Here is a 57671-nt window from a genome sequence, read left to right as displayed (position 1 = left end):
ATTGGTCGAAGGTCCCGGCGCGGTTGGTGTCGAACGCCGCACCCGGGCCGACCACGCCGGTAGTGGGCAGCATCGACACAAGTCCGCCCTGCTCCCAGCAGCCCGCGCCGGACAGGAAGAAGTGCCCGAACCCGCGGATCGCCGTGTCGGTATAGAGATATCCCGCGTAATGGCTGGTGATGGGACTTGATTGCACCATACCGAACGGGGCCGACGCGCCGGGGAAAGTATTGCCCTCGTCCTGTGTGCCGATAAACGTGTTCACCGCGTCCAATGGATCGCCGGGACGGGCTTGCGCCGCCACCGGCGTGAGCGCGGCAGCGGTGACGGCGAGCGCGAGCGCCCCCGCCAGGACCCTGCTCCTCATGGGATTCCCTCCTCGCTCAATGCCGTGAAGGGAACCATCACGGAATAGTATTCCGTGATGGTTCCCTTCACGGACCGAAAAACGATCAGCCCGCGGCGATGGCGAACACGTGCAGATCGCCGCCGCTGACGCTCGACGGGAGCGTCACGCTGGCCACCGTCTTACCCGCGTCCAGCGTGATCGGCGCGGTGGCGAACACCATCGTGCGGATCTGCTGCGGGTCCCCGCCCGCCGAGTTGCGGTACGGCGTGGACAGCACGATCCGGTTGCCGAACGCGGGCTGCGCGTTGCCGCCGCCGAGGGTCCAGTCGGAGAACCCGATGGTGGCGGTGGACTTGCTGCCGTCGGTGTAGGTGACCGTCAGCGTGCCCTGCGCGTTGCCGTTGCTCGCCGAACCGAGCAGCGACAGCCTCCCGGAACCGGACAGGTTGATCGTCTGGCCCGCGGCCGTCACGTTGTCCGGATCGCCGACCGGGTACGACGGCCAGGTGAAGTTCAGCCCGTCACTCGACACCGTGCCGCCCGGCTTTGCCCCGGCCTTGGCCAGCGCATCCGCCGAATAACTCCAGCCGCCGCCGTCGAAGTTCGCTGCCGACGAGTTCGCGTCCGGGGAGATCCCCGCGTTGTTCACCGTCGCCAGCCAGCTGTTCGGCTTCGCGACCAGCACGGTGAGCACGGCCTGCACGTCCGAGACGCCCGGCGACGAGAACGTGACCGGGATCCGGCGCGGACCGTCCGATGTCCCGGCAGGCACGCTCACCGTCACGTCGGCGGATGCCTTGCCCGCCGCCGGAACCTGCACGGAGCCGGTCGACGGCGACAGCGTGATGCCGTCGGCGCTACCCGCATTGTACGTCCAGGTCTTCGCGCTCCCGGACAGATCCTGCACGCCGACCTTCGCGGTTGCGGTCGTGCCTCCAGGTACGACCACGCGTGCCGGGTCCACAAAGGACAGACTCGGCTTCTCCTGGTCACGGAACGACGGCGGCGCGTCCGCGGCAGCCGCACCCCATGACGTGGCCGTCTCGGAGCGGGTGAAGTCGAGCTTGCCACCGTAGGAAATGAACCCTTCCGGCAGCCACGCCTTCGCGGCCGCAGTCCCGTTCACCTTCAAGCTGCCGACGTAGACACCGGTACCCGGCGCGTTGATGGTGATCTTCTTGCCCGCACCGGTGGTGAGCTCCGCGTGCGGGAACCGCGGCGTGGTCAGCACGGTCTCCGCGCGGCCCGGGATCTCCGGGTACACGCCGAGCGCCGACCACACGTACCACGACGACATCTGGCCAAGGTCGTCGTTGCCGATCAGGCCCTCCGGACGCGGGTTGTACAGCTCGTTCATCGCCCGGTGCACAATGTTCTGTGTCTTCGCCGGAGCACCCGCGAACGAGTACACGAACGGTGCGTTCGAGTTCGGCTCGTTGCCCAGGAACGCATACGGCTCATGGGTTCCGGCGTTCAGCTTGGTGAAGAAAGTGTCCAAACGCGACTGGGTAGCGTTGTTACCGCCGAAGGCCGTGATGAGCCCAGCCAGGTCGTGCGGCACCATCCAGTCGTACTGCGCACCGTTGCCCTCGACCCAGCCCTGCGAGCTGGACGGGTCATAACCCGCCGAGAACGACCCGTCCGCATTGCGCGGCTGCAGGTGACCGGTGCCGGGGTTGTAGAGGTTCTGCCAGTTCTGCGCGCGCTTCATGAACGTGGTGTACGTCGCGCCGTCGCCGAGCCGCTTCGCGAACTGGGCAATGGAGAAGTCCGCGCTTGCGTATTCGAGCGTGTCCGCCGCTGCACCGGGTACGTAGCCGAGCCGCTGGTAATCCTGGAGACCTGGCCGTTCGACGTAGCCCTGCGTCGGCTGCGTTGCGCCCTTGATCATGAGCAGCAACGCTTTCTGCGCGTCGAAGTCCCGCGCGCCGAACGCGTAGGCACTGGAAACGATGATGTGGTACGGATCGCCGTTCATCACGCCGGTGTAATCGTTCGCGACGGTCCAGCGGTCCCACGAGCCGCCCTGTTCGGCGTACGCCATCATCGACCGCACGAGATCCGACGTCTGCTTCGGATCAATTGTGGCCAGCAAGGGGATTTCCGAGCGGTAGATGTCCCAGCCGGAAATATTGGTGTACATGTCATGGCCGCGTTCGGCCTGATGTATCCGGCCGTCGAAACCGATGTACCGTCCGTCCACATCGGAGAACACGTTCGGCTGGATCAGCGAGTGGTACAGGGACGTGTAGAACGTCGCAGTGTCGGCGTCAGTACCGCCGCTCACCTTGATCTTGCCGAGCTGGTCGTTCCACGCCTTCCGCGCACCCGCGGCCACGGCGTCGAACGACTTCCTCCCGCTGTTCTCCGCCCGCAGGTTGTTCTTCGCGCCGTCGACGGACACAAAGGACAGTCCGACCTGGACGTTCACCTGCGCGCCGTTGAGATTCGGGAACGTGACGTACCCGCCGCTGCCCGGCCCGCTCACCGTGGTGTCCTGCTGCTTCGCCGCCGCCGGCCGCGCCAGCGTTGCGCCGATCCCGTTGGGCTGCGCGACTTTCGCCTTCGCCCCACCGGTTTCCGCGGTCTTACCCGGCGTCACCGCGCCGTTCTTCCACGTCCCCACGGACGCGAACGGGGTGTCGAACTTCGCCGAGAAGTACACGCGGTAGGTGTTCCGGGCCCCGCAGAACCGGCCGCTGGTCGCCCATCCGCTGATGGTGTCCTTGCCGATGGTGATCGACGCGTCGTCGGTGCCGTTGATCGAGCCGGAAGTGTTGACCAGCAACGTGGACGCCGCGCCCGCCGGGTACGTCACGCGCGCGGACCCGGTGCGCTGGGTCGCGCTGAGCTCGACTTTTGCACCGCTGTCGAGGGTGACGTCGTACGCGCCCGCGGTGGCGTGTTCGTTCTGGTGCGAGAATTTAGAGGTGTAGTGGCCCGGATCGGTCGCGGGCGAGGTGCTGACCTCGCCGACGAACGGAATGAACGGCAGGTCCTGGTACGTGGTGCAGCCCGCGCCCGACAGGTGCGTGAGGCTGAACCCGGTGAGCGTGTTGTCATCGTAGAAATAGCCGCCCGGCTGGGATTTCTTGGTGTCCGGGCTCCACTGCACCATCCCGAACGGTGCCACCGCGCCGGGGAAGGTGTTCCCGGCGCCGCCGCCGGTGCCGTGGTCCGCGCCGCCCGGGCGCGTGCCGACGAAGGGGTTGACCCACTTCGCGAGGTCAGGGGCCGTATCGGCCAGTGCGGGAGCCGCGGGCGCCAGCGCCGCCACCACCGCAGAAGTCAGGAAGATCAGTCCGGCTCTCCAGCGCGCTCGCGCCATCGCCATCGCCTCTCCGCTTGTCCGGCGCGACTCCGCCGCCACCGCCGGTCAAGGCATCGATGACAACCTTGTCGCGCACTGTCGATGCCGGTCACCCTGGACAACGGCTCACCAGGTCGTCAAGTCGGCGGTGAGAGCTTGTCCGATTCAAGACAACCAGATCCACCATCCGTACCAGCACATTCGTCGGATCCGACCGCCGGACGGAACCCGGGGATTGACAGCGGGGCCCTCCGTGGTGTGCAATCCCCGGCATTATGACAACGTTGTCTCCTTCGGGCCGGGACGCGGACGGGCTTCCCCGCCCCGCCAGCAGACGGGCCACGATGAGCGACGTGGCCCGGCTGGCCGGCGTCAGCATCAAGACCGTGTCGCGAGTCGTCAACGACGAACCCGCGGTTCATCCGGACACCGCCGAACGCGTGGTGGCCGCGATCGAGCAGCTCGGGTTCCGGCGCAACCTCGGCGCGCGCAACCTGCGCCGGGGTTCCACCACAGGCACCATCGGCCTGATCGTGGAGGACGTCGGGAACCCGTTCTACTCGGAGCTGAACCGGGCAGTGGAACGGATCGCCACGTCCTTCGGCAGGCATGTGCTCACCGGGTCGTCGGAGGAGAACTCCGACCGCGAACGCGAGCTGGCGCTGGAGTTCTGCGCCCGCCGCGTCGACGGCGTCCTGATCGTGCCCGCCGGGCTGCAGCACGGGTACCTCGTGCCGGAAATGCGCGCGGGCACACCGGTGGTGTTCCTCGACCGGCCGGCCGGCGACATCGTGGCCGACACCGTGCTCGTGGACAACCTCGGCGGCACCATCGAGGCGGTCACCCACCTTGCCCAGCACGGGCACCGGCGGATCGCGTTCCTCGGGGACAGCCCGGACATCTTCACCGCGTCCGAACGGCAGCGCGGGTTCCGGGAAGGCTGTGTGCGCAACGGGATCTCCTACGACGAGAGCCTCGTGGTGATGCAGACGCCGACGCCGGAAACCGTCGGCAGGGCCGTACACCAGCTGCTGCGCGGACCGGCCGCGGCGACCGCCGTGGTCGCCGGCAACAACCGGGTCGCGGTGCATCTGCTGCGTGCACTGGCGCACGCCGAGCACCGGCCCGCGCTCGTGAGCTTCGACGACTTCGAGCTGGCGGATCTGCTGGACCCGCCGGTCACCGTCGTCGCACACGACGTCAGCGCCCTCGGACATGCGGCAGCAGAGCTGCTGTTCGCGCGCATCCAGGGCGACCAGTCCGCACCGAGAAAGGTAGTTCTGCCTGTGCACCTCGTCCCCCGCGGTTCCGGTGAGGCCGCCCCGTGACCCAGCACCTCGAACCGGTCCGGCTCCCGGCCAACCAGCCGCCGCAGTTCTACCGCGGCGGGGACGCCATCGCCGCACTGCGCGGCGCCACCGGTACCGACTCGAAGTTCGGCCCCGAAGACTGGGTCGGATCCGTCACCACCATGTTCGGCCAGGAGACCACCGGTCTCACCAGACTGCCCGGCGGGGCTTGGCTGCGCGACGCGGTCGCGGCGAACCCCGAAGCGTGGCTCGGCCCGGCACACGTCGCGAAGCTCGGCGACTCCACCGGCCTGCTCGTGAAACTGCTCGACGCCGGCCAGCGGCTGCCGGTGCACTTCCACCCATCGGACTCCTTTGCCCGCAAGCACTTCGACTCGCACTTCGGCAAGACCGAGGCGTGGATCGTTGTGGGCACCTACGGCGACGACCCGCGCGTGTACCCCGGTTTCCGGGAGACCACGAGCATGGCGACCGTCGCCGAGTGGACCCGCGAACAGGACGCGCCGAGCATGCTGGGCGCACTCAACAGCATCCCGGTGGAAGCCGGGGACACGGTGTACATCCCGGCCGGGCTGCCGCACGCGATCGGCGAGGGCGTGTTCGTGGTGGAGCTGCAGCAGCCCACGGACTTCTCGCTCACGCTGGAATGGCGTGATTTCCTTGCCTCGCCGGAGAAAGGTCACCTCGGCATCGGCTTCGACACCGCGATCGAAACTCTCGACACGTCGGGCTGGGACGAGGACCGGCTGAAGACGATCGTGCAGCACACCGCGGGCGACCGAGCGACCACGGTGGACCTGCTGGCCCCGGACTCGGCGGAGTTCTTCCGCGCCGACCGGATCCAGCTCACCGGGAACCAGCTCCCGCTCGACCCGTCGTTCGGCGTGCTCGTCGCGCTCGGCGGCGAGGGCACGCTGCGCACCGAGCACGGCGGTGAGTTCCCGGTGGCCAAGGGCGACACCTACGTGGTGCCGTTCGACGCCGGGCAGGCCGAGCTGTCGGGATCGCTCACGGTGGTCCGGTGCCTCCCGCCCGCCCCCGAAAGGAGCCAGGCCCGATGAGCGAAATCCTGCTGGACGCAGTCGACCTGACCAAGCACTACAGTTCGGTGGAAGCCCTGCGCGGCGCTTCCTTCCAGGCCCGCGCGGGCGAGGTCACCGCGCTGATCGGCGACAACGGCGCGGGCAAGTCGACGCTCGTGAAATGCCTGTCCGGCGCGGAACAGCCGACGTCGGGCAAGATCCTGCTCGACGGGTCGGAGATCCACCTGGAATCGCCGGTCACCGCGCGCCGGCTCGGCATCGAGACGGTGTACCAGGACCTGGCGGTGGCCCCGGAACTCGACCCGGCGGCGAACCTGTACCTGGGCCGGGAGATCTTCCGCAAGGGCATCCTGGGCAAGCTCGGCATGCTGGACAAGGCGGAAATGCGGCGGCAGGCAGTGCAGGAGTTCCAGCGCCTGGGCGTCACACTGCAGAGCACCGACGTGCCGATCGGCTCGCTGTCCGGCGGCCAGCGGCAGAGCGTCGCGGTGGCGCGGTCGGTGGTGTGGGCGTCGAAGGTCGTGTTCATGGACGAGCCGACCGCCGCGCTCGGCGTGGTGCAGCGCGAACGCGTGCTGGACGTGATCAAGAAGGTCCGTGACAAGGGCATTGCGGTGGTGCTGATCAGCCACAACATGCCAGAAGTGCTGTCGGTGTCCGACCGCATCGAAGTCCTGCGGCTCGGCAAGCGCGTCGCCCGGTTCACCGGTGCGGACACGAAACTCGAGGACCTGGTGGCGGCAATGACCGGCGCCCTCGTGCAGGAGGAAGCGGCATGAGCGCTCCCACGAAGGAAATTCAGGCCACCGTCGACGAAGAATTCGGCAAACGTCCGCTCGGCAAGCGGCTCATCGGGGCCAACACGTTCTGGATCGCGCTCGTGCTGCTCGCGCTGATCGCGGTGTTCACCGCCATTGCGCCGGCCGAGTTCGCGAGCCTGTTCACGTTCCAGACGCTGCTGATCGAAACGTCCGTGCTGCTCGTGCTTTCGGTGGGCATGACGTTCGTGATCATCACCTCCGGCATCGACCTTTCCGTCGGGTCGGTGCTGATCTTCTCCGGCATGGTGGCGGGCAAGATCATGGAAGCGCTGAGCCCCGGCGGCGACGCGTCGCATGCGGGGTGGGGCGTGATCACCGTCGGGCTCGTCGCGGCGGTCGTCGCGGGTACGATCTGGGGCCTCATCAACGGGTACCTGATCGCGGTGGCCAACATCCCGCCGCTGATCGTCACGCTCGGCACGATGGGGGCCGCGCTCGGGGCGTCGTACCTGCTGAACGGCGGGTCGGACGTGCGCAGCGTGCCCACCGAGCTCAACAAGACCCTCGGTTACGGCACGTCGCTCGGCGGGATCCCGAACCTCGTGCTGGTGGCCGTGGTGATCACGCTGATCGGTGCGTGGCTGCTGCACACCACGCGCTTCGGCCGCTACACCTTCGCGGTCGGCTCCAACGCCGAGGCGGCCCGCCGCTCCGGGATCGGCGTGACCAAGCACCTGCTCAAGGTGTACCTGCTCACCGGGTTCCTCGCCGGGATCGCGGGTTTCCTGTCGCTGGCGTACTACGCGTCGACCACGATCTCGGCGCACACCAACGACAACCTCAACGCCATCTCCGCCACGGTGATGGGCGGGACCAGCCTCTTCGGCGGCGTCGGCTCGATGCTGGGCACGGTCATCGGGGTGTTCATCCCGGCGGTGCTGAAGAAGGGCTTCAACATCACCCACGTGCAGGACTTCTGGCAGATGATCGCGGTCGGTGCGGTCCTGATCGCGGCCGTCTGGTTCGACCAGCGGCGCCGCCGCAAGCGCAACTCCCGCTGAACCCCACCGAGTACAAAGAGGTGCTGACCATGAAACTGACCAAAACCCTCCTCGCCGCCGGGACGCTCGCGTCCGTGGCGACGCTGGTGGCCGCGTGCGGCTCCGGCCAGGTGGGCGGTTCGACGGACAACTCGGGCTCGAACAACGCGAACAGCAAGAAGCTCGCGCTCGTCCCCGGCGTACAGGCGGAGCCGTTCTACATCTCCATGCAGTGCGGTGCGCAGGACGAGGCGAAGAAGCTCGGGTACGAGCTGACCACGCAGGCACCGCAGAAGTTCGACGCCGCCATGCAGACCACGATCGTCAACGCGATGGGCTCCAACCCGCCCGCCGCGCTGCTCATCGCCCCGACCGACGACCACGCGATGCTCGCGCCGATCCAGCAGGTCAAGAACCGCGGCACGAAGATCGTCGAGGTGGACACGTCGCTGAAGGACAAGAGTGTGGCCGTGTCGTCGATCTCCTCGAACAACGAGGAGGGCGGCAAGCTGGCCGCGCAGACGCTGGCGAAGCTCGTCGGCGAGAAGCCGGGTTCGGTGCTGATCCTCGACACCATCGCGGGCACGTCGACCACCGCCGCGCGCGCGAAGGGTTTCGCGGACGAGCTGGCGAAGCACCCGAACCTCAAGTCGATCGGCGTGCAGTACACGCAGAACGAGCCGGACCAGGCCGCGTCGAAGGTGACCGCGGCGCTCGCGTCGACGCCGGACCTCATCGGCATCTTCGCGACCAACCTGAACACCGGTGAGGGCGGCGCCACCGGCCTGCGCAACGCGGGCAAGATCGGCAAGGTGAACCTCGTCGGGTTCGACGCCAGCCCGTCCGAAGTGGACGGTCTGCGCAAGGGCGAGTACCAGGCGCTCATCGCGCAGGACCCGGCGGAGATCGGCAAGCAGGGCGTCGACCAGGCGGTCGCCGCCCTGGAGGGCAAGCCGGTACAGCGGGACCTGACCGCACAGCTGCACTCGATCACCAAGGACGACCTGGACGCCAACTCGAAGTACTTCTACAAGCAGAACTGCTGACCTGCGGCACGGTGAAGGGGACTTTCCACGCGGAAGGTCCCCTTCTTCGTGTTCGGCTACCATCTGTTTCCCCAGATACCTGCAGGGGAGGTCGCCGATGACCGAGAGTGCCCGGCTGCCGTGGCGCTCCCGCCCGGACGCCGCGCGGATCCTCGGCGCGGCGCGGAAGGTCACCGACGACCTGATGGACGGCCTGTCCGGCACCCACGTGCGGCGCGCCGCACACGGGTTGCGGCGGCTGTTCGACGTCGCCGGGCTCGGGCTGTCGGACCTGTCCGGTGCGCTGGCCTGGTCCGGCCGCCCGGCCGCCGACGACGCCGTCACCCGGGTCCTCGACGAGGTCCTGCATCGCGAGGAACCGGCCGTCGACGGCACGCTGACGGCGCTGCCGCTGCACGTCCACGACGAGCTCGCGGGGGCGTTGCTGCTGGTCGGCGACCTGCCCGCCGGAGTTTCGCGGCAAGCCACCGACCTCGTGGTACAGGCGCTGGAACGGGGCCGGCTCGAAGCGTCGGCGGATCAGGCCGCGCAGGCCGAGCTACGGGCTTTGCGCGCGGAGATGTCGCCGCATTTCGTGTACAACGCGCTCACCGTGATCGCGTCGTTCGTCCGTTCGGAGCCGGACCGCGCACGGGACCTGATGCTGGATTTCGCCGACTACACCCGTTACAGCCTGTCGCGGCACGGCGAGTACACCGTCGTGGCCGAGGAATTCCGCGCGGTGGAGACGTATCTGGCACTGCAGCGGGCAGTTTTGGGCGAACGTCTGAAGGTGCAGGTGCGGGTCGCGCCGGAAGTCCTTGCGGTGGCGGTGCCGTACCTGGTACTCGAACCCCTCGTGGAGAACGCGATCCGGCACGGGATCGAGCCGCGGTCGGGCACCGGGCTGGTCCAGGTGCACGGGCAGGCGGAAGGGAACGACTGCGTGATCAGCGTGGAGGACGACGGGGTGGGCATGGAGCCGGAGCGGGCCGCCGCGATCCTCGCCGGGAGTGGTGCCGGTACCGGCCTTGGAATGGCCAATGTGGACAGACGGTTGCGCACGGTGTACGGCGCCTGGTACGGGCTCACGGTGGAAACTGCGGTCGGCGCCGGAACCCGGGTCGTGGTGCGGGTACCCAGGTTCCAGCCGGGGGTGCTGCCGTGACCGGGCTGCGGGTGCTGGCAGTCGACGACCTCCCCCCGGCGCTCGCCGAACTGTGCCGGATGCTGGCCGAGGCCCCGGAAGTCGGCGAGGTCGTGGGAGCGGGTGATGCGCTGAAGGCACTGAAACTGTTGCAGGCAGACCATTTCCACGCGGTATTCCTGGACATCTCGATGCCCGGCCTCGACGGGCTGGAGCTGGCGTCGCTGCTGGCGAAGCTGTCCGAGCCGCCGGTGATCGTGTTCGTGACGGCCCACGACGGGCACGCGGTGACCGCGTACGGCATCGGCGCGGTGGACTACCTGCTGAAACCCGTGCGCACGGAACGGCTGTCGGCCGCGCTGGCGAAGGTGACGCGCCTGGTCCCGCGTGGAGACCGCCAGTCCGCGCCGGACGCGATGGCCGCATTGCCGGTCGATTCGGGCGGGCGCACCAGGTACGTCCGCCGCGACGACGTCCTGTTCGCCGAAGCCAACGGCGACTACGTCCGCCTGCACACTCGCACCGGCGTCCATCCGGTACGAATGCCGATCTCGCGGCTCCAGGAATACTGGGAAGGCACCGGATTCACCCGCGTGCACCGCGGATTCCTGCTCGCGGTGAGTGCGGTGCTGGAACTGCGCAGCGACACCACCGGCGGCCTGCTGGCCCACACCGAAGCAGGCGACGTACCGGTGAGCCGACGACATGCCCGTGACCTGCGCGACCGCCTGCTGGAAGCCGCCCAGCGAGGTCAGCTGGGGAGTCCAGGGTGAGCCGCACGAAACGCGTCGCTGTCACCAGTCCGCAGACCAGGCTCGCCCGGTCGCGGCGGCTCGAACGCGGGCGCTGGCGGATGCCACGGCTGCGCGCGGCGGAGGCAGACCGTGCGGCGGTGCTGTACCGGATCCAGCGCCGCCGTGGGATTCCGGCGCTGGTCGCGATGTTCGTGCTGGTCCTGGGTTTGCCCGTGGTGTTCGCCGTGGCCCCGGCGCTCGACGGCCTGCGGCTGTGGGGGATTCCGGTGTCCTGGCTGCTGATCGCGGTGCTGCCGTACCCGGTCATGGCCGGGCTCGCGTGGTGGCAGCTGCACCGCGCCGAGAAAGTCGAGGACGACCGGTGAGCACCCGCCCCGCCGCACCCCAATGCCACATTCGCTGCATCCCACGCACCCAATGTGGCATTCGCTGCATCCCACGCACCCAATGCCACATTCGGTGCGTCACATGCACCCAATGTGGCATTCGGTGCGTCACATGCACCCAATGCCACATTGGGGCGCTGTGGGCGGCGCATCCCCGGAGCGGGAGGGCGTAGGTGGACATCGCGCTGGCGGTAGCGCCCGTCGTGCTCGTCACGCTGCTCATCGGCGTGCGCGGGGTCGCCGCAATGCGCACCACGTCGGACTTTCTCGTCGCGTCCCGGCGGATCTCGCCGTTCGTCAACTCCGCCGCGGTTTCCGGCGAATACCTCTCCGCAGCCTCGTTTCTGGGCGTCGCCGGGCTGATGGTCAAGGACGGCGTCGGCGCGCTGTGGTACCCGGTCGGGTTCACCGCCGGGTACGTCGCGATGCTGGTGCTGGTTGCCGCGCCGATGCGGCGTTCTGGCGCGCTCACCGTCCCCGACTTCGCCGAAGCGCGCCTCGCCTCGCCCGCGCTGCGGCGGCTGGCGGCCGTGGTGATCCTGGTGATCGGCACGATTTACGTCATCCCCCAGTTCCGCACCGCCGGGCTCGTGCTCACCGCAGTCGGCGGGACTCCGTACTGGGTCGGCGTGGTCATCGCTGGTACCGCGGTCAGTGTCACACTCGCGCTCGGTGGCATGCGCGCGGCGACGTACGTGCAGGCCTTCCAGTTCTTCCTGAAACTCTTGCTGTTCCTGGTTCCCGCGTTGTGGCTGCTCTTGCACGTCGGCGCGACCGACCGCGACGCCAGCCTCAACCCCATCGAGTTCACCCGGTTCTCGCACGCCACCACGGTGCGGTTCGACCACGACGTCACCCTCACCCTCCGCGAACCCACCACCATCGCCGGCCGCGGCACTCTCCCGCCCGGACAACTGGTGGCGCACGAGGGAGAACAGCTCGTCTTCGCCGCCGGTACGCAGGTTCCCGGGGTCGACGGGCAGGTCGCGCTCGGCGGTCCGGAATGGCAACGTCCGCTGCTGGACGTCGACAACGGCCACCCGCTGCTCGGCACCTGGGCCGTACTCGTGGCGACCGTGCTCGGCACGATGGGCCTCCCGCACGTCCTGATGCGCTTCCACACCAGCCCGGACGGCCGCGCCGCCCGCCGCACCGCCGCGATCACCGTTGCGCTGCTGGGGGTTTTCTACCTCTTCCCCGGCATTTACGGCGTGCTCGGCCGAGTGCTCGTACCGCAGCTGTACCTCTCCGGCGACACGGACACGGTCGTCGTCGCGCTGCCGTCGCAGGTCGACCACGGCTGGGCAGGACAGCTTTTCACCGCACTGCTCACCGCCGGTGCGTTCGCCGCATTCCTTGCCACGTCACTGGGTTTGCTGCTGGTGATGTCCGGCGCGCTCGCGTACGACCTGATGCCGGGTGGCCTGCGCCGGCTGCGGGTGACGGTGGTGATCGCTTCGATCGCGATGGTCATCCTGGCCCTGCCGTCCGCGCGTCTCGACGCCGGTGTGCTGGTGACCTGGGGGTTCACCGTCGCCGCGTCCACGTTCTGCCCGCTGCTCGTGCTCGGTATCTGGTGGCAGCGGCTCACCGCGGCGGGCGCAATCTCCGGGGTGCTCACCGGGCTCGCCGCGTCGTCGGGGTCGATCCTGTTCGCGCTCGCCGGGCCGCCGATACACGGATGGGTGGCGATCTTGGTGTCGCAACCGGCACCATGGTCGGTACCACTCGCATTCGGAGTAATGATCGTGGTCTCCCTGCGCGGGCATCCCCCGTCCTGGGCAGGGGCGGCGATGCTCCGGCTGCATCTGGACGAACGCCCTTCGGCCACCCCCGCCGACCGTTCGTCGACCGTTCGTCGTGTGGCCCGGCGTTTGAGCCGCTGAAGGTTCCCCCGCGACGCCGTCGTCCCTACTGTGGCGCGGACCACAACCGCAGCGTCGCAAGGGAGACCCACCCATGAGCGCAGGCGACTCCGACGAGTCCGGCGTCGTGCCGGACCCGACCTGGGAGCGGGTGCACGACAGCGCCGAGTTCCGGGAACTGCGCGGCCGGTTGCGCCGCTTCGTGTTCCCGATGGCCGCGCTGTTCCTCGCCTGGTACCTGCTCTACGTCCTGCTGGCCGACTACGCGCACGGCTTCATGAGCACGAAGATCGCCGGCAACTTCACCGTCGGCCTCCTCTTCGGCTTGCTGCAGTTCGTGTCCACGTTCCTCATCACGTGGCTGTACGTGCGCTACGCCAACAAGAAGCTGGATCCGCTCGCCGAGCGGATCCGCGGTGACATCGAGAACCCGAAGGAGCCGGCATGACCACCACCCTGGCGGCCGGCGTCGAGGGCAGCAGCCCGGCGCTCAACATCAGCATTTTCGCGCTGTTCGTGGTGATCACCCTGGTGATCGTGTTCCGCGCGAGCCGCAACACCAAGACGGCGTCGGACTACTACGCCGCCGGCCGCGCGTTCACCGGCCCGCAGAACGGCATCGCGATCTCCGGCGACTACCTGTCGGCCGCGTCGTTCCTCGGTATCGCCGGCGCCATCGCGATCTACGGCTACGACGGGTTCCTCTACTCCATCGGCTTCCTGGTGGCGTGGCTGGTCGCGCTGCTGCTGGTGGCGGAACTCCTGCGGAACACCGGCAAGTTCACCATGGGCGACGTGCTCGCGTTCCGCATGCGGCAACGTCCGGTGCGAGCCGCGGCGGCGATTTCCACGCTCGTGGTGTCGTTCTTCTACCTGCTGGCCCAGATGGCGGGCGCGGGCGGTCTCGTCGCGCTGCTGCTGGGGATCGAGGGTGCGGCCGCGCAGGCCGTGGTGATCGCGGTGGTCGGCGTGATCATGATCGCGTACGTCCTCATCGGCGGCATGAAGGGCACCACGTGGGTGCAGATCATCAAGGCCGCGCTGCTGATCATCGGCGCGCTGGCGATGACGCTGTGGGTACTCGGCAAGTACGGCTTCAACTTCTCGTCGCTGCTGCAGGGCGCCGTCGACAAGGCGGGCCAGGCAGGCGATGCGCTGCTCGGGCCGGGTAAGCAGTACGGCAAGACCGGCACGACGAAGCTGGACTTCTTCTCCCTCGGCATCGCGCTGGTGCTGGGCACCGCAGGTCTGCCGCACGTGCTGATGCGCTTCTACACCGTGCCGACCGCGCGGGAAGCCCGCCGCTCGGTGGTGTGGGCGATCGTGCTGATCGGCGTGTTCTACCTGTTCACGCTGGTGCTCGGCTACGGCGCGGGCGCGCTGGTCGGCCCGGACGACATCAAGAACGCCCCCGGCGGCGTGAACTCGGCGGCGCCGCTGCTGGCCCTGAACCTCGGCGGCCCTGTCCTGCTGGGCCTGATCTCGGCCATCGCGTTCGCGACGATCCTCGCCGTGGTGGCGGGCCTGACGATCACCGCGTCGGCCTCGTTCGCCCACGACGTGTACGCCAACGTGATGAAGAAGGGCAAGACCGGCACGGGTTCGGAGGTGCGCGTCGCGCGGATCACCGCCGTGGTGATCGGCATCGTCGCGATCCTCGGCGGCATCCTGGCGAACGGGCAGAACATCGCGTTCCTGGTGGCGCTGGCCTTCGCGGTGGCGGCATCGGCCAACCTGCCGACGATCCTGTACTCGCTGTTCTGGAAGCGGTTCAACACCCAGGGCGCGTTGTGGAGCATCTACGGCGGCCTGATCGTGACGATCGTGCTCATCGTGTTCTCGCCGGCGGTGTCCGGGAAACCGGTGGACCCGAAGACGGGCAAGAGCGCGTCGATGATCCAGGGCGTGGACTTCCACTGGTTCCCGCTCGACAACCCGGGCCTGGTGTCGATCCCGCTCGCGTTCATCCTCGGCTGGCTCGGCACGATCCTGTCGAAGGAACACAACGCGGCGAAGTACGCGGAGATGGAGGTACGGTCCCTCACCGGCGCTGGTGCGGAAAAGGCCGTGCAGCACTGAGATCTCACCGGAAACCGCCGGGTGCCTTGTGGCGCCCGGCGGTTTTCTGTTTGCCAGTAAGGCAATTCCCTCGGCGAGGCCGCTGGGTGCCCCCCTGTGGCACCCAGCGGTTCTCCGTTTCAGTACGGCAGTTCCCCCTCGGCGAGGCCGCTGAGCACCCCTTCCAGAGTCCGGCGCAGGTACCGCCACAACCCGGCACCCAGCGAGATCCGCGCAACCCCCAACTCCGCCAGCCCGGCCAGACCCGGACCGCCCGGCAGTACCGACGCATTCACCGGACCACCCACCTGCCGCACGTACTCCGCCAGCAACTCCGGTGAACGCAGCAGGATCGGGTACACACAGTCGGCTCCCGCGTCGAGGTACGCGCGACCGCGGGCCACGGCGTCGTCGAAGACCGCTTGCTCGTCCGGGACTCCCAAGAACGCATCGACCCGCGCGTTGATCACCAGCGCGCCACCGGCTTGGCGTAGCTGCGAAATCCGCATCGCCTGGTCGTCGATCGACCACAATCCGCCCTTGCGGTTGTCGGCGTCTTCGAAATTGCAGCCGACCGCGCCGACGTCGAGCAGCCGCGCGGCGACCTCCGCGGGCGGCAGGCCGTACCCACCTTCCGCGTCAACGCTCACCGGCACCGACACCGCCCGCACAATGCGCGCCGCGGCCGCGAACATCTCGTCCGCACCGGCGCCCTCGTGGTCGGCCTTCCCGAGCGTCGCCGCGACGGCCGCGGAACTCGTTGCCACCACGGGGAAACCGGCCGCCTCGACGAGCTGTGCGGTGTCCCCGTCCCACGCGTTCGGCAGGATCAGCGGCTTCCCGGGCACGTGCAAAGCCCGCAGCTGCTCCGCGGTCACGCGGCACGCTCCGGCAGCACCGCATGGCTCGCGACCATGAGCCGGTTCCACGAGTTGATCGTGACGACCGACCACGCCAGCGCACGGTACTGATCCTCGGTGAACACGCGGGTCGCCTCGGCGTACACCTCCTCGGGGACGTCCTTGTGCTCGGAGATCACCGTCATCGCCTCGGTGTACGCGAGCGCGGCCCGCTCCTGCTCGGTGAACAGCTCGGTCTCCCGCCATCCCTCGAGCACGTACAGCCGCCGCGGCGACTCGCCCGCCTCGATCGCTTCCGCCGCGTGCATGTCGAGGCAGTACGCGCACCCGTTGAGCTGAGAGGCACGCATCTTGACCAGCTCGATGAGCTTCAGGTCGAGTCCCGCGTTCGCGCCCGCCTTCCTCACCTCGGCCTGCAGATGGGACATGGCCTGGTACAACCCACCCGTGGCAAGGGCGATTCGCTTCGTCATGACCTCCACGCTAATCCGGACTGGACTACCGGACTGGTCCACTCCAGCCCTGGTGAAGTGGGCCAGTCAGCGCGCGCAGAACAGGCAGAGCGGCACCACCACCTCCAGATCGGTGGTACGGACAGGTGTGCCGTCGGTACTCCCCGGCCCCGGTTCGACCCCACCGGCCGCGACGTGGTCGAGCGTGCGCAACCCGGCCTCGCCGACGGTGCCGAACACGGTGTAGTTCGGCCGGAGGCTGGAATCCCCGTAGACGACGAAGAACTGTGACCCGTTGGTATCCGGTCCGGCGTTCGCCATGGCCAGCAGGCCCCGCCCGTACGTCCGGCGCTGTCCGGTCGGATCGGACGGCGCGGGTGGCAAGGTGGTGGGCAGCTCGTCGCGGAAGCGGTAGCCCGGGCCGCCCTCACCGGTGCCCGACGGGTCGCCGCATTGCAGGACCTTGAGCGTGGGGTACGCGGTGAGCCGGTGACAGGTGGTGCGGTCGAAGAAGCCGTGCCGCGCGAGGTGCAGGAGGCTCTGCACCGTGCACGGCGCCCGTCCGCGATCGAGCCGCAGCGGAAGCGGACCTTGGTTGGTGAAAACGGCAACGTCGACGCGCCCGTGATCCGGTGTGTGCCGCGGATCAGGCGGCAAGGACACCGGCCGCGCAGCGGGCTCGTCCGGAGTTTCGGTGTACTGGCACGGCCCCGGCGTGCGCTTGGGCGGCGCCGGGTCGGCACTTGCCGCCGGAGCTCCGATGGCGATCAACATCAGCGTGGTCAGTACTGCAATGAGCAGCCTTCTCATGTGGTTCCCTCCCCTTCGCGAGCAGTATAGGAACGGGGACCGACAAAAACTTCCGGCGAACGTCTCGTCCTGAGCATGATCACCGCCCTTCTCGCCGAACAGCAGGGGGTGTCCGGTTACTGGGGACCGCCGCGCTGACCCAGCCGTTGTCGCAGAATCCCCGAAGCGCGGGGCCGATGGTGCGCCGTGGACGAACGCCCCGGTCGGACAGCTGTTCTTCCCCGGCCACAGCGAGGACGCGCTCGGCCCGAACGCGTCGGGACAGCTGGTGCAAGACGCCGTCGGCGCGCGGCTGGCGTACACCGGCGGCTCCACCCTCCACTGGACCGGCACCCCGGACCACCCCAGCGGCCCCGCCCATTGGGGCATGGCAGGTGTGATGGGCGGCTCCAGCGGCGGCCCGCACGGTGACCAAGCCGAGGTACGGCGCTGCTCAGCAGATCCGGTGAGTGCTCAGTCCGCGGGCCACTCGTAGGTGAGTTCGTACCTGTCGGCGGCGAGCACCATGTCGTTCATCTCGAGTGGTCGCCCGCTTTCTCCATACGCGACCCGGGTCACGGTGATCACCGGTGTGCCCGCGGCGATCTGCAGCAGCGCCGCTTCATCCGGCGTGGGCATCCGGGCTCGCACGTGCTCGGTGAACGAGGCCAGCAGGTGGCCTGCTTCTTCCAGCCTCGCGTACGTGCCGCCCGTGCCGGTGTCGGCTTCCTCCACAGCGGTGCCGCGGGTCAGTTCGCGGGGAAGACGCGACCTGGACCGCCCGGTCGCCGGCCCGCAGCACGCGGTCCCGGACCGTGATCTCCGCGCCCGCGGCGATGGCAAGGCTCGCGGAGATCCGGGAATCGGCCTGCTCGAAGCGGATCGTCACCGATGACGACGGCGTGAACCGCCCGGCAGCGTCGGCGAGGAAGGCTCCGTGGTTGCGCGCGCGGGCGTCACGAGAAAGCCGTGAGCGGGCCATGCGGTGGATGATCGACGGCTCACCCAGTTCGTTCACGGGTCGGCGGGATGCGGGCAGCTCACTCCGGTCAGCCATGTCCGCGATTCTCCCCCGCCGTCACCCCTTCAAATCAGCGATCAGCCGATCCGCCGCCGCGAACGGGTCCAGCTCCCGCGCCACCACCAGATCCGCCAGCCCTGCCAACCGGTCCCCATCATGCAGATCCGCCAGCTCGGCATGCAGCCGCCGGAGCGCAATGGCCGCCACTTCCTCCTGTGCCCGCAACGCCCGGCGGCGGGTCAGTTCCCCATGCGCCGCAAGCCAATCATGGTGCGCGCGCAATGCAGCGACGACCTCGTCCGCCCCCTCGCCCTTCGACGCCACCGTGCGGATCACCGGCTGCCGCCAGCTCGGGCCGCGCAGTTCGCGGCGGGACAGGGTGATCATCTGCTTCAGGTCGTGCACCGTCGCGTCGGCGCCGTCTCGGTCGGCTTTGTTCACCACGAACACGTCCGCGATCTCGAGTACCCCTGCCTTGGCCGCCTGTACCCCGTCGCCCATGCCGGGGGCCAGCAGGACCACCGTGGTGTCGGCCAGTTTCACGACGTCCACTTCGGACTGTCCGACCCCGACCGTCTCGATCAGCACCACGTCGAAACCGGCGGCGTCGAGCACCCGTACTGCCTGCGGGGTCGCCCACGACAGGCCGCCGAGGTGGCCTCGCGTGGCCATCGAGCGGATGAACACGCCGGGGTCGGTGGCGTGGTCGGTCATCCGGATCCGGTCACCGAGCAGCGCACCGCCGGAGAACGGCGACGACGGGTCGATCGCCAGTACGCCGACCCGCAATCCCTCGCTGCGCAGGGCGGTGAGCAGCGCCGACGTCGAGGTCGACTTGCCGACTCCGGGTGGTCCGGTAAGCCCGACAACGCGGGCACGGCCGGTGTACGGCGTCAGCGCGCGGGCGATGTCCGCGACGCGCGGGGACGCATCCTCGACGAGCGAGATCAGCCGGGCGACCGCGCGCGGTTGTCCTTCGCGCGCGCGGCCGACCAGCTCGTCGAGGTCCGGGCCGGCCAAGACTTACGCCGACGGGACGCGGATCAGCAGCGCGTCACCCTGGCCGCCGCCACCGCACAGCGCCGCGGCACCGAGGCCGCCACCGCGGCGGCGCAGCTCGTGTACCAGGTGCACGGCCAGCCGCGCACCGGACGCGCCGATCGGGTGGCCAAGCGCGATCGCGCCGCCGTTCGCGTTCACGATCGACGGGTCGAGGCCCAGCTTGTCGCTCGACACCAGGCCGACCGCGGCGAACGCCTCGTTGATCTCCACCAGGTCCAGGTCCGACACGTCCAGCTTGGCCTTGGCCAGCGCCGCGCGGATCGCGTTCGACGGCTGCTCGTGCAGGCTCGCGTCCGGACCCGCGACGACGCCGTGCGCGCCGATCTCGGCCAGCGGCGTGATGCCCAGCTCGGCCGCCTTCTCCGGGCTCGCGACGATGACCGCGGCCGCGCCGTCGGAGATCTGCGACGCCGAACCGGCGGTGATGGTGCCGTCCGAGGCGAAGGCCGGACGCAGCTTGCCGAGGCTGTCGGTGGTGGTGTCCGCGCGCACGCCCTCGTCGGTGTCGAAGAGGACCGGGTCGCCCTTGCGCTGCGGAATCGGCACCGGCGCGATCTCCTCACGGAAGAATCCGGCCTCGATCGCGGCTGCGGCGCGCTGGTGCGACCGCGCGGAGAACTCGTCCTGCTGCTCCCGCGTGACGCCGTAGCGCGAGTTGTACTTCTCCGTGGACGAGCCCATGGCGACCTGGTCGAATGCGCAGAACAGGCCGTCGTACGCCATGTGGTCGACCAGCGTGGTGTCGCCGTACTTGAAGCCGGACCGCGACTTCGGCAGCAGGTGCGGCGCCTGCGTCATCGACTCCTGCCCGCCCGCGACGACGAGGTCGAACTCGCCCGCGCGGATCAGCTGGTCGGCGAGCGCGATCGCATCGAGGCCGGACAGGCACACCTTGTTGATGGTGAGCGCGGGAACGTCCATCGGAATGCCCGCGGCGACCGCGGCCTGCCGCGCCGGGATCTGGCCCGCGCCCGCGGTGAGCACCTGGCCCATGATCGTGTACTGGACCGCATCCGGGGAGACGCCGGCGCGCTCGAGCGCGGCCTTGATCGCGATCCCGCCCAGCTGGGCCCCCGAGAAGTCCTTCAACGAGCCGAGCAGCCGCCCGATGGGGGTGCGGGCAGCGCCAAGGATCACGGAACCGGACACGACGTCCTCCAAAGCATCGGTGCACTGGCAGTGTTCCCACGATACGGCCTCCACCGGGTTCGCGGCGGTCTTGATGGAGCCAGTGTGAGGGGGCGCACGTGGGGTTCCGGCAGGCCCGGTGGCGCCTATCCTGCCCGGTATGACCACCGACACCAGCGCAGCCGTGCTCAAGCCGTTCGTGACCGCGATCGACCACGTCGGCATCGCCGTGCCCGACCTCGACGCGGCCATCGCGTTCCACCGGGACCACTTCGGCCTGGAGGTCGCGCACGAGGAGGTGAACGACGAGCAGGGCGTGCGCGAGGCGATGCTGCGGGCGCCCGGCACCGCGGGTACCGAGACGATGATCCAGCTGCTGGCCCCGTCGCGCGAGGACTCGACGATCGCGAAGTTCATCGGCCGCAACGGGCCGGGCCTGCAGCAGCTGGCGCTTCGAGTGTCCGATGTGGACGCTGCGGCGGCCGCGCTGCGGGCACAGGGCCTGCGGCTGCTGTACGACGCGGCGAAGCGCGGGACGTCGAACAGCCGGGTGAACTTCGTGCACCCCAAGGACGCCGGCGGGGTACTGGTGGAACTGGTGGAACCCGCCGCCGCTGCGCACTGACTCGCCGACATCGCCCCAATGTGGCATTGGGTGCGTCAGATGCACCCAACGCCACATTCGCTGCATCCCACGCACCCAACGCCACATTGGGTGCGTCACATGCAGCGAATGTGGCATTGGGGTGGTGCGGGTGGTGTGGGTGGGGCGTCAGGTGGGTGGGGCAGGTTTGGGCACCCGCGCCGAAAGAGCGTTCGCCACGAAGGTCAGCTCACCGTCGAACTCGGCCGGGCGGTCGTCGCCCGAATGGCGGGCCGTCGCATGCCGGTGGGTGACCGCGCGGGCGACCAGGCCCGAGGCGTTGTCGATGTCCGGGCCGGCCAGCCGTCCGCCGGTGGCCGCCACGATCACCGACCGCACCAGGCGGACCAGCTGCTGGAACCGGTCGGCCAGTGCGTCGCGTACCACGTGGTGGGTGTCGGCCTCGCGCCAGAGCAGGTGGGACAGCCCGAGCGACCCGGTGAACCTCCGGTCGAGCTCGACCACCAGGCCGCGCAGCGAGCCCGCCAGGTCGCCGGGGACGACGACCGTGGCGGGTTCGATGCGTTCGTCCGGCAGCCGGTCCACGAGTGCGGCCAGCAGGTCGGACTTGCGGCGGAAGTAGTAGTGGACCAGGCCCTTCGGGACCCCGGCGCGCTCCGCGATGCGGGACGTCGGGGTCGCCTCGAAGCCGGACTCGGCGAACAGCTCCTCCGCCGCGCACAGGATGCGTTCTTTCGCCGAGTCGTCGGTCATGGTCACCTTCCTCGCGAGGGCCGCGCCGTCAGTGCTGCCCCGCCGTCCGGTGGGCGGCGTTGGCCTCCGGCATCGCGGCCGCGCCGGCGATGATCGTCAGCGCACCGGCGACCCAGGACGTCCACGACGCCCCGTTGAACTCCGTGTACCCCATCACCCACGGGGCAATGAAGAGCAGCGCACCCAGGATGATCTGGACGCCCTCGCCGTAGACCATGCTCGGTGCCGCGAGCGACACCAGGCCGTCGATGGCGATCAGCGCACCGAGGACCACCATCGTCCACACCATCGTGGTGTTCGTGCTCAGCCAAAGGGGTGAAAGAGCGGCGACAACACCGATGACTACCTCGGCCCAGTCATAGGGCCGTGTCCAGGCGCGCGTCGAGACTTCACTCATTCGTGCTCACCTCCGCCGGAAAAGAGCCGTTCAGGGAGATTTCCCGCTTTCCACTGTGCGCCTTGGTTGGCCGGCCGGTCAAGATCTGTGCGTCACAGTTCGTGCGGGAGATTTCCGTCTCGTAAGGTGGTGCCACCGGTTACCGTCGAGTAAATCTTTCCGCCACGCCGCGAACGACTCCGTGGAGGTTTCCGATGACGCAGATCGACGAGATCCGGCAGGCGATTCTGGGTGGTCACCACGACGCCCTCGCCTCGCTGCCGGTACCCGCCAGCTACCGCGGCGTCACGGTGCATGCCGACGAGGTCGGCCTGTTCGAAGGCCTGCCCAGCGCCGAGAAGGACCCGCGCCGCTCGCTGCACGTCGACGACGTGCCGACCCCCGAGCTCGGGCCGGGCGAGGCGCTGGTGGCCGTGATGGCCAGTGCGATCAACTACAACACCGTCTGGACGTCGATTTTCGAGCCGATCCCGACGTTCAAGTTCCTCGAGCGCTACGGCAAGGTCTCGCCGCTGGCCAAACGGCACGACCTGCCGTACCACGTGGTCGGCTCCGACCTGTCCGGCGTCGTGCTGCGCACCGGGGCCGGGGTGCACAACTGGAAGCCCGGCGACGAGGTCGTCGCGCACTGCCTCAACGTCGAGCTGGAAGGCCCGGACGGGCACAACGACACGATGCTCGACACCGAGCAGCGGATCTGGGGCTTCGAGACGAACTTCGGCGGGCTGGCCGAGATCGCGCTGGTCAAGGCCAACCAGCTGATGCCGAAGCCGGGTCATCTCACCTGGGAAGAGGCGGCGTCACCCGGGCTGGTCAACTCCACCGCCTACCGGCAGCTGGTCTCACGCAACGGCGCGGACATGAAGCAGGGCGACGTCGTGCTCATCTGGGGCGCTTCGGGCGGGCTCGGCTCGTACGCGACGCAGTACGCGCTCAACGGCGGCGCGATTCCGGTGTGCGTGGTGTCCAGCCCGGAGAAGGCCGAGATCTGCCGCAAGCTCGGCGCGGAACTGATCATCGACCGTACCGCCGAGGGATATCGCTTCTGGAAGAACGAAAACGAGCAGGATCCGAAGGAATGGCAGCGGTTCGGTGCGAAAATCCGGGAGCTGACCGGCGGGGAGGACCCGGACATCGTGTTCGAGCACCCGGGCCGGGAGACGTTCGGCGCTTCGGTGTACGCCGCGCGCAAGGGCGGCACGATCGTCACCTGCGCATCGACTTCCGGGTACATGCATCAGTACGACAACCGGTACCTGTGGATGAACCTCAAGCGGATCATCGGCTCGCACTTCGCGAACTACCGGGAGTCGTGGGAGGCGAACCGGCTGATCGCCAAGGGGTTGATCCACCCGACGCTGTCTAAGACGTACTCGCTCGAAGAGACCGGGCAGGCCGCGCTCGACGTGCACCGCAATGCGCACCAGGGCAAGGTCGGCGTGCTCGCGCTGGCGCCGGAGGAGGGTCTCGGCGTGCGTGACGAAGAGCTGCGGGCCAAGCACCTCGACGGGATCAATGCCTTCCGGGGCGCCTGAGGTTGCTTGCGGACCAGACCATCTGCCTCTCCGGTCCGGCCGCTCGGCGCACGGGCGGCCGGACCCCGTGGGTACTCACCCGTCCGTGACGCCGAAGCGGCTACGGTAGGGCGCATGAGCCTTGGCGAGGAACGGGAACTGGTGCCGCTGGGAGCCGGCTTCGACGTGGCGAAGCGTGGCTACAGCCGCGCCCAGGTCGACGAGCACCTGGAACGGCTGGACGGCGACCTCAAGATGCTCACCGCCGACCGTGATGCCGCCATCGCGCAGTCCGGCGATCTGGCCCGTCAGCTCGAGGTGGCCCGCGGGGAGATCGCCGACCTGCGCGGGCAGGTCGACCGGCTCGCGCAGCCGCCGACGAGTGTCGAAGGGCTGTCCGAGCGCCTGCAGCGGATGCTGCGGCTGGCGCAGGACGAGGCCGCCGACACACGCGCCCGCGCCGAGGCCGAGGCCGGGCACATCCGCGCCAAGGCGGAGACCGACGCGAGCGCCATGCGGGCGCGGTACGAGCAGCTGCTCACCGAATTGGACCTGCGCCGCAAGGAAATGGAAGCCGAGCACCGCAAGGTACTCGAGGACGCGCGCGCCGAGGCCAAGCGGATCACCGACGAGGCCGAGGCCGAGCGGCAGAAGCTGGACGCGGAGTCCGAGGCCCGCCGCACGCAGGTCGAGGAAGACTTCGAGATCGCCATGGCGACCCGCCGCGCCGAGGCGATGCGGGTACTGGCCGAGCAGGAAGCGGCCAGCAAGGCCGAGGCCGAACGCCGGGTCCGCGAGGCGGCCGAGGACGCCGCCGCGATCCGCGCGAAGGTGCTCGAGGAGGAGACCGCCGCGAAGGCCGACATCGACCGCCGCCAGCGCGAGTCGGTGGCCGACGCGAACAAGCGACGGCAGGACTCGATCACCGAGGCGAACGCCCGCCTGGCCGAGGCTGCCGACGAGGCCCGCCGCCGGGTCCGGACGGCCACCGACGAGTCCAACCGGCGGATCACGCAGGCGAACGAGCGGGTCGAGGCGTTGCGCACGGTGCGCGCCAGCTTGGCCGAGCAGGTCCGATCGGCACGCACGGTGCTGGCGGAGGCACAGCACGTGCTCGGGGAGACCGAGGTGGCGGTTCCGGCGGACATCAAGGCGGCGGTGGAGTCGGCCAACGGCACGGGGGCGAAGCCGGGTGGTTCGGGTGGTTCCGGGTCCGGGCAGAGCGGCAAGGCTGCCGACCAAGGCGCGGCAGGCCAGGGCGGCGGCAAGACCGGCCCAACCGGACCCGGCCAGGGCGGCAACGCGGCGGGTGTGCCACAAAGCAGCGGCAAGCCCGGCGCAACCGGACCCGGCCAGGGCGGCAATGCGGCGAACGCGACCCAGGGTGGCGGTGCCGCGAGCGCCCGGCAAGGCGGCAACACGGCGAACGCAGGTCAGGGCGGCGGCAAGCCTGGCGCAACCGGACCCGGCCAAAGCGCGGCAGGCTCGTCGCAAAGTGGTGGCACCCCGGCGGGTGCATCGCAGAGTGGCGGCGTCCAGCCAAGCAGCGGCAAGCCCGGCGCCCAGCAAGGCGGCCCGACCGCAGCCAAGCAAGGCGCGCAGAGTAGCCCCGCGGCTGGTCAGGGAGCCAAAGCAGCCCCGGCAGCGAGCGGGAAGGCTGCGCCGCAGCCCGACGTCGAGCAGACTGTCCGGCTTCGGACCTCCAACGTGCCCAAGCCGCAGCCTCAGCCGCGTCCGGCGGGGAAACCGACTGGCGAGTAACCTTCCCCCGCGTAGGGGCCGCGCCGCCCCGCTGACCTAGCGCCGGGAGGTTGTGGATGGCTGTCTATCGGACCGTGGTGGTGGGCACGGACGGGTCCGACTCGTCGTTCGCCGCGGTGGACCGGGCTGCCGGGGTGGCTGCCGACGCAGGGGCGACGCTGGTCGTCGTGTGTGCGTATCACCCGGCCAGCCGTCAGGACGTCGAGCGGGCGCAGGACGAGCTCGGCGACGAGGCTTACCAGGTCGTCGGGTCCGCTCCTGCGGAGGACTCGCTGCAGAGCGCGCGTGACCGTGCGGCCAAGGTCGGTGCCGCCTCGATCGAGACGGTCGCGATCGAGGGCGAACCGGTCGAAACGCTGCGGAAGGTCGTGCACGAGCGCAAGGCCGACCTGCTCGTCGTCGGCAACCGCGGACTCAACACGCTCGCCGGGCGGATTCTCGGCTCGGTGCCGTCGGAGGTGGCCCGCAAATCGGGCGTCGACGTGCTCATCGTGCACACCACCTGACGTGCCCGAATCCTCCCGCGACCTGCAGCAGCGGCTCGAACGCGCGCTGCTCGGCGGGCCCCGCCGCTACACCCGGTTCGACGTGGCCGACCGCGCCGGCGTACCCGAGGAGCGCTCGCGGCGGCTGTGGCGCGCGCTCGGGTTCGCCACCGTCGAGGACGACGAGGTCGTGTTCACCGACGCGGACGTCGAGGCCATGCGCATTGCCGACGGCCTCGTCAGCTCCGGGCTCGTGGCACCCGGTCTCGAGGTCGCTGTGACGCGTGCGCTCGGCCAGCATCTGTCGCGGCTGGCCGAGTGGCAGGTGCACATGCTGTGGCAGCTGATCACGGAGAACCCGGAGCTGGCCCGTAGCGACCGGCAGGTCACCCGGCTTGTCGAGCGGTTGCTGCCGGAGCTGGAGCGGGTGCAGAACTATGTGTGGCGGAGGCATCTCGCCGCTTATGCCGGCCGGGCGTTTGCGAGTCCCGACGAGGATTTGGAGACTCGGGCGCAGGTCGTCGGGTTCGTGGACATGGTCGGGTACACGCGGCTGACCCGGGAGGTCGACGAGGACGTCTTGAGTCAGGTCCTCGACGGGTTCGAGTCGCTTGCCACCGAGGTGATCGCCGAGCATCACGGGCGGGTGGTGAAGATGATCGGGGACGAGGTGTTCTTCGTCGCGGACTCGCCTGCGGATGGGGCGGAGATTGCGCTGACGCTGGCGGAGCGGGCCGGGGAGGAGTTGCCTCCGGTGCGGGCGGGACTGGCGTTCGGGCGGGTGTTGTCCCGGTTCGGGGATGTCTACGGGTCGGTGGTGAATCTCGCTGCGCGGCTTACGTCTGTTGCGAGGCCGGGGACGGTGCTGGTGGATCGGGCGCTGGCGGTGGAGTTGGAATCCTTGCCGCAGTTCGAGGTTCGGGCGCGGCGCGCGGTTTCGGTGCGGGGGTACAGCCGGTTGCGGCCGTCGGCGGTGCGGCGGGCTTCCGGGGAAGGTGAGACACCGCGGCGCCGGGGGCGTCATCGGTAAGAGGCGTGGGTGGCTAGGCGTCGAAGTCTACTGTTACCCGTTCCGAAACCGGATGGGATTGACAGGTCAGGACGAAGCCTGCGTCCACTTCGGACTTTTCCAAGGCGAAGTTGCGGCGCATGTCTACCTTGCCTTCGGTTACTTTCGCGCGGCAGGTGCCGCAGACGCCGCCCTTGCAGGCGAACGGTAGGTCTGGGCGGAAGCGTTGTGCGCCGTCCAGCACTGAGGATTCCCTCGGAAGATTCATGGTTGTCGAGCGGCTGTCCAGGATCAGCGTGACCTCTGACGACGCGCCTGCTACTGCTGGGTCTACATGCTTTACCGGTTCTGGCGGTACATCGTCCACATAGAACAGTTCTTGGTGGACGTGCGAAGCGGGAACGCCCAGTGCCGACAGCAGTTCTTGCGCGGTGGTGACCATGGCGAAGGGGCCGCACAGCCAGAAGTGGTCTACTTCGTCCACTGGGACAAGGGAATCGAACAGAGCGCGTAGCTTGTCTGCGTCCAGGCGGCCGGTGAACAGCTCGGCCTCGCGTGGTTCGCGCGACAGTACGTGTATCAGTTCCAGCCTTGCTGGGTAACGGTCTTTCAGGTCGGCCAGCTCGTCGGCGAACATTACCGTGTCGGTTCGGCGGTTTCCATAAAGAACGGTGACCGTCGCGTTGGGAGTGGCCAGCAGCGAAGCCGCGATCGACAGTACTGGCGTGATTCCTGAACCTGCGGCGATCAGGACGTGGTGGCCACCTGCGGCGAGGTCCGGGGTAAACGAACCAGTGGGGGCGGAGACTTCTACGGTATCGCCGGGGCGGACTTCGTTGACCAGCCACGTGGAGAAGATGCCGTCTGGGACGAGGCGTACGCCTACGCGGGGTTTTTCGCCCACCGCAGCGCAAATCGAGTAGGAACGACGCTCGTCACGGCCGTCTACCACCCGGCGTAAGGTTAGTGATTGGCCGGGGGCGAAGGCATACACCGTGTCCAGTTCGGACGGTACGTCGAAGGTGACGGCCACGGCGTCGTCGCAGAGTCGTTCTACGTCGGCCACTTGCAGCGGGTGGAACCCGGTGCGGCGGGAAACGGTGGCAGTCACTAGATCTCCTTGACGTGTTCGAACGGCTCCAGGCAGGAGCGGCAGCGTCGCAACGCCTTGCACGCGGTCGCGCTGAATCGGGACTGTTCTTCAGTGTCGAGGGAACCGCAGTGCGGGCAGGCGACTCGGCTCGCGGGTGGGCCCAGGGTGAGCGGGATCGGCCCGGCTGCCCGCCGCGGCGCGGAACCCGGGGGCGCGATTCCGGCTTCGGCCAGTTTGCGGCGGCCGGTTTCGCTGATCCAGTCCGACGTCCATGCCGGTTCCAGCACTGTGCGGATGTCAATTTCGACATACCCGGCGTCGCGCAGTGCGTGCTCCAGGTCGTCGCGCATGGTGTCCATGGCCGGGCAGCCGGTGTACGTGGGGGTGATCGCCACGGTTACCCGTCCATCCTCTTCGGACACTTCGCGCAGTACACCCAGATCCGCGAGCGTCAGCATGGGCAGCTCGGGATCGGTGACGGTCGAAGCCACTGCGGCGGCGGTCACCAGGTCGCTCCGGGCATCGCGCGGGCCACACTCTGCAATTCCGCCAGCAGGAAGCCCATCTGTTCAGTGTGGACACCGTCGCGGCCGGTCCGGCCGGAAACTCCAGCGATAGCACCGGTTTCCGGGCGGTCCAAAGTGGCCGCGGCAAGCGCCTGGTCCACCACTGCATCGAACTCCGGCCGCAAAGAAGCAGCATCGGCCAGTTCGGACGGATGCGTGGTGAACAATTCCTCCACGTACGGCCACACCGCGGTGAGACCCTCGGCCATCCGCTCGTGCGACAGCGGCGTGCCGTCGCCAAGGCGGACCAGCCACTGGGCAGCGTAATCGCGATGGTAGGCCAATTCCTTCACGCCCTTGGCCGCGATCGCCGCCAGTACCGGGTCCACACTGGACTCCAGCTGCTGGAACAACGCCAGCCGCCAGGTCGAAAACACGAACAGCTGCGCGATGAGGTGACCGAAGTGCGCACTGCCGAGTTCGGCCAGCCGGACGTTGCGGAACTCGTTTTCCGCGCGCAGGAAAGCCAACGTGTCCTCGGAGCGATCGGTGCCGTCGGCCTTGCCCGCCCGCGCGAGCAGCAACCGGGCCTGACCCAGCAGGTCGAGGCCGATGTTCGCGATCGCGACCTCGTCCTCCAGCTCGGGAGCGTTGGTGCACCATTCCTGCAGCCGGTGGGAGAAGATCAGCGCGTCGTCGCCGAGCATGAGGCAGTACGCGGCCAGCTGCGCACCGTCCACTCCGGACGGTACCGAGGTGTCCACTCCGGACAGCGGGTCGGCGAACCCGGTGCCGAACGCCCAGCGCGCGTCGTTGTCCTCGGTGATGGCTTCGTAGACGTTGTCAAAAGACATCCCAAGACCTCACATGTGGGGAACGTTGTCGGGGATGTCGTAGAACGTCGGGTGCCGGTACACCTTGTCGCCGCTGGGCGCGAAGAACGGATCCTTCTCGTCCGGCGACGAAGCAGTGATGTCCGACGCGCGCACGACCCAGATCGACACACCTTCGTTGCGGCGCGTGTACAGATCGCGCGCGTGGTGCAGCGCCATCTCGTTGTCCGCCGCGTGCAGCGAGCCCACGTGGACGTGGTTCAGACCGCGCTTCCCGCGCACGAATACCTCGTACAGCGGCCAGTCGTGCTTCATGCCGCAACCTCCTTCTTCACCGCGTGCGCCATCGCCGCCTCGCGTACCCAGGCGCCGTCGTCATGCGCACGCCGCCGGTGGGCGATCCGGTCCGCGTTGCACGGACCGTTGCCCTTCAGCACGTTCTTGAACTCGTCCCAGTCGACCGCGCCGAAGTCGTAGTGCTCCCGCGACGCGTTCCAGCGCAGCTCCGGGTCCGGGAACGTCACGCCGAGCGCCTCGGCCTGCGGCACCGACATGTCGACAAACCGCTGCCGCAGCTCGTCGTTGGTGTGCCGCTTGACCTTCCACGCCATCGACTGCGCGGTGTTCGGCGAATCCGCATCCGGCGGGCCGAACATCATCAGCGACGGCCACCACCAGCGGTTCACCGCCTCCTGCACCATCTGTTGCTGCTGCTCAGTGCCGCGCATCATGGTCATCAGCAGCTCGTAGCCCTGCCGCTGGTGGAAGGACTCTTCCTTGCAGATCCGGATCATCGCCCGCGCGTACGGCCCGTACGACGACCGGCACAGCGGCACCTGGTTGCAGATCGCCGCACCGTCCACCAGCCAGCCGATGACGCCGACGTCAGCGAAGGTCAGCGTCGGGTAGTTGAAGATCGACGAGTACTTCTGCTTGCCGGTGATGAGCTTGTCGGTGAGGTCCGCCCGGTCCGCGCCGAGCGTGGCCGCCGCGGAGTACAGGTACAGCCCGTGCCCGGCTTCGTCCTGCACCTTCGCGAGCAGGATCGCCTTACGCCGCAACGAAGGCGCGCGGGTGATCCAGTTGCCCTCGGGCTGCATGCCGATGATCTCCGAATGCGCGTGCTGCGCGATCTGGCGGATCATCGTCTTGCGGTAGCCCTCGGGTACCCAGTCACGCGGTTCGACGCGCTGGTCTCGTTCGATGGTGTGCTCGAAGTGGGCTTCGAGGTCAGGTTCGGCTACAGCGGTCACGGCTGCTCCTTCGCGACGAGAGTGAGCACGTCGTACTTGGCGACGGACTCGCCGTCCTGGTTGGTGACGTCGGCGTCCCAGCGGACCTCGCCGTACTCCTGGTCGATCCGCGGCGTGATCTGCTTGGCCGTCAACGTGACAGTGAGTGCGTCGTCGGCCTTCACCGGCGTGAGGAAGCGCAGGTTTTCGAGGCCGTAGTTGGCGAGCACCGGGCCCGGCTCGGGCGACACGAACAGGCCCGCGGCGAACGACAGGACCAGGTAGCCGTGCGCCACGATGCCGCCGAACAGCGGGTTCGCCGCCGCAGCTGCCTCGTCGGTGTGCGCGTAGAAGGTGTCACCGGTGAACTCGGCGAAGTGGTCGATGTCTGCGCGCGTGACCGTACGCGGACCGGCCACCACAGTGTCACCGACGCGCAGCTCCGCCAGCGACTTGCGGAACGGGTGTTCGCCTTCGATCTGCGGACCGCCACCGACCCACCGGCCGGTGACAGCGCCGAGCACCTTCGGGCTGCCCTGTACGGCCGTGCGCTGCATGTGGTGCAGCACGCCGCGGATACCGCCCATCTCCTCGCCACCGCCCGCACGACCGGGACCGCCGTGCACAAGCTGCGGCATCGGCGAACCGTGTCCGGTGGACTCCTTCGCGTCGTCGGTATCCAGCACCAGCAGCCGTCCGTGGTACGGCGCGACGCCCAGCGCGACCTGGCGCGCGAACTCCGGGTCACCCGTCACGATCGAGCCCGCCAGGCTGCCTCCGCCGCGCGCGGCCAGCTCGATGACCTGCTCGATCGACGTGTACGGCATGAGCGTGGACACCGGCCCGAACGCCTCGACCTCGTGCGGCTCCGCCCGCTCCGGGTCGGCCTTCAGCAGCACCGGCGAGATGAACGCGCCGGTGGCCTCGTCGCCGTCCACGACGTCGACGTGCTCCGGGTCGCCGAAGACGATTCTGCCCGCGTCGAGCAGGGCTTTCAGCGACCGGCGTACTTCCTCGCGCTGCTCCAGGCTGGCCAGCGCACCCATCCGGACGCCTTCCGAACCAGGGTTGCCGACCGTGACCTTGGCGAGCCGGGCACTGGCCGCTGCAGCGACGTCGTCCAGCATCTCGGCGGGTACGAACGCCCGCCGGATCGCGGTGCACTTCTGGCCCGCCTTCACCGTCATCTCGGTGACCAGCTGCTTGACGAACAGGTCGAACTCCGGCGTCGACGGGCGCGCGTCCGGGGCGAGGATCGAGCAGTTCAGCGAGTCGGCCTCGGCGTTGAACCGCACGGAGTTCCGCACGATCGCCGGGTGCGCGCGCAGCTTCTGCGCGGTGGACGCCGAACCGGTGAACGAGACGAGATCCTGCGCCGTGACGTGGTCGAGCAGGTCGCCGACACTGCCCGCGATGAACTGCACCGCACCCTCGGGCAGGATGCCGGACTCGACGATCAGCTCCACCAGCCGCGCGGTGAGGTACGCGGTCTGGCTGGCCGGTTTGATCAGGCTCGGCACCCCGGCGAGGAACGCGGGCGCGAACTTCTCCAGCGGACCCCACACCGGGAAGTTGAAAGCGTTGATCTGGATGGCGACGCCGTGCAGCGGAGTGGCGATGTGCTGCGCGACGAACGTGCCGCCGCGGCTCAGCGGCTCCACCGCACCGTCGACGTACACGGTGTCGTTCGGCAGTTCGCGCTTGCCCTTCGAGGCGTAGCTGAACAGCACGCCGATGCCGCCGTCGATGTCAAACTTCGAATCACCCAGCGTGGCACCGGTTTTCGCGGACAGCGCGTACAGCTCTTCGCGGTGCTCGCGCAGGTGCGAGGCAAGCGCCTTCAGCAGCGCGGACCGCTGGTGGAAGGTCAGCTTGCGCAGCGCCGGACCACCGACGCGACGGCCGTAGTCGAGCGCGCCGGCGAAGTCGAGCCCCGCCGACGAGATCCGGGCGACCTCCTCCCCCGTGGCCGCGTCGTGCAGTGGGGCGCCGTCGCCGGACGCCGTGTGCCATTCCCCGGAGACGAAGCTGCGGAGCAGAACCATGCCGACCCTCTCGCCGAATAACCTACCGGACGTTCAGTAATTCGCAGGATAGCCGGTCTCGCCGCTGATCGGAAGCCCCCTCTGCTTGACACCGCCTCGGGAGCGGCCTTTACTTGGCGCAGCCGAGATAACCGGCCGTTCGGTCAGTAAGTGACACTCCGGAGGGATCCGCGCGTGACCCGTAACGCCGCGCACACCATGTTCGACGCCGACCAGGCGTCCCGCGCGCTCGGCATCGAGCTCGTCGAAGCAGGCGACGGCCGCGCGGTGGCCACCATGAAGGTCACCGAGACGATGGTCAACGGCCACGACATCGCCCACGGCGGGTACGTGTTCCTACTGGCCGACACCACTTTCGCGCTGGCCTGCAACACGCATGGGCCGGTCACCGTCGCCGCAGGTGCGGAGATCAACTTCGTCGCGGCCGGGAAGCTCGGCGACCAACTCGTCGCGACTGCCGCCGAACGCACCCGTTTCGGCCGCAACGGCATCTACGACGTCACGGTGCACCGGGAGACCCCCGAAGGCGCCGAGGTCGTCGCCGAATTCCGCGGCCGCAGCCGCGTCATCGAGAAGACCCGGGAAGCACAGTGATTGCCGAGACCGTAGACCTCGCCGAGAACCTGAGCGCCGACGAGCTGGCCGCGCTCCAGCTGGAACGCCTGCAGTGGACGCTGCGGCACGCGTACACGAACGTCCCGGTGTACCGGAAGAAGTTCGACGAGGCAGGCGTGCACCCGGACGACTGCCGCGAGTTGAGTGACCTCGCCAAGTTCCCCTTCACCACCAAGGCCGACCTGCGCGACAGCTACCCGTTCGGCATGTTCGCCGTGCCGCAGGACCAGGTCCGCCGCGTACATGCGTCGAGCGGTACCACCGGCAAGCCGACCGTCGTCGGGTACACCGAGGACGACCTCGACGTGTGGGCGAACGTCGTGGCGCGCTCGATTCACGCGGCAGGCGGGCGACCCGGGCACAAAGTGCACGTGGCATATGGGTACGGCCTGTTCACCGGCGGTCTCGGCGCGCACTACGGCGCGGAAAAGCTCGGCTGCACGGTGATTCCCGCGTCCGGCGGCATGACCGCCCGGCAGGTACAGCTGATCACCGACTTCAAGCCGGAGATCATCATGATCACCCCGTCGTACATGCTCACGCTGCTCGACGAGTTCGAGCGCCAGGGCGTGGACCCGCGGGCCAGCTCGCTGAAGGTCGGCATTTTCGGCGCGGAGCCGTGGACCGAGCAGATGCGTACCGAGATCGAAGACCGGTTCGCCATCGACGCGGTCGACATCTACGGCCTGTCCGAGGTGATGGGTCCCGGGGTGGCGCAGGAATGCGTGGAGACCAAGGACGGCCTGCACATCTGGGAAGACCACTTCTACCCCGAGGTGATCGACCCGTTCACCGAAGAGGTGCAGCCCGCGGGCTCGTCCGGGGAACTGCTGTTCACGTCGCTGACCAAGCAGGCGCTGCCGATCATCCGCTACCGCACCCGCGACCTCACCCGCCTGCTGCCCGGCACCGCCCGTCCGGCGTTCCGGCGGATGGAAAAGGTGACCGGCCGCAGCGACGACCTGATCATCCTGCGCGGGGTCAACGTGTTCCCGACACAGATCGAGGAAATCGTGCTGCGGACGCCGTCGCTGAGCCCGCATTTCCAGCTGGTGCGGTCCACACGTGGCCGGCTGGACCACCTGACGGTGCGCGTGGAAGCCCGCCCGGACGCAACGGCAGACGCCCGCGCCACGGCGGCATCGGCGGTGGCAGCCGGGGTGAAGGACGGCGTCGGGGTGAGTGTGTCGGTGGAGGTCGTGGACCCGGACACGCTGGAACGCTCGGTCGGCAAAATGCGCCGGGTAGTGGACGAACGCGCGTGACGACGGCCCCGGCCCGGCGCGGTCGTCCCGGCTACGACCTGGAGTCGCTGCTGCAGGTCGCGGTGAAGCTGTTCAACGACCGCGGCTACGACGGAACCAGCATGGAGGACCTGTCCCGCAAGCTGGGCATCACGAAGTCGGCGATCTACCACCACGTACCGAGCAAGGAAGAACTCCTGCGGCTGGCCGTGGACCGCGCACTGGACGGGTTGTTCGAGGTCGCCGCGGAAACGGAAGCCCTGGACGGCCGCGCCATCGACCGCTTGGAACACCTGGTCCGAGGCAGTGTTGTGGTATTGGCCGACCGGTTGCCCTTCGTGACGCTGCTCCTTCGGGTACGCGGCAACACGAAAGCCGAACGAGCCGCGCTCGCCCGCCGCCGCGAGTTCGACCTGTTGGTGACAGACCTGGTGAAACAAGCAGAAACCGAAGGCGACGTCCGCCCGGACATCGACCCGGCCATCACCGCCCGGTTGCTGTTCGGCACCGTGAACTCACTGATCGAGTGGTACCGCCCCCGCCGCGGCTCACCCCCGGACGAACTGGCAGACGCAGTCTGCAAAATGGCCTTCGACGGCCTGCGCGCCTGACCGCCTGACCCCCGAAGTCCGTGAAGGGAACCTTCACGGACTCAGATTCCCTCATGGTTCCCTTCACAGCCCTACATTCCGTGAAGGCCACCATCACGGACTCAGATTCCCTCAAGGTTCCCTTCACAGCCCCACATTCCGTGAAGGGAACCTTCACGGATTTCCCCCCACCACCCACCCCGCCGCAGCCGACGCACCCGGCGAGACCGGGCACCCAGACCCTGCCCTGCACCCCGATACGAAGCCAAAAACACGGGCGGAGGGTGGTTGTCAAGGCATCTTTCCCGCCTTGACAACCACCCTCCGCCCGTAGTCACAATTCCGGCTTCGGGGTGCCCCCACCGCAACGATCCTCAATCCCCGGACTGCCACAGCAACGCGACCCGCAACTGCTCGATCAGCACCTCGTCATCCTCCTCGCTCGGATCCGCCCCCAGCGGAATCCACCGCTCCCCCACCAGTGCCCCGCGGTCGTAACTGCTGATCAGAATCCCCGGATAAGACACCGTAAGCGCATCGCCGCCCAGGCATGCGGTCGTGCACCGCCGGTCGTCCATCCGGACGTGGCGGTGTTGCAGCCGCACACCGACCCAGCGGCCGGGTGGCTGCAGGTCGTGGTCCGTGCCGTTCATCGTGCTCCTGCTCGCCCCAGTCCCCCGCTGGTGGGGTCGCGCAGGGGGCCGGGGAAGTTACCGGTGAGTTGTTCCGGTTGCGTAACGGCATCCGGCCACCGCGGCAGCCGGTGGTCGACAACTTGTTGACAACGACCTCGTTCCGCCGCAAGGCTGGCCGGATGGAGGGCGGACCGCGGCGAAGGCTGGACCCTGCCGCGCGCCGGGCCGAGATCCTCGCCGCGGCCCGGCGGTGTTTCGGCGCGGGCAGCTACGCGACAGTGTCCACTTCGGACATCGCGGTGGCCGCGGGCGTCGCTCGGCCGCTGATCAACCACTATTTCGGCGGCAAGCGCGAGCTGTACCTGGAAGTGGTACGGCAGATGATGATCGTGCCCGCACCGGTGGTCGAGGCACTGCCGGACGGCCCGGTGCGGTTGCGCCTGGAGATCGGCATCGACCGCTGGATCGACGTCGTCGAACGCCACCGCGCCGCGTGGCTCACTGTGATCGAGGCAGCGCACGACGCGGACGTCGAGCGGATCATGCTGGAGGCAGACGAAATCGCCGTCGACCGGGTACTGGCCGCGGCGCTGCTCCCCGAGCAGGGACACCCCCAGCTGCGCGCCATGATCCGCGCATACGGCGGAATGCTGCGCGCTGCCTCACGGGAATGGCTCGTCCGCGGTACCCTGGAACGCACCGAACTACGCACCTTTCTCGTCGAATCCCTCGTGCAGCTCCTGGAAGTCACGTACCCGGCCGTCAAACGCCGGCCGTCTCCCTGATCCACGCCCGGCTGCTCGCCACGTTGCTCTCCGTCGACGTGTCCTCCGCGCTGCCGAAGTGCACGCCCACCTGGAGGCCGTCGACGAACACCGGCGCGCCGGAATCACCCGGCTGCGGCAGGCCGTCGCCGCGTTTGGCGTGGATCAGTCCGGAGTTCGCCGAGGTGATGGTCAGCGAAGCGACCTTGAGCCGGGTCTGCAGCTTGCCGGATTCGTCGTAGCCCCAGCCGTACACCTGCTCGGTCGCGCCCACTTTCGGACTCTCGCCGAGCTTGGCGTAGCAGGTCCGGACCGGCCGGTCCAGCTGCAGGAGGACGATGTCGTCGCCGGTCGGGGCGGCCGCCGCGCGGACGACCTTCGCCGGGATTCCCCTGGGGTGCTCGGCATTGCCCACCCGGACGCTCAGCACGGCGTCGGCCGCGACGCAATGCTTTGCGGTGAGCACCCACGTGGGTGCGATGATCGACCCCGAGCACGCCTGTTCCCCGTTGCTTTCCACCATCGCCGCCCACGGCGCGTCCTCGACGGGATGCCCGCCGACGATCGCGGACGCCGCCGGTGCGGTGGCGATTACTCCGGCCAGAACAAGAACTCCGATGATCACTCGTCGCATGCCCGGATGGTGGCCGGGTCCGCCGCGCGGGGCGAGAAACCTTCGAGGATTTTGCGCACTTGGTCGCGGGATTGTGCCTCTAGATGGTCCACAGTGGACAACGGTGGACAACAGCGGGCAACGGTCGAGGACGGAAACTGTCCGGGTCGCCGGTTACCCTCACCGGGTGCAGCTTTCCCATCGCGTTCTCAACCGGGCGACCCTCGAGCGGCAGCTCCTCCTCCGACGCGCCAAAATGCCTGTCCTCGACGCTGTCGCGCACCTGGCCGGGCTGCAGGCGCAGGCGCCGTTTCCGCCGTACTACGCGCTGTGGTGCCGTCTGCAGGGATTCCGGCCGGACGATCTGTCGCGGCTGCTGCTCGACCGCAGCGTGGTGCGGATGGTGCTCATGCGCGGCACGGTGCATCTCGTCCCCGCCGCCGACGCGCTCGCCTGGCGGCCGCTGGTCCAGACGGTGATGGACCGCGCCGTCACGGCCAACAACGACCATCGCGAGCCGTTGTCGAAAATCGACCACGACGCGGTGTCGAAAACGGTGCGCGAGCTGCTGCGGGAACGCCCGTATTCCAGCGATCAGCTGGGCAAAACACTGGCCGAGCATTATCCGGGCACCCCGGCGGCGTCGCTGATGTTCCTGGCCCGCGCCGCGCTGCCGCTCGTGCAGATCCCGCCGCGCGGGGTGTGGGGCAAGGCCGGGCAGCCGACGTACCAGGTCGCCGACCACTGGCTCGACGGCGTGTCCGTCGCCGATCCGTCCGCGGCCGGGCTCGTGTGCCGGTACCTCGCCGCGTTTGGCCCGGCGACCGTCGCGGACATGCAGACCTGGGCGGGCGTCACGAAGCTGTCCGAGGTGGTGGAGAAGATGGACCTGCGCACGTACCGCGACCCGAACGGCCGCACGCTGTACGACCTGCCCGAGGCGACCGTGCCGGACGAGGACACGCCCGCGCCGCCCCGCCTGCTGGGCCCGTTCGACCAGACCCTGCTGTCCTACGCCGACCGCACGCGCGTGATCTCCGACAACCATCGCAAGCGGGTCATCACGCAGAACGGCCTGGTCAAGGGCACGCTGCTGGTCGGCGGTCAGGTCAAGGGGCTCTGGGAGACCACCTCGGCCCGCGGGTCGGCAACGCTGGTCATGACGCCGTTCGAGCGGCTGCCGAAGCGGGACGCGGCTGCGCTGGAAAGCGCCGGACGGCGGCTGCTGACCTGGTCCGATCCCGGTTTGACCCACGACGTACGCCTCGTGAGTGGGTAGCGTCAGGCCATGGATACGTCGGGGAGCACGCCTTCGGTGCTGATCGTCGGCACCGGGTTCGGCGGCATCGGCACCGCGATCGAGCTGAAGCGCGCCGGGTTCCACCAGGTCACGCTCCTGGAGCGGGCGCACGAGCCGGGCGGCGTGTGGCGCGAGAACACGTACCCGGGCGCGGCCTGCGACATCCCGTCACCGCTGTACTCGTTCTCCTTCGAGCCCAACCCGTTCTGGCCCAAGCGGTACGCGATGCAGCCGGACATCCACGCGTATCTCAAGCGGGTGATTTCGAAGTACGGCATCGAGCCGCACATCCGGTACGGCCGCGAGGTCACGTCCGCGACATTCGACCATGGCCGTTGGCGGGTCGAGACCGCGCAGGGCGAAACGTTCGAGGCAGACGTCTTCGTCCCGGCCGTCGGCCAGATGTCGCGGCCCGCGTTGCCTGCGATCCCGGGCCGGGAAAGCTTTGCCGGGGCGGCTTTCCACTCCGCCGAGTGGGACCATGACATCCCGCTGGCCGGCAAGCGGATCGCCGTGATCGGCACCGGCGCGAGCGCGATCCAGTTCGTGCCGGAGATCCGCAAGACAGCCGCGCACGTCACGGTTTTCCAGCGCACGGCGCCGTACATCATGGCCAAGCACGACGGCCGGTACGCGACCTGGCAGAAGCTGCTCTTCCAGCGTCTGCCCGCGACCCAGCTGTTCGGCCGGGCCCGCATCTTCCTGCTCGCCGAATACGCGACCTACGCGATGACGCGACATCCATTGCTGGCCAAGGGATTCGAACTGCGCACCGCCCAGCTGCGCCGCCGCCACCTGAAGGACCGGAAGCTGCGCCACCGGGTCAAGCCGCACTATCCCTTGGGCTGCAAGCGAATTCTCTTCACCAACGACTACCTCCCCGCGCTGGCGGAGCCGAACGTCAGCGTCGAATCTGACAGGATCGACGAGATCACCCCACGCGGCGTGCGGACCGCGGACGGCGTGGAACACGAGGCCGACGTGCTGATCTACGGCACCGGCTTCAAAGCGACCGAATTCCTCGGCCCGATCAAGGTGCTCGGCCGCGAGGGCCGGTCGCTCGCCGAGACCTGGCGCGGCGGCGCGCGGGCGTACCTTGGCATGGCGATCCCGGGATTCCCGAACCTGTTCTGCGTGTACGGCCCCAACACCAACCTCGGCGCGGGCTCCATCATCTACATGATCGAACGGCAGGCACGCTACGTCCGCCAGGCCGTCGAGCAGCTTGCGCGGCCGGGAGTGTCGTCGCTGGAAGTGCGCCAGGAGGTCGAGGAGCGTTACGACCGCGAGGTGCAGACGCGGCTCGGGCACAGCGTGTGGAGCGCCTGCACCAGCTGGTACCGGCAGGCCGACGGCCGGGTGAGCACCAACTGGCCCGGGCTGGTCACCGAATACGACCGCCGGACCAGGGTGCTCGACCCGGCCGACTACCTCCTGCGTGCTCAAGGCCGTGCTTAGGGCAGAGTCGCCAGCCCGGCGCTCACCGTGTTGGCGAAGCCGTACCCGTTCGACGCATCCCAGTTGATCGACCAGGTCATCGCGCCCCGCAGGTCCGGATAGGTGGCCGAGGGCTTGAACGAGCTGCAGCCCGTCCCCTTGGCCAGGCAGTTCATCGCCGACACGACGTTAGACGGCGCCTGGTACCCGCCGCCTGCCGCCGAGCCCGAGGACGGCAGCCCGAGCGCGACCTGGTCCGCGCGCAGCCCGCCCTGCAGCTGGATGCACGCGAGTGCCGTCAGGAAGTCGACCGTGCTCTGTGCGTAGACCTTGCCGTCGCAGCCGAGCATCGTGCCCGAGTTGTAGTACTGCATGTTGACGACGGTGAGGATGTCCTTGACGTTCGACGCCAGCTGGAAATAACCGCCCTGCGTGGACTGCATGTCGATGGTCTGCGGCGCCATCGTGATCACCGAGCCGCCGCCGTCGTGGATGCTGCGCAGCGCCTGTCCCATGTACGTGGGGTTGACGCCGTTCTCGAGGTCGATGTCGACGCCGTCGAAGCCGTACGTGGAGATCAGCGATTTGACCGAGTTGGCGAAGCTGGTCGCCGAGTTCCCGTCGTTCACGCTGATGGTGCCGTTCTGGCCGCCGACGGAAATGATCACCTTCTGGCCGCGGGCCTGCACGGTCTTGATGTCGGCGCGGAACTGCGCGTCGGTGTAGCCGCCGAGCTTCGAGGACAGGCCCGGGTCCAGGGTGAAGTTCACCGCGCCGGGCGTGCCGGTGGCGTCGGCGAAGGCGACCGCGATGACGTTGTACGTCGTCGGCACGTCAGCCAGCTTCAGCACCTTCGCGCCGTTGTCGAAGTTCTGCCAGTACCCGGTGAGCACGTGCTTCGGCAGGCTCTTGGTGGGTGGCGGGCTGGTCGTGGTGGTGGGGGTCGTCGGAGTCGTGGGCGTGGTGGACGTCGTCGGCGGCGGGGTGCCGGGGCCGACGAGGTTCACGTCGTCGGCGAGGTAGGCCGGCTGCGCGTACCAGCCGTGCAGGTACACGGTGAGGCTGGTGGACGCGCCGGTGGTGAACGTGAGGCTCAGCTGCTGCCAGCCGGTGCCGCCGGGCGTCCAGGTGCTCTGCTCGGCGGAACCGGAAACGCCCAGGTAGACGTAGCTGCCCTGGACCCACGCGGACAGCCGGTACGTGGTGTTGGCCTGCACGCTCACCTGCTGTGAACACTGGCCGGTGTCGGACGACGACGGTGCGGCGCTGAGCGCGTGACTGCCGTCGTGGGCCTGGGTGGAGACGACCGACGCGGTGCCGGTGCAGGTCCAGCCGCCGAGCGAGCCGCTTTCGAAGCCGGGGTTGGCGAGGATGTTGGCGGCCGCGGCACTGCCGGAGCCGAGGGCGAACGTGACGCCGAGCGCGAGTGCGACGGTGGTCAATAGCGAAAAGAACGCAGGCTTGCGCCGGGGGGACCGATCTGGGGACACGGGCGTACCTCCACGATGAGAGTGAGCCAGATCACCTCAAAATGGACTAGACCAATACGGATGTCAAGGAACTTCCGGAGGTGCTTCGGCGGGCCATCCGCAGCGCGCCGGGGCGGCAGCGGCACAATGCACGCTCGGGAGCAAGCCGAGACGAGCAGGAGCCTGGTAGTGAGCGTGGAGTCGGTCGAGCAGCGGATCGCCGGAGAACTGGGGGTCCGCGAAGGGCAGGTCAAGGCCGCCGTCACCCTCCTCGACGAGGGGTCGACGGTGCCGTTCATCGCCCGGTACCGCAAGGAAGTCACCGGGATGCTCGACGACGCGCAGCTGCGCACCCTCGAGGAACGGCTGCGTTACCTGCGGGAACTGGACGAGCGCCGGGTCGCGGTGCTCGATTCCATCCGGAGCCAGGGCAAGCTGGACGAGGCGCTGGAGGCGCAGATCCTCGCCGCGGACACGAAGTCGCGGCTGGAGGACATCTACCTGCCGTACAAGCCGAAGCGGCGGACCAAGGCGCAGATCGCCCGTGAGGCGGGGCTGGAGCCGCTGGCCGACGGCCTGATGAGCGACCCGTCCACCGACCCGCAGGCGGCCGCCGCGGTGTTCGTCGACGCGGACAAGGGCGTCGCCGACGCGCAGGCCGCCCTCGACGGCGCCCGCTCGATCCTGGTCGAGCGGTTCGCCGAGGACGCCGACCTGATCGGCGAGCTGCGCGAGAAGATGTGGACCGAGGGGCACCTCGCGTCGAAGGTCCGCGCCGGCAAGGAGACCGACGGCGCCAAGTTCTCCGACTACTTCGACTTCTCCGAGCCCTATACGAAGCTCCCCTCGCACCGGATCCTCGCCATGCTGCGCGGCGAGAAGGAAGAAATCCTGGACCTGTCGATGGAGGCCGCCGAGCCCTCCGACGAACCGCAGGTCGGCCCGACCGAGTACGAACAGCGCATTGCCGCGCGGTTCGGCGTCTCGCAGCAGGGCCGTCCGGCGGACAAGTGGCTCGGCGACACCGTGCGCTGGGCGTGGCGCACGAAGATCCTCCTGCACCTGGGCATCGACCTGCGGATGCGGTTGCGCCAGTCGGCCGAGGACGACGCCGTGCGCGTGTTCGCCGCGAACCTGCGCGACCTGCTGCTGGCCGCCCCCGCCGGCACGCGCGCGACGATGGGTCTCGACCCGGGTTTCCGCACCGGCGTGAAGGTGGCCGTGGTGGACGCGACCGGCAAGGTCGTCGACACGCACGTGATCTACCCGCACCAGCCCGCGAACAAGTGGGACCAGTCGATTGCCGAGCTGGCCGCGCTGTCGGCGAAACACCAGGTCGACCTGATTTCGATCGGCAACGGCACCGCGTCGCGGGAGACCGACAAGCTGGCGCAGGAACTGATCAAGAAGCACCCGGAGCTCAAGCTCACCAAGGCGGTGGTGTCGGAGGCGGGTGCGTCGGTGTACTCGGCGTCGGCGTTCGCCTCGCAGGAACTGCCGGGCATGGACGTGTCGCTGCGCGGCGCGGTCTCGATCGCGCGACGGCTGCAGGACCCGCTGGCGGAGCTGGTGAAGATCGACCCGAAGTCGATCGGGGTCGGGCAGTACCAGCACGACCTGTCGGAGGTGTCGCTGTCGCGTTCGCTGGACGCGGTGGTGGAGGACTGCGTGAACGCGGTCGGCGTGGACGTGAACACCGCATCGGCGCCACTGCTGACGCGGGTTTCGGGGATCACGACGTCCCTGGCGGAGAACATCGTGGCGCACCGCGACGGCAACGGGCCATTCCGTAGCCGCACGGCACTCAAGGACGTCGCGCGGCTGGGTCCGAAGGCATTCGAGCAGTGCGCGGGCTTCCTGCGCATCCCGGACGGCGACGACCCGCTCGACGCGTCCAGCGTGCACCCCGAGGCGTACCCGGTGGTGCGGCGGATCCTCGACCACACCGGCGCCGGAATCCGCGAACTGATCGGCAACGCCCGCACACTGCAGGCACTGAAGCCGACCCAGTTCGTCGACGACACCTTCGGTCTCCCGACGGTCACCGACATCCTGTCGGAACTGGAAAAACCGGGCCGCGACCCGCGTCCGGCATTCAAGACGGCAACGTTCGCCGAGGGGGTCGACAAGATCTCGGATCTCAAGCCGGGCATGCGCCTGGAGGGCGTGGTGACGAACGTGGCCGCCTTCGGCGCGTTCATCGACGTCGGCGTCCACCAGGACGGCCTGGCCCACGTGTCGGCGCTGTCGAAGAACTTCGTGAAGGACCCGCGCGACGTCGTGAAGCCGGGAGACATCGTGAAGGTGAAGGTCCTGGACGTCGACGTGCCCCGGAAGCGGATCTCCCTCACGCTCCGTCTGGACGACGAGCCGGGCGCGGGCAACCGCGGCGGTGGACGGGACCGGGACCGTGCGCAAGGCGGCGGGCAGCGGCGGAACCCGCAGCAGCAGCAACAACGCGGTGGTGGCGGCCGTCGCGACTCCGGCGGTAGCGGCTCCATGGCCGACGCTCTTCGGCGGGCAGGGTTCGGGAAGTAGCGACCCCAATGTGGCATTGGGTGCATCCCACGCACCCAATGTGGCATTCGGTGCGTCACATGCACCCAATGTGGCATTCGGTGCGTCACATGCACCCAATGCCACATTGGGGTGCTTTCCGCCCAGGAACGGTCAGGGATTCATCTCGTAAGCACCCGAAAGGTCCCGCACCGTGGTCCACACCCGGGTGAAGCGCTCGTCGTCCACCACGGGCTTTCGCAGGGCGGCCAGGGCCAGCTCCTGCTGCTTCTCCGTCGAGCTCGGCTTCCCGTGCAAATCGACCGCCGCGAGGCTGAAGTCTTGCACCAGCACCGCGAACAGCTGGTCGATCACGTCGTCGGGTACGCCGGTCAGTTCGGCTTGCTCCAGGATCAGCTGGCCGTACACCACCAGCGTGAACAGCTCGGTGAGCGCGAGCCCGAAGTCGAGGTCCGCCTGTTGTGCCTCGTCCGGGGTGGCTTCCGCCAGCAGCCGTACCAGTATTCCGGCCTGTTCGGTGAACCGGGCGACGTTCGGGAGGTGCGCCGCGTTCGCGTAGGCCGGTTTCCAGTCGTGGAAACGGATCTTCGACAGGCCGCGCGCGGGGCCTTGGCGGAACAGGAAGTCGTCGTCGGAGGCGTCGTCGCGGGTCGGGACCGGTGGGTACTCCTGCGGCGCGAACAGGTACGCGGGCATGAACTTCGCGATCAGCGCGAGGTTCACCGCGACCGTACCCTCCAGCTTCGGCAGGCCGTCGATGTCGTTCTTCGCCATCGCGAGGTACGTGTCGGCCTCGAAACCCTTGGCCGCCACCACATCCGCGACCAGGCCGATCACTTTCTGTGCCTCGGTGGTCACCTTCATCTTGGTGATCGGGTTGTACAGCAGGTAGCGCCGGTCCTGCTGGTTCGCCGAGCGGAAGTAGTCGATCGCGCGGTCGGAGAACAGCTTCATCCCGGTCAGCCGCGCGTACGCCTCCACGAATTCCCGCCGCACGTGCGGGAAATCGGTTACCGGCTTGCCGTACAGGACCCGGTTGTGCGCGTGTGTGATCGCTTCGTACAGCGAATGCGTGGCCATGCCGATGCCGCCGAAGCACAGGTTGAACTTGCCGATGTTGACCGTGTTCAGCGCGGCACTGAACGCTTCCGCGCCGGTGTGCAGGAGGTCCTCGGCGCGCACCGGGTAGTCTTCGAGCCGGAATTCCGCGACATACATCTGCGACGGCACGATGTTCTTGACCACGTGGTAGTTCGGATGTTCCGAATCGGCATAGAAGAACACATATTGGTCCGGCCCGTCGATTCCTTCGATGCGGCCGAACACCGAGACCGTACGCGCGCAGTTCCCGTTGCCGATGTAGTACTTCGTGCCGTTCGCGCGGTAGCCGTCGCCGTCGGGGGTGAGCACCAGGTCGGACGAGTAGATGTCCGCGCCATGGTCCTTTTCGGACAGTCCGAACGCGCCGACGCCACCTGTGGCCAGCGCTTCCGCGGCACGTTTGCGCGCGGCGGCGTTGCCGCTCTGCCACACCGGGCCGAGGCCGAGCACGGTGACCTGGAAGGGGTACCAGTAGTTGAGCCCGTAGAAGCCGAGGATCTCCGCCAGCGCGGCGATCCGGCTCGTGTCCCAGCGCTTGTCCGGGTCGCCCGCGGAATCGGCGGCCGGGGTCAGGAAGGCAGCGAACAGGCCTTCCTTACCTGCGAATTCGAGGAAATCCGCGTAGAACTCGTGCGCGTGATAGGCCTCGGTGAGCCGGCGTTTGCCCCGCGACTCGAACCAGTCGATGGTCGCCTGCAGGAGCCGCCGCGTCTCCGGGTCGAACCGCCGCAGGTCAGGGTCCCGAGGGTTGAGCAGCGCCGTTTCACTCATCGCTTCTCCAGGTCAGCCGACGTTACCGATGGGTAACATTAGCACGGGTCCACACTGGACGTTCGGGTCACGGCGGTGGCCGTGCGGGCAATATCACGTAGCCGCCGGGATCTTGAACCGCTACACTCGGGCACGCGGTCCGCTCAGTTCTGCCTCGGGCCGCGTTTCACCGTTGTCGACGACCACGCGCCGCAGCCGCCCCGAGGCCGCGCCGGGCAGGACAACCACGCTACGTATGGAGACTTGGGACGCGACGCGTCCGCACATCATCATGACCACTTTCACCGAACTTGGCCTGCCCAAGGCCCTCGTCGACGCGCTCGCCGCACAGGGCGTCACCGCGCCGTTCCCCATCCAGGCCGCCACGCTGCCGCACACGCTCGCCGGCCGGGACGTGCTCGGCCGCGGCCGCACCGGCTCCGGCAAGACGTACGGCTTCGTGCTGCCCGTGCTCGCCCGGCTCGCCGCCGGGCCCACGCGCCGCCGTCCCGGCCGCCCGCGTGCGCTCATCCTCGCGCCCACCCGCGAGCTCGCCACCCAGATCGAGGCGGCCATCCTGCCGCTGGCGCGTCCGCTGGGCCTCAAGGCCACCACGATCTTCGGCGGCGTGAGCGCGAACCCGCAGATCACGAAGCTGCGCGACGGCGTCGACATCGTCGTCGCCTGCCCCGGCAGGCTGGCCGACCACATGCGGTCCGGCGAGGCGAAGCTGGACAAAATCGAGATCACCGTGCTCGACGAGGCCGACCACATGGCCGACCTCGGCTTCCTTCCCGAGGTCCGGCGCATCATGGCGGCCACCCCGGAACGCGGCCAGCGGCTGCTGTTCTCGGCGACCCTCGACGGCGGCGTCGACGTGCTGGTGAAGCGCTTCATGAACGACCCGATGCTGCACAGCGTCGATTCGGCCCAGTCGCCCGTCGAGAAGATGACGCACCACGTCCTGCACCTCGAGGAAACGCACCGGCTGCCGGTGCTGGTCGACCTCACCGCGGCGCCCGGCCGCACGCTGGTGTTCACCCGCACCAAGCACCGTGCGAAGGCGCTCACCCGCAAGCTGGTCGCGAACGGTGTCCCGGCGGTCGAACTGCACGGCAACCTCGGCCAGAACGCGCGCACCCGCAACCTCGAAGCGTTCTCCAGCGGCACCGCGAAAACCCTGGTGGCCACCGACATCGCGGCGCGCGGCATCCACGTCGACGACGTCACGCTCGTCATCCACGCCGACCCGCCGGTGGAGCACAAGGCGTACCTGCACCGGTCGGGCCGCACCGCCCGCGCGGGCGCGTCGGGCACCGTGATCACGCTGATGACCGACGACCAGGTCACCGACGTCCGCGCGCTCACCCGCAAGGCAGGCATCTCCCCCACCACCACGCGGATTTCGCCGGACCACCCGCTGCTCGCGGAACTCGCGCCGGGCGAGCGCACGTTCGGCGCTTCGCCGCGGCGGCCGGTGGTGGACACACGGCCGTCGAAGGTCACCGCCACCGGGGCTGCGCCGGGCACCGGACGTCGCCGGGGCGGTCGTCCCGCGCCGGACAACCGCGGCCGCGGCGGCCAGGCACGGAGGGACGGCGGCAACGGCAGCGCGGCGCGCCGGGAAGGCGGCCGTACCACCGAGCCACGGCGTGGTCAGGGCGACCGTCAGGCGCGCGGGGAGCACCGCTCCGGGCAGCCGGAACGCCGCTCCCAGAACGGAAACTCCCGCAACCCGGCCCGCGGCCGGGGACGTCGGCAGCCGGGCAGCTGAGCGGCGTGGAGTACCGCGGGAAAGTCGTCAGCTGGGAGGCCGAAGAGGGCTGGGGAGTGCTCGAAACCCCCACCCTCTACGAGCAGGTGTGGGCGCACTACTCGATGATCGAGTACGAGCAGCCCGGACGCTTCCGCGAGCTGGTGGCCGGCGCCGAGGTGCGGTTCACCGCCGAGCGCGCGGAGCAGGACGGCTACCACTGGCGCGCGATCCTGGTGCGCCCGGCCTGATCACTGGTCGTACCAGAAGAGCAGCAACGGTCCCGCGGCCAGCATCAGCAGGATCGCCGCGTTGGTTTTCCGGTACTGCAGCAGCAACGCCACGAACTCGCGCAGGAACGCGCTCGGCACGAAGTACGACGCCGTCTTCGCGCCGATCACGTTCAGCCGGAGCCCCAGCCGCCGGGCGAGGAGTGCCGTGCGGAACACGTGATAGTTGTTCGTCACGGCCAGAATCGGGCCCGCGAAACCACGGGCGCCGAGCAGCGCGACGCTGAACCGCAGGTTCTCGTCGGTGGTCGTCGCCCGGTCTTCCAGCACCACCTGGGAGTCCGGCACGCCCGCGGCTGCGAGGTACCGGGCCATCGCGGCGGCCTCCGAGGTCAGCTCGTCCGAGCCCTGTCCGCCGGACACCACGAGCAACGCACCCGGAGACCGCTGCTGCACCTGCACCGCCCGGTCGAGGCGGCTCGCGAGCAGCGGCGGTACGCGATCACCCAGCAGCCCGGAACCGAGCACGATCACCGCTCCGGCGCGGGCATGCCGGTTGACCTGGCTGTAGAGGATCGAGTACAGCAGCAGCGCGGTGAACAGGAACGCCAGGTAACCCGTCACGAGCAGCGCCATCATCGCGGTCACCAGCAGCAACGGCGAATCGTTGAACGCGAGCGCGGTCACCGCGAGCACGAACACGGCGAGCAGGCCGAGCCCGGCCAGGAGCGACAACAGGTTCGCGAGCCGATGCCCTTCCCGCCGCAGCATCACCACGCCGTTCGCGATCAAGGCCCACGGCAGCACGAGCGCGGCCAGCACGGCGGCGATCCCGACCAGCACGAGCACCGCGGTCTGCGCCCACTGCACCGCACGCAGCAACGACAGCAGCCACAGCCCGGTGAACCCCAGCGCGATCACAAACCACACCGCGTTGCCGAACCGCCGCGGCTCACGCGCGAACCGCACCACGAACACCAGCACGGACGCCAGCGCGAACACCCCGGGGATCATGGTGGAGCATTCTGTCGGGCGGGGTCAGAGCGACGTCGTGAGCCCCCGCGCGCGCAGCACCGACCGCTCCAGCGGACGGAACACAGCCAGCTCGATCGCCACCCCTACGAACAAGATCAGGAAGATCGCCGCGATCACCGTCGGCATCGAGTTGAACGACGAACCGTCGTTGAGATACGTACCGAGGCCGACCCCGAGACTCGGCGAGCGCGCGATCAGCTCGGCCGCCATCAGCGACCGCCACGAGAACGCCCAGCCTTGCTTGAGCCCGGCCAGGAACCCGGGCAGTGCGGCAGGCAACAGGATGTGCCGGGCCGCGGCGAGCCGTCCGGCACCCATCACCTTGCCGACTCGCGGCAGGATCGGCGGGATCTGGTCGATGCCCGCCACGAGGCCATTCGCGATCGACGGGACCGAACCGAGCAGCACCACGAAGTAGATCGCTGCGTCGTTGATGCCGAACCAGATCACCGCGGCGGGGACCCAGGCCACCGAAGGCAGGCTCTGCAACCCGCTGAGCAGCGGCCCGATCGCCGCACGCACCGGGCGGACCTTCGCGACCAGGATGCCCAGCGGCGTCCCGATCACGACCCCGGCGGCGAAGCCGAGCGCGGCGCGGTGCACCGACGTCCAGATGAACCCGAAGACCGAGCCGTCGGTGACGGTGCGCCAGAACTCGGCCCACACGTCGATCGGCGCGGGCAGGGTGGTTTCCGGCCAGAATGCGGCGGCCCAGAGCAGCTGCCAGACGACCACCAGCAGCACGAGCGCGCCGAGCGGCGGCAGGAACCCGCGCGTCAGCCGCCGGCGCAGGGACGCCGGCCGGGCGCCGGTGGGCGCGTCGAGCCGATCGAGTCCTGCGCCGACGGCGGCGTCGAGGTCCGGGGCCGCCTGCTCACGCTGCGGCATGGGTACTGATCACCTCTCGCAGGTCGCCCGTGATCTCTTCGGTGAGCTGTTCGGCGTCGGCAGACGAGACGTCGTGCCACTCGCGCACGACACGGCCGGGACGCGACGACAGCAGCACCACGCGCTGGCCGAGCCGGACCGCCTCGCGCACGTCGTGCGTCACGAACAGCACCGACGTGCCGGTGCTGCGCCACACGCGCAGCAGCTCGCCCTGCAGCACGTCGCGGGTGATCGCGTCGAGCGCGGCGAACGGCTCGTCCATCAGCAGCAGCGAGTTGCCGTCGTCGCCGCCGACGCGGTGGGTCGCCGCCAGCGCACGGGCCAGCGCGACCCGCTGCCGCATCCCGCCGGACAGCTCGTGCGGACGCTTGCGGCCCGCGCCGTTCAGCCGGACCAGGTCCAGCAGCTCGGCCGCCTTCTCCCGGCGTTCGCTGCGGCCGAACCCGGCCAGCCGCATCGGCAGTTCCACATTGCGGGACGCGGTGAGCCACGGCATCAGCGCGGCCTCCTGGAACATCACCGCGGGCCGCGACGTGGTGAGCGTGATCCGCCCGGCGGACGGCTCGTCGAGACCGGCCACCAGGTTCAGCAGCGTGCTCTTGCCGCAGCCGGACGCGCCGAGCAGGCAGACGAACTCCCCCGGCGCGACGGTGAGGTCGACGCCGTCGAGCGCGGTCACCGCGGCGCCGCCGGAGCCGAACACCTTGCCGACCCCGTCGAGGTGGACGGCGGCGGCAGTGGTGGCCAGTGGTCCGGGCAAGGTGGTGGTCATCTCGGATCGCCTTCCGTTCGGGACGTCACTTGGCCAGTTCGGGCGCTGCGATCGCGGGCAGCTGCTGAGCCTTGAGGACCTCGTTGAGCGGGCCGAAATCGGCGAATCCCTTGAGGTCCGCCACCGAATCGACCACGCCGGCAGTGACCGAGTCCTTCGCCAGCTGCGGGAACTGCGCGGGGACCGGGTCGGTGGTCAGCTCGATGTTCGAGAACGCGCGGTCGAGCACGGCCGGGCTCAACGCACTGCCGGACAGCTCCTTGAGCGCCCCGTTGACCACGGTCTTCGCCTCGGCCGGGTTCTGCTTGGCCCAGTCGATCGCCTGCAGCTCACCCTTCAGCAGCGCCTGCACGGTGCCCGGGTGCTGCTTGAGGAACTCGCTGCGCACGATCACCACGGTGGTCGGGAAACGTCCTTGCGGCCACAGCGATTTCTCGTCGACGAGCACCTTCGCGCCCGCGTCGTTCACCAGCCGGGACGACCACGGCTCGGGCAGCCAGCCGCCGTCGACGTCGCCCTTGCGGAAAGCGTCGAGCGTCTTCGGGTTGTCGGTGTTGGTGACGTTCACCTGGCCGGTGAGCTTGTGCTCGGAGAGGAACTTCTTGAGCGCGACGTCCTGGGTGTTGGCCAGCTGCGGCGTCGCGATGGTGCGGCCCTTGAGCTGGTCGACCGACGTGATCTCGGGCTTCACCACCAGCTGCGCGCCGCCGGACACCGCACCGGACACGAGCTGGATCGCGCCCTTGGACTTGGTGTAGGCGTTGATCGCCGGGCCGGAACCGATGAAGGCGACGTCGAGCGAACCGCCCAGCAGTGCATTCACCTCCGACGGACCGGCGTTGAACGTCTGCGTCGTCAGTTTCGTGCTGCCCAGGTTCTGGGCGAAGAAGTTCTTTTTGACCCCGATCAGCGCCGGGGTGTGGGTGACGTTCGGGAAGAAGCCGACGCGCACTTCGGCGGCGGCACCCTCGTTGGCCTTGGCCTCGGTGCGGTCCGCGCGGGAGCACCCGGCCAGCAGCCCCACCGTGGTCAGAGCGGCAAGCGCGGAAACAAGCAATCGGGTTCGCGGAAATGTACGCACAAATGGCCCTTTCGCGGTCAGGGGAACCGGGCGAGAATGCCACGGTCACCCACTGGACTGCATACGCATCCGCATCCCGGGAAATTGTGCGGGATTGCTTGACAACTGCGGGGCTTACCTGCTTGTCAGCATCGAGACATCTCCGAATTCGTGCCAGAGGTAACTGCGGTCCACAGCCGCGTCGTACGCGCGCTGCACGAGGTCCTCGCCCACCACCGCTTCGAGGAGCAGCAAATGCGACGCCTCGGGCGCGTGCAGGCCGGTGACCAGGCCGTCCACTACTCGGGCACGGCGATCCGGGCCCAGCACCAGCTCGGTCCAGCCCGCGGCGGCCGTGACGAGACCGCCGGGATTCACGGCCGATTCGAGCGCGCGTACCGCCGTGGTCCCCACCGCGAGGACGCGTCCACCTTGGTCGCGCACCCAGTTGACCAGCGCCGCAGTCGTTGCGGGCACGCGAAATCGCTCGGCGTACGGCGGTTCCCCGGCTTCCGGTGACGAGACGCCGGTGTGCAGCAGAATCGGCGCGAACAGGACCCCGCGCGAGACGAGTTTCGTGACCAGTTCCGGCGTGAACGGCCTTGCTGCACTGGGCATTTCCGCCGAACCCGGCTCGAGCGCGAACGCCGTCTGGTAGTCCGGCAGCGGCCACGCGCGCGGGACATAGCCGTAGCGAATCGGACGGCCGACCTGGGTGAGATAGCGCACAACGTCGCCCTCCACCTCGACCGTCGCCCGCCACAGCCGGCACGCGCCGTCGACATGCGGCGTGTGCAAGGTCACGGCCGCGCCCGCCGGAAGGCCGAGCCGTTCGCCCGGACGGCCGTCGAGGATCGGACCACCCGGCGCGCGCAATTCGACCACCCATGCGCCGTCGTCGAGTTCGGTGGAGAAATGAATTGTAACTACATTTCCGCCACGCACGGCATCGACGGCCGCGGGCAATGTCCCGGAAATGTTGATCACCAAAAGGTCGCCAGGATTCAGGAATTCGCCGAGCTCGCGGAATGTCGCGTGTTGTACCCCGTCCGGATCGGCGACGAGAAGGCGCACTTCGTCACGGGAGAGGCCGCGCGCCTCGGGCGGCGCGGAGGCGCTGCGGTCGTCGGCGAGGGCGAATCGGGTGTGCGGGCTGATCATGACCGCTCCAGCAGGTCCGCGGCGCGATACCGGCCGTTGGGCGGACGTTCGTCGAGCAGCCGCAGGAACGCGGGTACGGCGGTCTCCGGCAGCGGCCGGTCCGAGATGTCCTCCCCGGGGAAGGCGGCCTGATGCATCGCCGTACGGAGGTCTCCCGGGTCGACCGCGTACACGCTGAGCTGCGGATTCTCCGCGCCGAACACTGCGGTTACCTGGTCCAATGCGGCCTTCGCCGAGCCGTAGCCGCCCCAGCCTTCATACGGCTCCACGGCGGCGTCGGAGCTGATGTTGACCAGCACCCCGCGGGTATCGGTGAGCGCGGGCAGGAGCAGCCGGGCGAGCGCGAGCGGCGCGAAAACGTTCGTGCGGAAGACGGCTTCGAGCTCTTCCGGCGGGTACTCGGCCAGCGGCGGCAACGGGCTGACGCCGAGGGTGCTGGCGTTGTTCACCAGCAGGTCGAGGCTGGGTCCGGCGGCCTCGGCGAGCCGAGCGCGGTGTGCGGGATCGGTGACGTCGCCGGGAACCGCGGTGAACCCGAGGTCCGCGGCGGCGGCCCGCAGCGGCCCGGCGTTCCGCCCGGTGCCCAGCACTGTCCATTCGCGACTGACGAGGGCCGCGGCGAGCGCCCGGCCAAGACCGGCAGACGCACCGGTGACGACGGCGACTGGCATGGTTCCCTCCCGAAGTAGGTACCGCCAGCGTGCGACCTCTACCTTACTGGAGGTCAACCGGGCGGCGGCCACGCAGCAGCAGATACGCCACGAGCGAAACCACGAACCCGGCGTAGTAGGCCAGATCCGCTCCGTGCAGGGCGGCGGCGACCGGTCCGGTGTAGACAGTGGTGTTCATGAACGGGACCGCAGCCGCGAACCCGGCCACGAACGCGACCAGCGCGGCCCAGCTGCGCACCGGCCGCTGCAGGTCGGCGAGCACGTCGACCTCCCGGCCACCGCGCGTGCGACGCAGCCAGTCCGGCACCACGACGCCGAGGAACGGCGGGATCCAGTAGCTCACGAACAACAGGACGTTCTGGAATTTCGCGGCCAGGTCACCGCTGTGCATCCAGAGAATCAGCGCGAACGCCAGCACGGTCACGACCACCGCAGACACCGGGCGGCGCACCCGCACGCCGACGGTCTGCAACGCGAGCGACCCGCTGTAGTCGTTCATGGCGTTCGAGGACACCACAGCCAGTGCGATCACCACCAACGCCAGCGCGCCGAGCACGCCCCCGCCGAGCAGCGTCGACACCCCGGCCGCGGTCTGGTCGCCCAGCGCAGTGCCGAGCGCAAGCCCGATGCCCTCGCCGAGGGCGTACGACGCGACGAGGCCGAGGAGGGTGAACCAGAAGACGCGGCTGGGCCGGGTGGAGGCAGGCAGGTAACGGCTGAAATCCGCAGCGTAAGGCGCCCACGAGATCGCGAGACTGAGCGTGATGGTGGAGAAAAGCACGACGGCACCGCCGAACTCACCACCGCGGGCAGAGTCGGTGAACGTGATCGGATGATCGAGGACGACCTTCACCGCGAGCGCCACGAACGCCACCACGAGCACCACGCTCATCACGGCCTGTACCCGGTGGATCACCGCGTACCCGAACACCCCGAGCGTGCACTGCAACACCAGCACCACGAGCACCGCAGCCCAGAACGGCAGCCCGGTGAGCGCCGCGAGCGCCTCCCCGCCGAACAGCCCGACGAGCGCGTCCCAGGCAATCGACCCGAGCCACTGCACCAGCCCCGGCAACACCACCCCCGGCCCGAACGGCAACCTCGCGAGCGGCAGCTGCCCGGTACCGGTGCGCGGCCCCCAGGTGGACAACCAGGCAACCGGCAGCGACCCGACCACGGTCCCGATCAGCGCAACGACGAACCCGGTGGTGAACCCGAGCCCGAGCGTGGCCCCGAGAGTCCCGGTGAACACGGCGGTCATGGTGAGATTCGGCGCAAACCAGACCCCGGCAAGCCGCCAGGGCCGCCCGAACCGGTTCTCGCGAGGAATCGGCGTGATCCCATGCGTCTCGACCGCAAGATCCCCGTCCCCGGACGGCATCCGCCCCCCGAACACCTCCGCGTCGATCCCGCTCATGCGCCGTCCTTCTCACTTGGTGACAAGTGAGTCTGGGCCTGCCGGCGGAACCACGCCAACCCCTCTGTGTCGTCCGCCACCCGCCGTCCGTGAAGGGAACCATCACGGAATCAGATTCCGTGATGGTTCCCTTCACGGACCTCAGACGAGCAACAGGAACGCCAACCCGTTCGGTGACCCGAGCCCGGTCACATCGTCATACCCCTTGGTCGTGTGAATCGTCAGATTCGGATAGTCCAGCACCCGGGCCGACGTGATCGTCCCCGCCGAAGCATCCGTCCGGTTCGCGAAGTCCACCCGCTCCACCGCGCCGTCCACATGCCGGACGTCGTAGATCGCCGACGTCCGCGAGGTCAGCTGGTAGATCGCCGGGTTGATGAAGCCGTGGTGGAAGTGGTCGAGGCTGTCGGCCACCGCCATCACGCCCGCGAACACCGGCGACGCGAGGCTCGTGCCGCCGATCCGGTACTGGTCGTAGTAGACGCCGTCCGGGAAGGTCTGCGTCTGGCCGACCAGGAAACCGGTGTTCGGGTCGGCGACCGCGGAGATGTCCGGGACCACGCGGCCCTTGCCGCCGCCGGTCTGGTTCTTCGTGGACAGCGCGTCCGGCACGACGCCCTTCTGGTAGAACGGCTGCGCGAACAACCGGCTCGTACCGCCACCCGCACCGCCGTTGAAGGCGCCCGGGAACGCTGGGTCGTAGACGCCGTTCTTGAGCGTCGACTTGCCGGTTTCCCAGCCGGTCTCGAAGATCCGCTTGCCGTCCTTGCCGACCGCCAGCGACGTGCCGCCCACCGCGGTCACCCACGGCGCCGACGCCGAGAAGTCCGGCGACGGCGTACCCAGCCGCGCGACCTCGTCCCCGCTGTCACCGGACGAGAAGTACACGCCGATGCCCTGGAGCACGGCCTGGAGCGAAATCCGGTTGAACACCTTCACCTCGGCGGCCGGGATGTCCTCGCCGGTGTCGCCGTAGGAGTTCGAGATGATGTCCGCCTTGTGGCCCGCGACCACGTAGTTGAGCGCGGTGTCCAGCGACATGTCCTCGCAGTCCTGCCCGCCGACGTAGAGGATGTTCGCCCCCGGCGCGAGCCCGTGCGCGGCCTCGACGTCGAGGGTTTCCTCGCCGTACCAGCCCGAAGCGTCACACTGGTCCGGCGGCTCCAGCTTCTGGTTCGGCGGGAAGATGTGCTGCGAGAACTGCGCCTTTGTGAGCGGGTGCGCCGGGTCGTTGCGCTTGGCGTACTCGGACGCGTCGGCGTAGATGGTCGGCGAGGCGAACGCGTCGATGATGGCGATCGTGGTGCCGCTGCCGTCCGCACCGGCCTGGTCCACGCCGTACGCCGAACGCAGCTGCGCAGGCGTGTAACCGCACGGCGCGTACGGGAGCTGCTGGCCGTTGTACGCCGGGTCCGTGGTGTCGGTCTTCTCGCCGTAATACGCGCTGCACGGCCCGGAATTGCGGAACCCGTCACTCGGCGGGGCGGTATTCGGACGCTGGGCCTGCTTCGCCGTCGCGGGCGTGTCGGCGCCGTCCGTGTGGTCGGGCTTGAAGAGGTTGGTCGCCTGGTCGACGCCGACCACGCCGAGCACCGCGCCGGAGAGCGACGCAGGTACGGACAGGTCCTTGTCCGCGGCCCGCAGCGCTTGACCGCCGACGTGGTACTTGCCGAGCGAGACGGCGAACGCGCGCTGCACCTGGTCCGCGGTACCGCTCGCCTCGACGTACGCCCGGTTCGACGGCACCTCCCCGATGCCGAAACCGCTTGTGGTGAGCCAGTTCTTCACCGCGGACACAGTCTGCGCCGACGGACCGAACCGATCGAGCACCTGATCCGGCGAAAGGTAATGCCGGTAATCACGGCTCCTCGGGTCGGACACCGCCTGCGCCGCGGCCTCGGCCCCGGCCTGGTCTTTGAGGTTCAGGTAAACACGAAAGTCCACAGTGGACGATTTGGCCGTGTCGGCCACCTTCGCCGCGGGGTTGGCCCACGACGGATGCGATCCCGGAATATCCGCTCGCCCCTGCGCCGACGCGACCGCAGGCGAAGCAGCCAGGCTGCCTGCCGCCGCCAGCGAGAGGAACACGGTGACACTTCTACGCACAGGCAACTCCCTCGTATTCAGCGGCCTCCAGCCGACCCGACGCCCGAACGAGACTAGGTCCGGCCCGTACCGCGACGGAAGCGTCCAGCCGGCCGGTGCGGAACCGTTATCTGGAACCCCCTTGCGGCACAAGGGACTCCGGAGAACAAAGTCCGGTTCGTCCGCAGTGTCGCGAGTGGAATGCTGCGGTATCAGAGAAAAGTCCGGTTCGCCGGAGACGTCCAGAGCACGCCACCGGTTCCGGCACCACCTACGAAGGTCGGGCGGTGTTTGCCGGGGCGACCCGGCTGCCACCTTCGCGGGCAATCGGCCGGGTCGGGCACGATGGTCACAGTTCCGCGCAAGCGCTACCCACCCCAGTCTCTGCGGCGCGCCTTCACCCCGACGCTGCCGCAGCGCTGTCGCCGGGTGCCCTTCCCGTGTTTTGCGCGCGCCTTCACCCCGACTCCGCCGCCCAGCATCCTTCCACCGGTTGGCGGTGCAGTCCCCCACTCCGCCGCCGCTCCCCCGTTTGCGGCGCACCCCTTCACCCCACCACGACCACCCAACGCCCCTCCAATTTGCGGCGCGCCCGCTCACCCCACCGCGATCACCCAAAGCCCTCCAATTTGCGGCGCACCCGTTTACCCCACCGCGACCACCCAACACCCCTCCCCACTTGCAGCGCGCCCACCCACCGTCACCCGGCACACCCCTCCCCACCCTTGCGCGCGCCCCCAACACCACCGCCCAACGCCCCACCCGATTTGCAGCACGCCCACTCACCGTCACCCAGCACCCCTCCCCACCCTTGCGCGCGCCCCCAACGCCACCGCCCAACGCCCACCCGATTTGCAGCACGCCCGCTCGCCGTCACCCGGCACACCTCCCCGCGCTTGCGCGCCCCAACGCCACCGCCCGGCGCCCTCCCCGGCACCGCGGCCCCACCCCCCGCCCACCCTGTCCCTGCC

General features: G+C 69.0%; 51 protein-coding genes and 2 pseudogenes (1 of these 53 running past the window's edge). 25 read left to right on the top strand and 28 right to left on the bottom strand.

All coding sequences use genetic code 11. The features are described 5' to 3' along the window. Together OO71_RS22965 and OO71_RS22960 are read right to left on the bottom strand one after the other, a co-directional pair. Positions 1–367 carry the start of a GH92 family glycosyl hydrolase gene (locus OO71_RS22965; RefSeq protein ID WP_033291926.1) on the bottom strand. 2021 nt of this gene lie to the left of the window's left edge, so only the first 367 of its 2388 coding nucleotides appear in the window; the start codon lies at positions 365–367; its stop codon lies off the left edge, out of view. Positions 368–452: 85 nt separating this feature from the next. Then, on the bottom strand, positions 453–3683 hold the full coding sequence (locus OO71_RS22960; protein WP_245633753.1) for a GH92 family glycosyl hydrolase: 3231 nt from the start codon (positions 3681–3683) through the stop codon (positions 453–455). Positions 3684–4003: 320 nt separating this feature from the next. Between OO71_RS22960 and OO71_RS22955 the strand changes: the two genes are divergently transcribed. The 11 genes from OO71_RS22955 (at position 4004) to OO71_RS22905 (ending at position 15070) form a co-directional block, all read left to right on the top strand. After that, the gene (locus tag OO71_RS22955) at positions 4004–4987 is read left to right on the top strand and encodes a LacI family DNA-binding transcriptional regulator (protein ID WP_033291925.1); all 984 of its coding nucleotides are present in this window, start codon (positions 4004–4006) and stop codon (positions 4985–4987) included. Continuing rightward, positions 4984–6030 carry a class I mannose-6-phosphate isomerase gene (locus OO71_RS22950; RefSeq protein WP_033291924.1) on the top strand — a complete coding sequence of 349 codons (1047 nt, stop codon included), beginning with the start codon at positions 4984–4986 and terminating at the stop codon, positions 6028–6030. The genes OO71_RS22955 and OO71_RS22950 overlap by 4 nt, the downstream gene beginning before the upstream one ends. After that, positions 6027–6791: an ATP-binding cassette domain-containing protein gene (locus OO71_RS22945; RefSeq protein WP_033291923.1), complete on the top strand. Its 765-nt coding sequence runs from the start codon at positions 6027–6029 to the stop codon at positions 6789–6791. The genes OO71_RS22950 and OO71_RS22945 overlap by 4 nt, the downstream gene beginning before the upstream one ends. Then, complete coding sequence (locus OO71_RS22940; RefSeq protein ID WP_033291922.1) at positions 6788–7834, top strand: ABC transporter permease; 1047 nt, start codon at positions 6788–6790, stop codon at positions 7832–7834. Before OO71_RS22945 ends, OO71_RS22940 begins: the two co-directional genes overlap by 4 nt. 29 nt (positions 7835–7863) lie before the next feature. Further along, positions 7864–8859: an ABC transporter substrate-binding protein gene (locus OO71_RS22935; RefSeq protein ID WP_033291921.1), complete on the top strand. Its 996-nt coding sequence runs from the start codon at positions 7864–7866 to the stop codon at positions 8857–8859. Positions 8860–8956: 97 nt separating this feature from the next. Beyond that, entirely contained in the window at positions 8957–10006 is a 1050-nt protein-coding gene (locus tag OO71_RS22930; RefSeq protein WP_033291920.1) for a sensor histidine kinase, read from the top strand. Next, positions 10003–10758: a LytR/AlgR family response regulator transcription factor gene (locus OO71_RS22925; protein WP_033291919.1), complete on the top strand. Its 756-nt coding sequence runs from the start codon at positions 10003–10005 to the stop codon at positions 10756–10758. Before OO71_RS22930 ends, OO71_RS22925 begins: the two co-directional genes overlap by 4 nt. After that, entirely contained in the window at positions 10755–11105 is a 351-nt protein-coding gene (locus OO71_RS22920) for a DUF485 domain-containing protein (protein WP_033291918.1), read from the top strand. The genes OO71_RS22925 and OO71_RS22920 overlap by 4 nt, the downstream gene beginning before the upstream one ends. Before the next feature lie 194 nt (positions 11106–11299). Further along, positions 11300–13012, top strand: a complete 1713-nt coding sequence (locus tag OO71_RS22915) for a sodium/solute symporter (protein WP_033291917.1) — start codon at positions 11300–11302, stop codon at positions 13010–13012. Positions 13013–13085: 73 nt separating this feature from the next. Then, complete coding sequence (locus OO71_RS22910) at positions 13086–13439, top strand: DUF485 domain-containing protein (RefSeq protein WP_033291916.1); 354 nt, start codon at positions 13086–13088, stop codon at positions 13437–13439. Next, a complete protein-coding gene (locus OO71_RS22905; protein ID WP_033291915.1) occupies positions 13436–15070 on the top strand; it encodes a solute symporter family protein in 1635 nt (544 codons plus the stop codon). The genes OO71_RS22910 and OO71_RS22905 overlap by 4 nt, the downstream gene beginning before the upstream one ends. 119 nt (positions 15071–15189) lie before the next feature. Here the strand turns inward: OO71_RS22905 and OO71_RS22900 are convergent, their stop codons facing one another. From OO71_RS22900 to OO71_RS22875, 6 genes and pseudogenes are all read right to left on the bottom strand, one after another. Then, on the bottom strand, positions 15190–15927 hold the full coding sequence (locus OO71_RS22900) for an isocitrate lyase/PEP mutase family protein (protein ID WP_033291914.1): 738 nt from the start codon (positions 15925–15927) through the stop codon (positions 15190–15192). Continuing rightward, positions 15924–16382 carry a carboxymuconolactone decarboxylase family protein gene (locus tag OO71_RS22895; RefSeq protein WP_033292014.1) on the bottom strand — a complete coding sequence of 153 codons (459 nt, stop codon included), beginning with the start codon at positions 16380–16382 and terminating at the stop codon, positions 15924–15926. Before OO71_RS22895 ends, OO71_RS22900 begins: the two co-directional genes overlap by 4 nt. A 66-nt stretch (positions 16383–16448) precedes the next feature. Then, positions 16449–17171, bottom strand: a complete 723-nt coding sequence (locus OO71_RS22890) for a peptidylprolyl isomerase (protein ID WP_033291913.1) — start codon at positions 17169–17171, stop codon at positions 16449–16451. A 453-nt stretch (positions 17172–17624) separates the two neighbouring features. Further along, positions 17625–18150, bottom strand: a pseudogene (locus tag OO71_RS49105) (GntR family transcriptional regulator); the annotation flags it as partial. 78 nt (positions 18151–18228) lie between these two features. Beyond that, complete coding sequence (meaB, locus tag OO71_RS22880) at positions 18229–19191, bottom strand: methylmalonyl Co-A mutase-associated GTPase MeaB (RefSeq protein ID WP_033291912.1); 963 nt, start codon at positions 19189–19191, stop codon at positions 18229–18231. Between the two features lie 3 nt (positions 19192–19194). Then, positions 19195–20382 (bottom strand): acetyl-CoA C-acetyltransferase, encoded by a 1188-nt coding sequence (locus OO71_RS22875; RefSeq protein ID WP_033292013.1) that lies wholly within the window; start codon positions 20380–20382, stop codon positions 19195–19197. A 139-nt stretch (positions 20383–20521) separates the two neighbouring features. Between OO71_RS22875 and mce the strand changes: the two genes are divergently transcribed. Beyond that, complete coding sequence (gene mce / locus OO71_RS22870) at positions 20522–20986, top strand: methylmalonyl-CoA epimerase (protein ID WP_033291911.1); 465 nt, start codon at positions 20522–20524, stop codon at positions 20984–20986. Positions 20987–21133: 147 nt separating this feature from the next. On the opposite strand, the gene OO71_RS22865 is transcribed toward mce, so the two are convergent. Together OO71_RS22865 and OO71_RS22860 are read right to left on the bottom strand one after the other, a co-directional pair. Beyond that, positions 21134–21718, bottom strand: a complete 585-nt coding sequence (locus OO71_RS22865; protein ID WP_033291910.1) for a TetR/AcrR family transcriptional regulator — start codon at positions 21716–21718, stop codon at positions 21134–21136. 28 nt (positions 21719–21746) lie between these two features. Next, a complete protein-coding gene (locus OO71_RS22860) occupies positions 21747–22115 on the bottom strand; it encodes an SPW repeat domain-containing protein (protein ID WP_051791980.1) in 369 nt (122 codons plus the stop codon). A 194-nt stretch (positions 22116–22309) separates the two neighbouring features. On the opposite strand from OO71_RS22860, the gene ccrA reads away from it, so the two are divergent. The 4 genes and pseudogenes from ccrA to OO71_RS22840 all read left to right on the top strand — a co-directional run bounded on the left by ccrA (position 22310) and on the right by OO71_RS22840 (position 26905). After that, a complete protein-coding gene (ccrA, locus tag OO71_RS22855; protein WP_033291909.1) occupies positions 22310–23650 on the top strand; it encodes a crotonyl-CoA carboxylase/reductase in 1341 nt (446 codons plus the stop codon). A 141-nt stretch (positions 23651–23791) separates the two neighbouring features. After that, positions 23792–24796 (top strand): annotated as a pseudogene (locus tag OO71_RS50290) (chromosome segregation protein); the annotation flags it as partial. Positions 24797–25446: 650 nt separating this feature from the next. After that, a complete protein-coding gene (locus OO71_RS22845) occupies positions 25447–25896 on the top strand; it encodes a universal stress protein (protein WP_033291908.1) in 450 nt (149 codons plus the stop codon). A 1-nt stretch (position 25897) separates the two neighbouring features. Continuing rightward, positions 25898–26905, top strand: a complete 1008-nt coding sequence (locus OO71_RS22840) for an adenylate/guanylate cyclase domain-containing protein (protein WP_051791976.1) — start codon at positions 25898–25900, stop codon at positions 26903–26905. Between the two features lie 13 nt (positions 26906–26918). Here the strand turns inward: OO71_RS22840 and paaE are convergent, their stop codons facing one another. The 6 genes from paaE to paaZ are packed head-to-tail and all read right to left on the bottom strand — an operon-like array spanning position 26919 to position 32593. Continuing rightward, positions 26919–27995 carry a 1,2-phenylacetyl-CoA epoxidase subunit PaaE gene (paaE, locus tag OO71_RS22835; protein WP_033291907.1) on the bottom strand — a complete coding sequence of 359 codons (1077 nt, stop codon included), beginning with the start codon at positions 27993–27995 and terminating at the stop codon, positions 26919–26921. Next, positions 27995–28486 carry a 1,2-phenylacetyl-CoA epoxidase subunit PaaD gene (gene paaD, locus OO71_RS22830; RefSeq protein ID WP_033291906.1) on the bottom strand — a complete coding sequence of 164 codons (492 nt, stop codon included), beginning with the start codon at positions 28484–28486 and terminating at the stop codon, positions 27995–27997. The genes paaE and paaD overlap by 1 nt, the downstream gene beginning before the upstream one ends. After that, positions 28480–29337 (bottom strand): 1,2-phenylacetyl-CoA epoxidase subunit PaaC, encoded by an 858-nt coding sequence (gene paaC / locus OO71_RS22825; protein ID WP_033291905.1) that lies wholly within the window; start codon positions 29335–29337, stop codon positions 28480–28482. Before paaC ends, paaD begins: the two co-directional genes overlap by 7 nt. Before the next feature lie 9 nt (positions 29338–29346). Further along, on the bottom strand, positions 29347–29631 hold the full coding sequence (paaB, locus tag OO71_RS22820) for a 1,2-phenylacetyl-CoA epoxidase subunit PaaB (protein WP_033291904.1): 285 nt from the start codon (positions 29629–29631) through the stop codon (positions 29347–29349). After that, positions 29628–30569: a 1,2-phenylacetyl-CoA epoxidase subunit PaaA gene (gene paaA, locus OO71_RS22815; RefSeq protein WP_033291903.1), complete on the bottom strand. Its 942-nt coding sequence runs from the start codon at positions 30567–30569 to the stop codon at positions 29628–29630. The genes paaB and paaA overlap by 4 nt, the downstream gene beginning before the upstream one ends. Continuing rightward, positions 30566–32593: a phenylacetic acid degradation bifunctional protein PaaZ gene (gene paaZ / locus OO71_RS22810; protein ID WP_033291902.1), complete on the bottom strand. Its 2028-nt coding sequence runs from the start codon at positions 32591–32593 to the stop codon at positions 30566–30568. Before paaZ ends, paaA begins: the two co-directional genes overlap by 4 nt. Positions 32594–32791: 198 nt before the next feature. Between paaZ and paaI the strand changes: the two genes are divergently transcribed. Genes paaI through OO71_RS22795 form a run of 3 tightly spaced genes read left to right on the top strand, consistent with a single transcriptional unit; the run spans position 32792 to position 35063 of the window. Beyond that, positions 32792–33187 carry a hydroxyphenylacetyl-CoA thioesterase PaaI gene (paaI, locus tag OO71_RS22805; RefSeq protein ID WP_033292009.1) on the top strand — a complete coding sequence of 132 codons (396 nt, stop codon included), beginning with the start codon at positions 32792–32794 and terminating at the stop codon, positions 33185–33187. After that, positions 33184–34473: a phenylacetate--CoA ligase PaaK gene (gene paaK / locus OO71_RS22800; protein WP_211260590.1), complete on the top strand. Its 1290-nt coding sequence runs from the start codon at positions 33184–33186 to the stop codon at positions 34471–34473. The genes paaI and paaK overlap by 4 nt, the downstream gene beginning before the upstream one ends. Beyond that, positions 34470–35063, top strand: a complete 594-nt coding sequence (locus tag OO71_RS22795) for a TetR/AcrR family transcriptional regulator (protein ID WP_033291901.1) — start codon at positions 34470–34472, stop codon at positions 35061–35063. The genes paaK and OO71_RS22795 overlap by 4 nt, the downstream gene beginning before the upstream one ends. Before the next feature lie 353 nt (positions 35064–35416). On the opposite strand, the gene OO71_RS22790 is transcribed toward OO71_RS22795, so the two are convergent. Next, a complete protein-coding gene (locus OO71_RS22790; protein ID WP_033291900.1) occupies positions 35417–35695 on the bottom strand; it encodes a hypothetical protein in 279 nt (92 codons plus the stop codon). Positions 35696–35856: 161 nt separating this feature from the next. Between OO71_RS22790 and OO71_RS22785 the strand changes: the two genes are divergently transcribed. Next, positions 35857–36462: a TetR/AcrR family transcriptional regulator gene (locus OO71_RS22785; RefSeq protein ID WP_033292007.1), complete on the top strand. Its 606-nt coding sequence runs from the start codon at positions 35857–35859 to the stop codon at positions 36460–36462. Here the strand turns inward: OO71_RS22785 and OO71_RS22780 are convergent. Continuing rightward, a complete protein-coding gene (locus OO71_RS22780) occupies positions 36440–37075 on the bottom strand; it encodes a S1 family peptidase (RefSeq protein ID WP_033291899.1) in 636 nt (211 codons plus the stop codon). The genes OO71_RS22785 and OO71_RS22780 overlap by 23 nt on opposite strands. Before the next feature lie 166 nt (positions 37076–37241). On the opposite strand from OO71_RS22780, the gene OO71_RS22775 reads away from it, so the two are divergent. Together OO71_RS22775 and OO71_RS22770 are read left to right on the top strand one after the other, a co-directional pair. After that, on the top strand, positions 37242–38333 hold the full coding sequence (locus tag OO71_RS22775; RefSeq protein ID WP_033291898.1) for a winged helix DNA-binding domain-containing protein: 1092 nt from the start codon (positions 37242–37244) through the stop codon (positions 38331–38333). 9 nt (positions 38334–38342) lie between these two features. Then, a complete protein-coding gene (locus OO71_RS22770) occupies positions 38343–39812 on the top strand; it encodes a flavin-containing monooxygenase (protein ID WP_033291897.1) in 1470 nt (489 codons plus the stop codon). On the opposite strand, the gene OO71_RS22765 is transcribed toward OO71_RS22770, so the two are convergent. Next, complete coding sequence (locus tag OO71_RS22765; RefSeq protein WP_033291896.1) at positions 39809–41281, bottom strand: chitinase; 1473 nt, start codon at positions 41279–41281, stop codon at positions 39809–39811. The two genes, OO71_RS22770 and OO71_RS22765, sit on opposite strands and share 4 nt — an antisense overlap. A 126-nt stretch (positions 41282–41407) precedes the next feature. On the opposite strand from OO71_RS22765, the gene OO71_RS22760 reads away from it, so the two are divergent. Next, positions 41408–43798 (top strand): Tex family protein, encoded by a 2391-nt coding sequence (locus tag OO71_RS22760; protein ID WP_169776559.1) that lies wholly within the window; start codon positions 41408–41410, stop codon positions 43796–43798. A 132-nt stretch (positions 43799–43930) separates the two neighbouring features. Here the strand turns inward: OO71_RS22760 and OO71_RS22755 are convergent, their stop codons facing one another. Further along, positions 43931–45649, bottom strand: a complete 1719-nt coding sequence (locus tag OO71_RS22755; RefSeq protein WP_033291894.1) for an acyl-CoA dehydrogenase family protein — start codon at positions 45647–45649, stop codon at positions 43931–43933. A gap of 271 nt (positions 45650–45920) precedes the next feature. On the opposite strand from OO71_RS22755, the gene OO71_RS46580 reads away from it, so the two are divergent. Together OO71_RS46580 and OO71_RS22745 are read left to right on the top strand one after the other, a co-directional pair. Then, positions 45921–47402 carry a DEAD/DEAH box helicase gene (locus OO71_RS46580; protein ID WP_051791998.1) on the top strand — a complete coding sequence of 494 codons (1482 nt, stop codon included), beginning with the start codon at positions 45921–45923 and terminating at the stop codon, positions 47400–47402. Between the two features lie 5 nt (positions 47403–47407). After that, positions 47408–47632, top strand: coding sequence for a cold shock domain-containing protein (locus OO71_RS22745; RefSeq protein WP_033291893.1), 225 nt, complete (start codon positions 47408–47410; stop codon positions 47630–47632). On the opposite strand, the gene OO71_RS22740 is transcribed toward OO71_RS22745, so the two are convergent. From OO71_RS22740 to OO71_RS22705, 8 genes are all read right to left on the bottom strand, one after another. Further along, a complete protein-coding gene (locus OO71_RS22740; protein ID WP_033291892.1) occupies positions 47633–48625 on the bottom strand; it encodes a YdcF family protein in 993 nt (330 codons plus the stop codon). It lies immediately after the preceding gene. Between the two features lie 24 nt (positions 48626–48649). Further along, complete coding sequence (locus tag OO71_RS22735; RefSeq protein WP_033291891.1) at positions 48650–49534, bottom strand: ABC transporter permease; 885 nt, start codon at positions 49532–49534, stop codon at positions 48650–48652. Then, entirely contained in the window at positions 49521–50306 is a 786-nt protein-coding gene (locus tag OO71_RS22730) for an ABC transporter ATP-binding protein (protein WP_033291890.1), read from the bottom strand. Before OO71_RS22730 ends, OO71_RS22735 begins: the two co-directional genes overlap by 14 nt. A 25-nt stretch (positions 50307–50331) precedes the next feature. After that, positions 50332–51387, bottom strand: a complete 1056-nt coding sequence (locus OO71_RS22725) for an ABC transporter substrate-binding protein (protein WP_033291889.1) — start codon at positions 51385–51387, stop codon at positions 50332–50334. Positions 51388–51501: 114 nt separating this feature from the next. Beyond that, positions 51502–52527: an S-adenosylmethionine:tRNA ribosyltransferase-isomerase gene (locus tag OO71_RS22720; protein ID WP_033291888.1), complete on the bottom strand. Its 1026-nt coding sequence runs from the start codon at positions 52525–52527 to the stop codon at positions 51502–51504. Further along, the gene (locus tag OO71_RS22715; protein ID WP_033291887.1) at positions 52524–53198 is read right to left on the bottom strand and encodes an SDR family NAD(P)-dependent oxidoreductase; all 675 of its coding nucleotides are present in this window, start codon (positions 53196–53198) and stop codon (positions 52524–52526) included. Before OO71_RS22715 ends, OO71_RS22720 begins: the two co-directional genes overlap by 4 nt. Positions 53199–53241: 43 nt before the next feature. Then, positions 53242–54615, bottom strand: a complete 1374-nt coding sequence (locus OO71_RS22710; protein WP_033291886.1) for a purine-cytosine permease family protein — start codon at positions 54613–54615, stop codon at positions 53242–53244. 141 nt (positions 54616–54756) lie between these two features. Beyond that, on the bottom strand, positions 54757–56721 hold the full coding sequence (locus OO71_RS22705; protein WP_033291885.1) for a S53 family peptidase: 1965 nt from the start codon (positions 56719–56721) through the stop codon (positions 54757–54759). Between the last annotated feature and the right edge of the window lie 950 nt (positions 56722–57671).

The sequence above is a fragment of the Amycolatopsis jejuensis genome, assembly GCF_000717335.1.
Lineage (GTDB): Bacteria > Actinomycetota > Actinomycetes > Mycobacteriales > Pseudonocardiaceae > Amycolatopsis > Amycolatopsis jejuensis.
Note: the sequence above shows the minus strand (reverse complement) of the source record. Positions and strands in the feature narration are given on the sequence as shown.

Bases quoted from the DNA above. Each gene is read 5' to 3' on its own strand.
- OO71_RS22960 (WP_245633753.1), bottom strand. From the start codon at position 3,683: ATGGCGATGGCGCGAGCGCGCTGGAGAGCCGGACTGATCTTCCTGACT.
- OO71_RS22955 (WP_033291925.1), top strand. From the start codon at position 4,004: ATGAGCGACGTGGCCCGGCTGGCCGGCGTCAGCATCAAGACCGTGTCG.
- OO71_RS22945 (WP_033291923.1), top strand. From the start codon at position 6,027: ATGAGCGAAATCCTGCTGGACGCAGTCGACCTGACCAAGCACTACAGT.
- OO71_RS22940 (WP_033291922.1), top strand. From the start codon at position 6,788: ATGAGCGCTCCCACGAAGGAAATTCAGGCCACCGTCGACGAAGAATTC.
- OO71_RS22935 (WP_033291921.1), top strand. From the start codon at position 7,864: ATGAAACTGACCAAAACCCTCCTCGCCGCCGGGACGCTCGCGTCCGTG.
- OO71_RS22930 (WP_033291920.1), top strand. From the start codon at position 8,957: ATGACCGAGAGTGCCCGGCTGCCGTGGCGCTCCCGCCCGGACGCCGCG.
- OO71_RS22910 (WP_033291916.1), top strand. From the start codon at position 13,086: ATGAGCGCAGGCGACTCCGACGAGTCCGGCGTCGTGCCGGACCCGACC.
- OO71_RS22905 (WP_033291915.1), top strand. From the start codon at position 13,436: ATGACCACCACCCTGGCGGCCGGCGTCGAGGGCAGCAGCCCGGCGCTC.
- OO71_RS22895 (WP_033292014.1), bottom strand. From the start codon at position 16,382: ATGACGAAGCGAATCGCCCTTGCCACGGGTGGGTTGTACCAGGCCATG.
- OO71_RS22890 (WP_033291913.1), bottom strand. From the start codon at position 17,171: ATGAGAAGGCTGCTCATTGCAGTACTGACCACGCTGATGTTGATCGCC.
- mce (WP_033291911.1), top strand. From the start codon at position 20,522: ATGACCACCGACACCAGCGCAGCCGTGCTCAAGCCGTTCGTGACCGCG.
- OO71_RS22865 (WP_033291910.1), bottom strand. From the start codon at position 21,718: ATGACCGACGACTCGGCGAAAGAACGCATCCTGTGCGCGGCGGAGGAG.
- OO71_RS22860 (WP_051791980.1), bottom strand. From the start codon at position 22,115: ATGAGTGAAGTCTCGACGCGCGCCTGGACACGGCCCTATGACTGGGCC.
- ccrA (WP_033291909.1), top strand. From the start codon at position 22,310: ATGACGCAGATCGACGAGATCCGGCAGGCGATTCTGGGTGGTCACCAC.
- OO71_RS22845 (WP_033291908.1), top strand. From the start codon at position 25,447: ATGGCTGTCTATCGGACCGTGGTGGTGGGCACGGACGGGTCCGACTCG.
- paaC (WP_033291905.1), bottom strand. From the start codon at position 29,337: ATGTCTTTTGACAACGTCTACGAAGCCATCACCGAGGACAACGACGCG.
- paaB (WP_033291904.1), bottom strand. From the start codon at position 29,631: ATGAAGCACGACTGGCCGCTGTACGAGGTATTCGTGCGCGGGAAGCGC.
- paaZ (WP_033291902.1), bottom strand. From the start codon at position 32,593: ATGGTTCTGCTCCGCAGCTTCGTCTCCGGGGAATGGCACACGGCGTCC.
- paaI (WP_033292009.1), top strand. From the start codon at position 32,792: ATGTTCGACGCCGACCAGGCGTCCCGCGCGCTCGGCATCGAGCTCGTC.
- OO71_RS22790 (WP_033291900.1), bottom strand. From the start codon at position 35,695: ATGAACGGCACGGACCACGACCTGCAGCCACCCGGCCGCTGGGTCGGT.
- OO71_RS22785 (WP_033292007.1), top strand. From the start codon at position 35,857: ATGGAGGGCGGACCGCGGCGAAGGCTGGACCCTGCCGCGCGCCGGGCC.
- OO71_RS22780 (WP_033291899.1), bottom strand. From the start codon at position 37,075: ATGCGACGAGTGATCATCGGAGTTCTTGTTCTGGCCGGAGTAATCGCC.
- OO71_RS22770 (WP_033291897.1), top strand. From the start codon at position 38,343: ATGGATACGTCGGGGAGCACGCCTTCGGTGCTGATCGTCGGCACCGGG.
- OO71_RS22760 (WP_169776559.1), top strand. From the start codon at position 41,408: ATGCACGCTCGGGAGCAAGCCGAGACGAGCAGGAGCCTGGTAGTGAGC.
- OO71_RS22755 (WP_033291894.1), bottom strand. From the start codon at position 45,649: ATGAGTGAAACGGCGCTGCTCAACCCTCGGGACCCTGACCTGCGGCGG.
- OO71_RS46580 (WP_051791998.1), top strand. From the start codon at position 45,921: ATGACCACTTTCACCGAACTTGGCCTGCCCAAGGCCCTCGTCGACGCG.
- OO71_RS22740 (WP_033291892.1), bottom strand. From the start codon at position 48,625: ATGATCCCCGGGGTGTTCGCGCTGGCGTCCGTGCTGGTGTTCGTGGTG.
- OO71_RS22735 (WP_033291891.1), bottom strand. From the start codon at position 49,534: ATGCCGCAGCGTGAGCAGGCGGCCCCGGACCTCGACGCCGCCGTCGGC.
- OO71_RS22730 (WP_033291890.1), bottom strand. From the start codon at position 50,306: ATGACCACCACCTTGCCCGGACCACTGGCCACCACTGCCGCCGCCGTC.
- OO71_RS22720 (WP_033291888.1), bottom strand. From the start codon at position 52,527: ATGATCAGCCCGCACACCCGATTCGCCCTCGCCGACGACCGCAGCGCC.
- OO71_RS22715 (WP_033291887.1), bottom strand. From the start codon at position 53,198: ATGCCAGTCGCCGTCGTCACCGGTGCGTCTGCCGGTCTTGGCCGGGCG.
- OO71_RS22710 (WP_033291886.1), bottom strand. From the start codon at position 54,615: ATGAGCGGGATCGACGCGGAGGTGTTCGGGGGGCGGATGCCGTCCGGG.